Annotated in this window: 44 protein-coding genes, 4 tRNA genes and 2 pseudogenes (1 of these 50 only partly in view); 15 read left to right on the forward strand and 35 right to left on the reverse strand. The window is 67.7% G+C overall.

What is annotated here, in order from left to right:
• The 4 genes from rpoC to rplJ all read right to left on the reverse strand — a co-directional run.
• Positions 1-2,303, reverse strand: the 5' portion of a protein-coding gene (gene rpoC / locus BN1186_RS15040) for a DNA-directed RNA polymerase subunit beta' (RefSeq protein ID WP_040284726.1). It extends 1,636 nt beyond the left edge of the window; the window shows 2,303 of its 3,939 coding nt (coding positions 1-2,303); the start codon lies at positions 2,301-2,303; its stop codon lies beyond the left edge, outside the window.
• Positions 2,304-2,384: 81 nt separating this feature from the next.
• Entirely contained in the window at positions 2,385-5,858 is a 3,474-nt protein-coding gene (gene rpoB / locus BN1186_RS15045) for a DNA-directed RNA polymerase subunit beta (RefSeq protein ID WP_052460234.1), read from the reverse strand.
• Between the two features lie 733 nt (positions 5,859-6,591).
• Complete coding sequence (rplL, locus tag BN1186_RS15050) at positions 6,592-6,993, reverse strand: 50S ribosomal protein L7/L12 (RefSeq protein ID WP_040284728.1); 402 nt, start codon at positions 6,991-6,993, stop codon at positions 6,592-6,594.
• Positions 6,994-7,037: 44 nt separating this feature from the next.
• Positions 7,038-7,655 (reverse strand): 50S ribosomal protein L10, encoded by a 618-nt coding sequence (gene rplJ, locus BN1186_RS15055; protein ID WP_040284729.1) that lies wholly within the window; start codon positions 7,653-7,655, stop codon positions 7,038-7,040.
• 285 nt (positions 7,656-7,940) lie between these two features.
• On the opposite strand from rplJ, the gene BN1186_RS15060 reads away from it, so the two are divergent.
• The 3 genes from BN1186_RS15060 (at position 7,941) to BN1186_RS15070 (ending at position 10,566) form a co-directional block, all read left to right on the forward strand.
• A complete protein-coding gene (locus tag BN1186_RS15060; RefSeq protein WP_040284730.1) occupies positions 7,941-8,849 on the forward strand; it encodes an ABC transporter substrate-binding protein in 909 nt (302 codons plus the stop codon).
• Positions 8,850-9,067: 218 nt separating this feature from the next.
• Complete coding sequence (locus BN1186_RS15065; protein WP_281278487.1) at positions 9,068-9,802, forward strand: amino acid ABC transporter permease; 735 nt, start codon at positions 9,068-9,070, stop codon at positions 9,800-9,802.
• Between the two features lie 11 nt (positions 9,803-9,813).
• Positions 9,814-10,566 (forward strand): amino acid ABC transporter ATP-binding protein, encoded by a 753-nt coding sequence (locus BN1186_RS15070; RefSeq protein ID WP_040284731.1) that lies wholly within the window; start codon positions 9,814-9,816, stop codon positions 10,564-10,566.
• Positions 10,567-10,617: 51 nt separating this feature from the next.
• On the opposite strand, the gene BN1186_RS15075 is transcribed toward BN1186_RS15070, so the two are convergent.
• The 15 genes from BN1186_RS15075 to BN1186_RS15140 form a co-directional block, all read right to left on the reverse strand.
• Positions 10,618-10,935, reverse strand: coding sequence for a type II toxin-antitoxin system PemK/MazF family toxin (locus tag BN1186_RS15075; RefSeq protein WP_052460235.1), 318 nt, complete (start codon positions 10,933-10,935; stop codon positions 10,618-10,620).
• Positions 10,932-11,165: a hypothetical protein gene (locus BN1186_RS15080; protein ID WP_040284732.1), complete on the reverse strand. Its 234-nt coding sequence runs from the start codon at positions 11,163-11,165 to the stop codon at positions 10,932-10,934. The genes BN1186_RS15075 and BN1186_RS15080 overlap by 4 nt, the downstream gene beginning before the upstream one ends.
• Before the next feature lie 252 nt (positions 11,166-11,417).
• Complete coding sequence (locus BN1186_RS15650; protein ID WP_180349090.1) at positions 11,418-11,564, reverse strand: hypothetical protein; 147 nt, start codon at positions 11,562-11,564, stop codon at positions 11,418-11,420.
• Positions 11,565-11,682: 118 nt separating this feature from the next.
• A complete protein-coding gene (locus BN1186_RS15085; protein ID WP_040284733.1) occupies positions 11,683-12,438 on the reverse strand; it encodes an enoyl-CoA hydratase/isomerase family protein in 756 nt (251 codons plus the stop codon).
• Positions 12,420-13,070 (reverse strand): pyroglutamyl-peptidase I, encoded by a 651-nt coding sequence (locus BN1186_RS15090; RefSeq protein ID WP_040284984.1) that lies wholly within the window; start codon positions 13,068-13,070, stop codon positions 12,420-12,422. The genes BN1186_RS15085 and BN1186_RS15090 overlap by 19 nt, the downstream gene beginning before the upstream one ends.
• Before the next feature lie 97 nt (positions 13,071-13,167).
• Positions 13,168-13,869 (reverse strand): 50S ribosomal protein L1, encoded by a 702-nt coding sequence (gene rplA / locus BN1186_RS15095; protein WP_040284734.1) that lies wholly within the window; start codon positions 13,867-13,869, stop codon positions 13,168-13,170.
• Positions 13,870-13,962: 93 nt separating this feature from the next.
• Positions 13,963-14,391, reverse strand: a complete 429-nt coding sequence (gene rplK, locus BN1186_RS15100; protein ID WP_040284735.1) for a 50S ribosomal protein L11 — start codon at positions 14,389-14,391, stop codon at positions 13,963-13,965.
• Between the two features lie 60 nt (positions 14,392-14,451).
• On the reverse strand, positions 14,452-15,246 hold the full coding sequence (gene nusG, locus BN1186_RS15105) for a transcription termination/antitermination protein NusG (RefSeq protein ID WP_040284736.1): 795 nt from the start codon (positions 15,244-15,246) through the stop codon (positions 14,452-14,454).
• 5 nt (positions 15,247-15,251) lie between these two features.
• Complete coding sequence (gene secE / locus BN1186_RS15110) at positions 15,252-15,749, reverse strand: preprotein translocase subunit SecE (RefSeq protein ID WP_052460236.1); 498 nt, start codon at positions 15,747-15,749, stop codon at positions 15,252-15,254.
• Between the two features lie 80 nt (positions 15,750-15,829).
• Positions 15,830-15,902 (reverse strand) — tRNA-Trp (locus BN1186_RS15115).
• 51 nt (positions 15,903-15,953) lie between these two features.
• Positions 15,954-16,607, reverse strand: coding sequence for a response regulator (locus BN1186_RS15120; protein WP_040284737.1), 654 nt, complete (start codon positions 16,605-16,607; stop codon positions 15,954-15,956).
• Between the two features lie 9 nt (positions 16,608-16,616).
• Positions 16,617-17,828 carry a sensor histidine kinase gene (locus BN1186_RS15125; protein WP_082031471.1) on the reverse strand — a complete coding sequence of 404 codons (1,212 nt, stop codon included), beginning with the start codon at positions 17,826-17,828 and terminating at the stop codon, positions 16,617-16,619.
• Between the two features lie 195 nt (positions 17,829-18,023).
• On the reverse strand, positions 18,024-19,475 hold the full coding sequence (locus BN1186_RS15130) for a DEAD/DEAH box helicase (protein ID WP_040284739.1): 1,452 nt from the start codon (positions 19,473-19,475) through the stop codon (positions 18,024-18,026).
• A 552-nt stretch (positions 19,476-20,027) separates the two neighbouring features.
• Positions 20,028-21,845, reverse strand: a complete 1,818-nt coding sequence (locus BN1186_RS15135; protein ID WP_040284740.1) for an ABC transporter ATP-binding protein — start codon at positions 21,843-21,845, stop codon at positions 20,028-20,030.
• Positions 21,835-23,628: an ABC transporter ATP-binding protein gene (locus BN1186_RS15140; RefSeq protein ID WP_246043327.1), complete on the reverse strand. Its 1,794-nt coding sequence runs from the start codon at positions 23,626-23,628 to the stop codon at positions 21,835-21,837. The genes BN1186_RS15135 and BN1186_RS15140 overlap by 11 nt, the downstream gene beginning before the upstream one ends.
• Before the next feature lie 59 nt (positions 23,629-23,687).
• On the opposite strand from BN1186_RS15140, the gene BN1186_RS15145 reads away from it, so the two are divergent.
• Complete coding sequence (locus BN1186_RS15145) at positions 23,688-24,878, forward strand: anaerobic sulfatase maturase (protein ID WP_040284741.1); 1,191 nt, start codon at positions 23,688-23,690, stop codon at positions 24,876-24,878.
• A gap of 11 nt (positions 24,879-24,889) precedes the next feature.
• Complete coding sequence (locus BN1186_RS15150; RefSeq protein WP_040284742.1) at positions 24,890-26,059, forward strand: M20 metallopeptidase family protein; 1,170 nt, start codon at positions 24,890-24,892, stop codon at positions 26,057-26,059.
• A gap of 154 nt (positions 26,060-26,213) precedes the next feature.
• On the opposite strand, the gene BN1186_RS15155 is transcribed toward BN1186_RS15150, so the two are convergent.
• The 7 genes from BN1186_RS15155 to BN1186_RS15185 form a co-directional block, all read right to left on the reverse strand.
• Positions 26,214-27,272, reverse strand: a complete 1,059-nt coding sequence (locus BN1186_RS15155) for a glucosaminidase domain-containing protein (RefSeq protein ID WP_052460238.1) — start codon at positions 27,270-27,272, stop codon at positions 26,214-26,216.
• Positions 27,272-28,387: a UDP-N-acetylmuramate dehydrogenase gene (locus BN1186_RS15160; RefSeq protein ID WP_040284743.1), complete on the reverse strand. Its 1,116-nt coding sequence runs from the start codon at positions 28,385-28,387 to the stop codon at positions 27,272-27,274. Before BN1186_RS15160 ends, BN1186_RS15155 begins: the two co-directional genes overlap by 1 nt.
• Complete coding sequence (locus tag BN1186_RS15165) at positions 28,380-28,787, reverse strand: MaoC/PaaZ C-terminal domain-containing protein (RefSeq protein ID WP_040284744.1); 408 nt, start codon at positions 28,785-28,787, stop codon at positions 28,380-28,382. The genes BN1186_RS15160 and BN1186_RS15165 overlap by 8 nt, the downstream gene beginning before the upstream one ends.
• Positions 28,780-29,211, reverse strand: coding sequence for an FAS1-like dehydratase domain-containing protein (locus tag BN1186_RS15170; RefSeq protein WP_040284745.1), 432 nt, complete (start codon positions 29,209-29,211; stop codon positions 28,780-28,782). The genes BN1186_RS15165 and BN1186_RS15170 overlap by 8 nt, the downstream gene beginning before the upstream one ends.
• A gap of 87 nt (positions 29,212-29,298) precedes the next feature.
• A complete protein-coding gene (gene rpmG, locus BN1186_RS15175) occupies positions 29,299-29,469 on the reverse strand; it encodes a 50S ribosomal protein L33 (RefSeq protein ID WP_040284746.1) in 171 nt (56 codons plus the stop codon).
• Positions 29,470-29,504: 35 nt separating this feature from the next.
• Positions 29,505-29,580 (reverse strand) — tRNA-Met (locus tag BN1186_RS15180).
• 36 nt (positions 29,581-29,616) lie between these two features.
• Positions 29,617-29,689, reverse strand: a tRNA-Thr gene (locus tag BN1186_RS15185).
• A gap of 51 nt (positions 29,690-29,740) precedes the next feature.
• Between BN1186_RS15185 and putP the strand changes: the two genes are divergently transcribed.
• Entirely contained in the window at positions 29,741-31,114 is a 1,374-nt protein-coding gene (gene putP / locus BN1186_RS15190) for a sodium/proline symporter PutP (protein WP_052460239.1), read from the forward strand.
• Here the strand turns inward: putP and deoD are convergent, their stop codons facing one another.
• Positions 31,115-31,825, reverse strand: a complete 711-nt coding sequence (deoD, locus tag BN1186_RS15195; RefSeq protein WP_040284747.1) for a purine-nucleoside phosphorylase — start codon at positions 31,823-31,825, stop codon at positions 31,115-31,117.
• A gap of 90 nt (positions 31,826-31,915) precedes the next feature.
• Positions 31,916-31,997 (reverse strand) — tRNA-Tyr (locus BN1186_RS15200).
• 113 nt (positions 31,998-32,110) lie between these two features.
• Here BN1186_RS15200 and BN1186_RS15205 point away from each other — a divergent pair.
• Both BN1186_RS15205 and BN1186_RS15210 read left to right on the forward strand, forming a co-directional pair.
• A complete protein-coding gene (locus BN1186_RS15205) occupies positions 32,111-32,602 on the forward strand; it encodes a YajQ family cyclic di-GMP-binding protein (protein ID WP_040284748.1) in 492 nt (163 codons plus the stop codon).
• Positions 32,603-32,665: 63 nt separating this feature from the next.
• Positions 32,666-33,559, forward strand: coding sequence for an exodeoxyribonuclease III (locus BN1186_RS15210; protein ID WP_040284749.1), 894 nt, complete (start codon positions 32,666-32,668; stop codon positions 33,557-33,559).
• A 108-nt stretch (positions 33,560-33,667) separates the two neighbouring features.
• Here the strand turns inward: BN1186_RS15210 and mptB are convergent, their stop codons facing one another.
• From mptB to BN1186_RS15230, 4 genes are read right to left on the reverse strand one after another with little or no spacing between them, the layout of a single operon-like run.
• Positions 33,668-35,155: a polyprenol phosphomannose-dependent alpha 1,6 mannosyltransferase MptB gene (mptB, locus tag BN1186_RS15215; RefSeq protein ID WP_052460240.1), complete on the reverse strand. Its 1,488-nt coding sequence runs from the start codon at positions 35,153-35,155 to the stop codon at positions 33,668-33,670.
• Positions 35,139-35,459: a 4Fe-4S binding protein gene (locus BN1186_RS15220; protein ID WP_052460241.1), complete on the reverse strand. Its 321-nt coding sequence runs from the start codon at positions 35,457-35,459 to the stop codon at positions 35,139-35,141. Before BN1186_RS15220 ends, mptB begins: the two co-directional genes overlap by 17 nt.
• The gene (locus BN1186_RS15225; protein WP_052460242.1) at positions 35,456-35,908 is read right to left on the reverse strand and encodes an NADH-quinone oxidoreductase subunit C; all 453 of its coding nucleotides are present in this window, start codon (positions 35,906-35,908) and stop codon (positions 35,456-35,458) included. Before BN1186_RS15225 ends, BN1186_RS15220 begins: the two co-directional genes overlap by 4 nt.
• Positions 35,901-36,287, reverse strand: coding sequence for an NADH-quinone oxidoreductase subunit B (locus BN1186_RS15230; protein ID WP_040284750.1), 387 nt, complete (start codon positions 36,285-36,287; stop codon positions 35,901-35,903). Before BN1186_RS15230 ends, BN1186_RS15225 begins: the two co-directional genes overlap by 8 nt.
• A 59-nt stretch (positions 36,288-36,346) precedes the next feature.
• Between BN1186_RS15230 and BN1186_RS15235 the strand changes: the two genes are divergently transcribed.
• The 7 genes and pseudogenes from BN1186_RS15235 to BN1186_RS15265 form a co-directional block, all read left to right on the forward strand.
• Positions 36,347-39,499 (forward strand): DEAD/DEAH box helicase, encoded by a 3,153-nt coding sequence (locus tag BN1186_RS15235; RefSeq protein WP_040284751.1) that lies wholly within the window; start codon positions 36,347-36,349, stop codon positions 39,497-39,499.
• 49 nt (positions 39,500-39,548) lie between these two features.
• Positions 39,549-41,189 (forward strand): hypothetical protein, encoded by a 1,641-nt coding sequence (locus BN1186_RS15240; RefSeq protein WP_040284752.1) that lies wholly within the window; start codon positions 39,549-39,551, stop codon positions 41,187-41,189.
• A 72-nt stretch (positions 41,190-41,261) separates the two neighbouring features.
• Positions 41,262-43,136 carry a 2-oxoacid:acceptor oxidoreductase subunit alpha gene (locus BN1186_RS15245; RefSeq protein WP_040284753.1) on the forward strand — a complete coding sequence of 625 codons (1,875 nt, stop codon included), beginning with the start codon at positions 41,262-41,264 and terminating at the stop codon, positions 43,134-43,136.
• The gene (locus BN1186_RS15250; protein WP_040284754.1) at positions 43,136-44,170 is read left to right on the forward strand and encodes a 2-oxoacid:ferredoxin oxidoreductase subunit beta; all 1,035 of its coding nucleotides are present in this window, start codon (positions 43,136-43,138) and stop codon (positions 44,168-44,170) included. Before BN1186_RS15245 ends, BN1186_RS15250 begins: the two co-directional genes overlap by 1 nt.
• A complete protein-coding gene (locus tag BN1186_RS15255; RefSeq protein ID WP_040284755.1) occupies positions 44,167-45,396 on the forward strand; it encodes a hypothetical protein in 1,230 nt (409 codons plus the stop codon). The genes BN1186_RS15250 and BN1186_RS15255 overlap by 4 nt, the downstream gene beginning before the upstream one ends.
• Before the next feature lie 19 nt (positions 45,397-45,415).
• Positions 45,416-47,362, forward strand: a complete 1,947-nt coding sequence (locus tag BN1186_RS15260; RefSeq protein WP_040284756.1) for a M13 family metallopeptidase — start codon at positions 45,416-45,418, stop codon at positions 47,360-47,362.
• A 215-nt stretch (positions 47,363-47,577) separates the two neighbouring features.
• Positions 47,578-47,802, forward strand: a pseudogene (locus BN1186_RS15265) (transposase); the annotation flags it as partial.
• A gap of 122 nt (positions 47,803-47,924) precedes the next feature.
• On the opposite strand, the gene BN1186_RS15270 reads toward BN1186_RS15265, so the two are convergent.
• The 3 genes and pseudogenes from BN1186_RS15270 to BN1186_RS15280 form a co-directional block, all read right to left on the reverse strand.
• Positions 47,925-48,494, reverse strand: coding sequence for a hypothetical protein (locus BN1186_RS15270; RefSeq protein WP_139651146.1), 570 nt, complete (start codon positions 48,492-48,494; stop codon positions 47,925-47,927).
• Positions 48,491-48,895 (reverse strand): hypothetical protein, encoded by a 405-nt coding sequence (locus BN1186_RS15275; protein WP_139651148.1) that lies wholly within the window; start codon positions 48,893-48,895, stop codon positions 48,491-48,493. Before BN1186_RS15275 ends, BN1186_RS15270 begins: the two co-directional genes overlap by 4 nt.
• Before the next feature lie 307 nt (positions 48,896-49,202).
• Positions 49,203-49,946: pseudogene (locus BN1186_RS15280) on the reverse strand (ISL3 family transposase); the annotation flags it as partial.
• Positions 49,947-50,123: the final 177 nt, after the last annotated feature.

Below are 50,123 nucleotides of genomic sequence, written 5' to 3' on the forward strand. Positions count from 1 at the left end.
GCCTCGGTCAGCTCCGTGGTGGCGTCACCCCAGATGCCGATCAGTTCAGAGCGACGCTCGTCCTCGGTCAGCTGACCGCGGTCGTACAGCGTGTCGATCTTCGTGGCGCGACGCTCGTACACGTCGAGGATCTCGGCCTTCTGCGGCGGGGTCTGCACATCCGAGATGGACACGGTCACGCCGGAGCGCGACGCCCACTTGAAGCCCATGTCCTTCAGGTTGTCCAGCGCAGCGGCGACCTCGACCTTCGGGTAGCTCTCCGCCAGCTCGTTGATGATCTGGCCGAGCACCTTCTTGCCGACGACGGTGTTGATGTAGTGGAAGTCCTCCGGGAGCGCCTCGTTGAAGAGGGCGCGACCCAGGGTGGTCTCCAGCAGCACCGAGCCGTCAGCGCGGGGCTCCACGCCGTCGACCTTCACGCCGCGCAGCACGATACGGCACTTGGCGCCGATCTCCAGCTCGTGGCGGTCGAAGGCCATGACTGCCTCGGCCAGCGACGAGAAGACGCGACCCTCACCCTTCGTGCCACGCTCAGACGTGAGGAAGTAGTGACCGATGATCATGTCCTGCGTGGGCATGGTCACGGGGCGGCCGTCAGCCGGCTTGAGGATGTTGTTGGTCGAGAGCATCAGCACGCGTGCCTCAGCCTGGGCTTCAGCCGACAGCGGGAGGTGGACGGCCATCTGGTCACCGTCGAAGTCGGCGTTGAACGCCGTGCAGACGAGCGGGTGGATCTGGATGGCCTTGCCCTCGATGAGCTGCGGCTCGAACGCCTGGATGCCGAGGCGGTGCAGGGTTGGTGCACGGTTCAGCAGCACGGGGTGCTCGGTGATGACCTCTTCGAGGACGTCCCACACGACGGGGCGCTGACGCTCCACCATGCGCTTGGCGGCCTTGATGTTCTGGGCGTGGTTCAGGTCGTCGAGACGCTTCATCACGAACGGCTTGAACAGCTCCAGCGCCATGGCCTTCGGCAGGCCGCACTGGTGCAGCTTCAGCTGCGGGCCGACCACGATAACCGAACGGCCGGAGTAGTCGACGCGCTTGCCGAGGAGGTTCTGACGGAAACGACCCTGCTTGCCCTTGAGCATGTCCGAGATGGACTTCAGGGGGCGGTTACCGGGGCCGGTCACCGGGCGGCCGCGACGGCCGTTGTCGAACAGCGAGTCCACGGCCTCCTGCAGCATCCGCTTCTCGTTGTTGACGATGATCTCGGGGGCGCCGAGGTCGATGAGTCGCTTGAGGCGGTTGTTGCGGTTGATGACGCGACGGTAGAGGTCGTTGAGGTCCGACGTGGCGAAGCGGCCACCGTCGAGTTGCACCATGGGGCGCAGATCCGGGGGGATGACCGGGACGACGTCGAGCACCATCGACGACGGGGCGTGCTGGCCGTTGAGGAAGGCGCTGACCACCTTGAGGCGCTTCAGGGCCCGGGTCTTGCGCTGGCCCTTGCCGGTGGCGATGGTCTCGCGCAGCGACTCGGACTCGGCCTTCAGGTCGAAGTCCTGGAGGCGCTTCTGGATGGCCTCGGCGCCCATGGAGCCCTCGAAGTACTTGCCGAAGCGCTTCTTCATCTCGCGGTAGAGGATCTCATCGCCCTCCAGGTCCTGAACCTTCAGGCCCTTGAAGCGCTGCCACACCTCTTCGATGCGGTCCAGCTGACGCTGCGCGCGGGTGCGGATGAGGTTGGCTTCCTTCTCCCCCGCCTCGCGCACCTTGCGCTTGACGTCGGCCTTGGCGCCCTCTTCCTCAAGCGCGGCGAGGTCCTCCTCCAGCTTGCGCAGGCGGGTCTCGATATCCGCGTCGCGCTTGTTGGCGACCTGCTTGGTCTCGTTTTCCACCTTCGCCTGCAGCGACGAGAGGTCCCGGTGACGGGCCTCCTCATCCACCGAGGTGATCATGTGCGCGGCGAAGTAGATGACCTTCTCGAGGTCCTTCGGCGCGATGTCGAGGAGGTAGCCGAGGCGGCTGGGGACACCCTTGAAGTACCAGATGTGGGTCACGGGCGCGGCCAGTTCGATGTGGCCCATGCGCTCGCGACGCACGTTGCTGCGGCTCACCTGAACGCCACAGCGCTCACACACGATGCCCTTGAAACGGACCCGCTTGTACTTGCCGCAGTAGCACTCCCAGTCCCGCGTGGGGCCGAAGATCTTCTCGCAGAAGAGGCCGTCACGCTCCGGCTTGAGGGTGCGGTAGTTGATGGTCTCGGGCTTCTTGACCTCGCCCTCGGACCACTTCTGGATCTGCTCAGTGCTCGCGAGCCCGATCCGGAGTTCGTCGTAGAAGTTCACGTCCAGCACGTTTGGCTTCTCTTTCCCCTACTTCGGCAGTAGGCGCCTTGTCCTGAAAAGTCTGAGTTTTTGGGTGTGACTGAGTTCAACTCAGACTTCGCCGACGTCCATGAAGCTGTCGCTTCCGGGACGGCGGCCCAGATCGATGCCGAAGTCTTCCGCCGAGCGCATATCGTCTTCCGAATCCGCAAGGTCGATGACGGTGCCGTCACCGGAGAGCACTTCGACGTTCAGGCAGAGCGACTTCATCTCCTTGACCAGCACCTTGAAGGACTCGGGGATGCCCGGCTCGGGGATGTTCTCGCCCTTGACGATCGCCTCGTAGACCTTGACGCGGCCAGGCACGTCATCGGACTTGATGGTGAGCAGCTCCTGCAGGGCCCAGGCGGCGCCATAGGCCTCGAGGGCCCACACCTCCATCTCACCGAAGCGCTGGCCACCGAACTGGGCCTTGCCGCCCAGCGGCTGCTGCGTGATCATCGAGTAGGGGCCCGTCGAACGCGCGTGGATCTTGTCGTCGACGAGGTGGTGCAGCTTCAGCATGTACATGTAGCCGACGCCGATGGGCTCCGGGTACGGCTCGCCGGAGCGGCCGTCGTACAGGCGGGCCTTGCCGCTGGAGTCGATGAGACGGTCACCGTCACGGGTCTCGAGGGAGTTCTCCAGCAGGCCGGTGATCTCGTGCTCGTTGGCGCCGTCGAAGACGGGGCTGGCGACCTTGGCGTCGCCCTCCACACGGCCGAGGCCGACGTCGCGGAGACGCTCAGCCCAATCGGCCTTGACCTCCGTGATGTCCCAACCGGTCTTGGCGATCCAACCGAGGTGGTTCTCGAGCACCTGGCCGACGTTCATTCGCGACGGGACACCCAGCGGGTTCAGCACGATGTCGACGGGAGTGCCGTCCTCGAGGAACGGCATGTCCTCCACCGGCAGGATCTTCGAGATGACGCCCTTGTTACCGTGGCGGCCGGCGAGCTTGTCGCCGTCGGAGATCTTGCGCTTCTGGGCCACGTGCACGCGGACCAGCTGGTTCACGCCGGGGGGCAGTTCGTCGTCGTCCTCGCGGTTGAACACGCGCACACCGATGACGGTGCCGGACTCGCCGTGGGGCACCTTCAGCGAGGTGTCGCGCACCTCGCGGGCCTTCTCGCCGAAGATGGCGCGCAGCAGGCGCTCCTCGGGCGTGAGCTCGGTCTCGCCCTTCGGGGTCACCTTGCCGACGAGGATGTCGCCGGCGGAGACCTCGGCGCCGATGCGCACGATGCCACGCTCGTCGAGATCGGCCAGCATCTCGTCGGAGACGTTGGGAATCTCCCGGGTGATCTCCTCGGCGCCCAGCTTGGTGTCGCGGGCGTCGACCTCGTGCTCCTCGATGTGGATCGAGGTCAGCACGTCGTCCTGGACGATGCGCTGCGACAGGATGATGGCGTCCTCGTAGTTGAGGCCCTCCCACGGCATGAACGCCACGAGGAGGTTCTTGCCCAGGGCGAGTTCACCCTGATCCGTACAGGGGCCATCGGCCAGCGGGGTGCCGACCTCGACGCGGTCACCGGGGGCCACCAACGGACGCTGGTTGATGCAGGTGCCGGCGTTGGAGCGCACGAACTTGTCGAGCTTGAAGGTGGAATAGGTGCCGTCGTCGTTGGTGATCTCGATGAGATCGGCGGACACGGAGGTGACGGCGCCGGGCTTGCGCGCAAGGGTGACGTCACCGACGTCGACAGCGGCGCGGTACTCCATGCCGGTGCCCACGAACGGGGACTCGTTGCGCAGCAGCGGCACGGCCTGGCGCTGCATGTTGGCGCCCATGAGGGCTCGCGATGCGTCGTCGTGCTCGAGGAACGGGATCAGCGCGGTGGCGATGGAGACCATCTGGCGCGGCGACACGTCCATGTACTCGACCTCGGCGAGGGGCACCTCGTCGGCGTCACCGTGCTTGAGGCGCACGAGCACGCGCTCCTCCGTGAGGCGACCATCCTCGTCGACGGCGGCGTTGGCCTGCGCGATCGCGTAGCGGTCCTCCTCGTCGGCGGTGAGGTAGTCGATCTGATCGGTGACCTTGCCGTCGACGACCTTGCGGTAGGGCGTCTCGATGAAGCCGAACGCGTTGACGCGGGCGAACGAGGCCAGCGAGCCGATGAGGCCGATGTTGGGGCCTTCAGGGGTCTCGATGGGGCACATGCGGCCGTAGTGCGACGGGTGGACGTCTCGGACCTCCATGCCGGCGCGGTCACGGGACAGACCACCGGGGCCCAGCGCGGACAGGCGACGCTTGTGCGTCAGGCCGGCCAGAGGGTTGTTCTGGTCCATGAACTGCGACAGCTGCGAGGTGCCGAAGAACTCCTTCAGCGCGGCGGTCACCGGACGGATGTTGATCAGCGTCTGCGGGGTGATGGCCTCGATGTCCTGAGTGGTCATGCGGTCACGCACGACACGCTCCATGCGGCCCAGGCCGGTGCGCAGCTGATTCTGGATCAGCTCGCCGACGGTGCGGAGGCGACGGTTGCCGAAGTGGTCAATGTCATCGGCCTCGACGGGGACGTCGCCCAGCATCTCCTTGTGCTCGTGGAGGGCCACGACGTAGCGGATGGCCGCGGCGATGTCCTCTTCAGTGAGCACCTGCTGGTCGAACGGCAGGTCCAGGCCCAGCTTCTTGTTGATCTTGTAGCGACCAACCTTGGCCAGGTCGTAGCGCTTGTCGTTGAAGTAGTAGTTCTCCAGCAACTGCTGCGCAGCGTCACGCGCCGGGGGCTCACCCGGGCGGAGCTTGCGGTAGATGTCGAGGAGGGCCTCGTCCTGCGTCTTGACGGTGTCCTTCTCGAGCGTCAGGCGCATCGACTCGTTGTCGCCGAACTCGGCGAGGATGCGGTCTTCGCTCCAGCCGAGCGCCTTGAGCAGGACGGTGACGTTCTGCTTGCGCTTACGGTCGAGGCGCACGAAGACCATGTCGCGCTTGTCGATCTCGAACTCCAGCCACGCGCCGCGCGACGGGATGACCTTGCAGGAGTAGATGTCCTTGTCCGACGTCTTGTCGGGCGTCTGCTCGAAGTAGACGCCGGGCGAACGCACGAGCTGGGACACGACGACACGCTCGGTGCCGTTGATGATGAAGGTGCCGCGATCGGTCATCAGCGGGAAGTCGCCGATGAAAACGGTCTGAGACTTGATCTCGCCGGTTTCGTTGTTGGTGAACTCAGCGGTCACGAAGAGCGGGGCGGCGTACGTGGCGTCGCGGTCCTTGCACTCATCGATGCTCCACTTGGGCTCTTCGAAGCGGTGGTCGCGGAACGACAGCTGCATCGAGTCCTGGAAATCGGAGATGGGTGAGATCTCGGCGAAGATCTCCTCGAGGCCGGAGCGGGTGTTGACGTCGGTCCGGCCGGCAGCAAGCTGCTCTTCGACCTTCGCCCGCCAGGTCTCATTCCCGATCAGCCAGTTGTATGCGTCGATCTGCAGATCCAGGAGGTTGGGCACCTCCAGAGGCTCGTGAATCTTCGCGAACGAGATACGGCCGGTGGACGAGACGACATTGGTGTTCTTCAACGCAGAGCGCGAGGCGGCCAAGATTGGGTCCTTCCAAGAACGCTTGAAGCAAATATCCGTGCATGGCGAAGGGCCCGTGTCAAATCACGGGCGCAACGCATAGCGGGGCAAGGAATTACTATATAGCAGATTGGTGCGGACGGCAACAACCGCGGGCCCCACAATTTCGGCCTGCGGTGAAAGCGACTCAACGCTGATGACGCATGAGCGATGATACCGCCCCGTGCCCGCCTGGCAAGTACCCGCGCTGGCGTTTCGCGGCCGTCGCATCCCAGAGCCGCACGAGGCATTCGGCGTGTCCTTCGCCCTCGGTGGCGTTTGCGCGCCACCGGGCATCTGCGGCCTCGCCGTCAGCCGTGGAGCGGAACCGCACTTCCATAGATCGCCTTCGGGCAACGGAGCTTCAGCCAGCAGGCTCTCGCAGGCCTCTTCGCCGACGGCGCTGAAGCTCTACCAGTCCCGTGCGGCGACCCGGTCGTCGCGCACGACCCACTCGAGGAGGCCCGCGGGGGGGGGTCCTCCCGAGGTCCCACCGGGAAGGTGACGAGCTGCCAGGAGTACCCGTCCAGCACCTCGACGGCGCGCGGCAGTTCGGCGCGTTCCTTCAGACGCCAGCATCGCCAGGGTCACCACGGGGACGCTCAACCAGCGCTTCGGCATGACTCGACGTTAGCCGAGGCCCGGTGGGCGGCAATGACAAACGGCCCGCCCCCTTGCGGGGGCGGGCCGTTCGAAGAGTTGTGTGTGACCTAGATCACTTGAACTCGACGGTGCCACCGGCGGCCTCGAGGGCCTCCTTGGCCTTGTCAGCAGTCTCCTTGTCGACGCCCTCGAGCACCGGCTTCGGAGCGCCCTCAACGAGGTCCTTGGCCTCCTTCAGGCCGAGGGAGGTCAGAGCGCGCACCTCCTTGATGACGGCGATCTTCTTGTCGCCACCCGAGGTCAGGATGACGTCGACCTTGTCGGAGCCACCCTCGTCCGCGGCGTCGCCAGCGGCGTCGCCGCCACCAGCGGCGGGAGCAGCAGCGGCAACGGCCACCGGAGCGGCAGCGGTCACGCCGAAGGCGTCCTCGAACAGCTTGACGAACTCGGAGAGCTCGATCAGGGTCATCTCCTTGAAGGCGTCAAGGAGCTCTTCGTTGGTGAGCTTAGCCATGAGGCTTTCCTTTCAGATTTGTCCGCAGCGTGCGGAACAGTGAGTTATTCCGCAGCGTCCGCTGCTTCAGGTGCCGCTTCCGCGGCGGGGGTCTCGTCCGTGGCTTCGGCGGCGGGCGCGGAGCCCTCGCCACCGATCAGGGCGGGGTTGGCCTGCGCGGCATCGCGGAGCGCGCCGAGCACACGGGCACCCTGCGACAGCGGTGCAGCCAGCATGTAGGCGGCCTTGGCCAGGTTGGCCTGCAGCGCGCCTGCCATCTTGGCCAGCAGAACCTCGCGGGATTCGAGGTCGGCCAGCTTGAGGACAGCCTGGGCGTCGAGGAACTTGCCCTCCAGGACGCCACCCTTGATTGCCAGAGACGGATTTGCCTTCGCGAAGTCACGCAGCCCCTTGGTGGCGGCGGCGATGTCACCGGTGACGAAAGCGATAGCGGTGGGGCCGGTCAGGGACTCTTCGATCCCGTCGATGCCGGCTTCCTTGGCCGCGATCGCCGTCAGGGTGTTCTTCGCAACGGCGTAGCTGGCGTTCTCACCGAGGGAACGGCGCAGTTCCTTGAGCTGCGCCACGGTGAGACCGCGGTACTCGGTCAGCACTGCCGCCTCGGACTTGCTGAATGCTTCAGCCAGATCCGAAACCTTGGCAGCCTTATCCGGCCTCGCCATATGAGTCTCCTTCCGGTCTAACCCTCTGCCTGCCCTGGACGGACCGGCTGAGGGCCGAAGTGACGCGTGGCCACAAAAAAACGCCCAACGCCGGCGGCGTGGGGCGGACAGGATGGATCCTGGTTGTCTCACGTTCACCTGCGCGGGTGCCATGTGGCGTTATGGCTGTTGAGCCACCTGCGGTCTTCGGCTCACAGGACAATACCCGATGCGAACCTCGCCACCAAATCCACTACTCTGCTGTGGTTGACACCATTCCCCAGCACCGCTTGAGAGAAGACTGACATGCGCCGCATCATCGCCGCTGGCCTCATGGCCGCCCTCACCCTGACAGCCTGTGGCGGACAGGACGCCGCCCCCGAGGAGGGGCAGGCGGGCACCGATTCCGCCGACCTGAGCTACGACGTCTCCGGCGTGGAGAAGGTCGACGAGATCGCCGCCCTCCTGCCGCAGGCCGTGGCCGACAAGGGCACGCTCATCGTCGGCGCCGCCACCGACTACGCGCCGGCGGAGTTCCGCGCCGATGACCTGCAGACCGCCATCGGCTACGACGTGGACCTCAGCAAGGCGCTGGGCCGCGTGCTGGGCCTCGAGGCCGAGGTGGTCGACGGCGAGTTCGCCTCGCTGCTGCCGGGCATGGGCTCGAAGTACGACATCGGCATCTCCTCGTTCACCATCACGGAGGAGCGCACCGCCAACTACAACATGATCAGCTACATCACGGTGGGCTCCAGCTACGCCGTGCAGAAGGGCAACCCGGAGGGCTTCAACCCCGATGACGTGTGCGGCCAGGCAATCGGCGTGCAGACCGGCACGTGGCAGGAAGAGGAGCTGGGTCTGTTCAACGAGCAGTGCGCAGCCGACGGCAAGGAGGCCATCGAGATCCTCTCCTACCCCCGCCAGGGCGACGTGACCACCAACGTGGTGGGCGGCAAGGCCAAGGCCTTCTACGCCGATTCGACCGTTGCAGGCTACGCCGTCGAGATCACGGGTGACCAGCTCGAGGTGGTGGGCGGGGTCCGCGACGCCGCCGCGCAGGGCATCGTGGTGCCGCAGGACGACGCCGAGATGACCGAGGCGGTCCAGAAGGCCATGCAGCACCTCATGGATGAGGGCCTCTGGCAGGAGATCCTCGACGCGTGGGGCGTCGAGGAGGCCGCGCTCGAGACCGCTGAGCTCAACCCCGCGGGCTGATGCAGATGTCCTCCCACCAACCGGAGTTGATCCGCGCCCGTCCCGTTCCCAGGCCCAGTGTCTGGATCTGGGCGGCCATCGTGCTGGTGCTGTTCGCGATGCTCGTGCACGGGTTGCTCACCAACCCGAACTACCGCTGGGACGTCGTCGCTGAGTACCTGTTCGATGCGCGGGTCCTCTCCGCGGTGGGCTGGACCCTGATCCTGACGGTCGCGGCGATGGCCCTGGGCATCCTGCTGGCCGTCACCACCGCCATCATGCGGATGGGCACCAACCCCATCCTCCGCGGCGTGGCCTACGTCTACATCTGGTTCTTCCGCGGCACCCCCATCTACACCCAGTTGGTGTTCTGGGGCCTGGTGGCGGTCCTCTACCCGCGGCTGAGCCTGGGCATCCCGTTCGGGCCGGAGTTCTTCGTCTTCAACACCCAGGACGTGATCAACGCCACCGTCGCCGCGATCCTAGGCCTTGGCCTCAACGAGGGCGCCTACCTTTCCGAGATCGTGCGCGGCGGCCTCAACTCCGTGGACAAGGGGCAGTGGGAGGCCTCCACCGCGCTGGGGATGAAGCGTTCCACCACCCTGCGCCGGATCGTCATCCCACAGGCAATGCGCGTGATCGTGCCGCCCACCGGCAACGAGACCATCTCCATGCTGAAGACCACCTCGCTGGTGTTGGCGGTGCCGTTCTCGTTGGAACTCACGTTCGTCACCAACGCCATCGGCAACAAGACGTTCCTGCCCGTGCCGCTGCTGATCGTCGCCGCCATCTGGTACCTGTTCATCACCTCCGTGCTGATGGTGGGCCAGGCCAAGCTGGAGCGCTACTACGGCCGGGGCTTCGACGACACCCAGGCCGGCACCGGCAAGGTCAAGGGCATGTCCAAGCGGCAGCAGGCCATCCTCGCGTCCGGCACCGTCCACGACGACCCCAATCTGGAGGTGACCCCGTGACCGAGACCCCTATGGTCGACATACAGGGCGTGCACAAGTTCTTCGGCGAACTGCACGTCCTCAAGGGAGTGGATCTCCAGGTCCAGGGGGGCGAGGTCTGCGTCGTGCTGGGGCCATCCGGCTCCGGCAAGTCCACCCTCATCCGCTGCATCAACGAGCTTGAGCAGATCAGCGCCGGGCGGCTCTATGTCGATGGCGACCTGATGGGCATGCGCGAGGTCAACGGCAAGCTCCACCGCCTCAGCGACAAGCAGGTCGCCAAGCAGCGCGAACGCGTGGGCATGGTGTTCCAGCGCTTCAACCTGTTCCCCCACATGACGGCCCGCGAGAACGTCATGGAAGCCCCCCGCCAGGTGCGGGGCATCGACAAGGACGAGGCCGGGAGGCTGGCCGACGAGCAGCTGGCCCGCGTCGGCCTCTCGGACCGGTCGGACCACTACCCCGCGCAGCTTTCCGGCGGTCAGCAGCAGCGCGTCGCCATCGCGCGCGCCCTGGCCATGGAACCCGATCTGATGCTCTTCGACGAGCCCACCTCGGCGCTCGACCCGGAACTCGTGGGTGAGGTGCTGGGCGTCATGCAGGAGCTTGCGGCCAGCGGCATGACCATGATCGTGGTGACCCACGAAGTGGGCTTCGCCCGCGAGGTCGCCGATCAGGTGGTGTTCATGGACGACGGTGTGATCGTCGAGCGCGGCGCCCCCGCCCAGGTGATCGACAATCCGCAGGAGCAGCGCACCCGGGACTTCTTCGACAAGGTCCTCTGACCGCTGTCAGACTCTGGGCCCTGTACCGCCTCAGGGATTGGCCCAGTGGACTCAGGCCCCGATCAGCCGACCGATGACGGCCACGACCGGGGCAACGTCATAGCCGGTGTGCTCGATCCTGGTGATGCGCTCCACATGGGCCGTTCTCGGCTGCTCTCCGATGGCATAGGACCCTTCGGCCAACCGCACCCGAGTCGCCCACCGGCGTTCCGCGCTGGTCATGGGCACCACGATGACCAACCCCATGGCGCGTGCCATCCGTGCATCAGAGAGCACTAAGTGCGGCCTGTGCCCACGCTGTTCGCGCCCCTCCGTCGGGTCCATGGAGAGCCACACCACATCCCCCCTGGCCGGCAGCGTTGCGCTCACAGCTTGACGTCTTCCACCGCGTAGCCCTCATCCAGATCGTCTCCGTCCGCGCTCATCGCGGCTGCGTAGCCTTCAGGCGTGAGGTCTGCGAAGGATGCCCAGAAATCAGCTTCTTCACGCTCATCCAGGAGTCCACGCAGGAATGCGTCAATCGTCTGGCGCTGGGCTGCTGCCGCGGCCTTGATACGGTCACGGGTGTCCTCGCGGATCGCGATTGTCGTACGGTCCATGCATCAATACTACCTGCATGAATAGTCTGACTGAAGAGTCTGACTTCCGCAGAGCTTCAACAACGGGGTCCCCGGACGCTGGCCCCGGAACGTCGACCAGCGAGCTTGCGAGCCCGGCGATGACGAAGGGGCCCCGCAGCTTGTCTGCTGGCGCCTGTGGGGCCCTTCGTCGCGGGGGGACGCTCAGGACCAGAGAACACGAAACGGCCCCGGCGTAGCGCCGGGGCCGTCAGGTGATTGTGGTGGCGTGAGCTACCAGATGCGGATGCCCTTGCCGTTCCGGAGCGGAACGAAGTTCAGGATCAGGCCGACGACGATCAGGATGATGCCGATCGTCACCAGGATCTGGATGCTGGCCACGAGGCCGATGATGAGAAGGATGAGGCCGAGCGAAACCATGTTCTACTCCCTTACTTTCGGATGAAAAGAGCGGCAGCACCGCCCAACGCTTGAGTTTGTCATTGAATACGCAATCAGTTATACATCGTTAAGGGTGACCCCTCCCCGGGGTGTCTCCTCACTCAGGACGCCACGTGAACCTGGGTGCGCGGCGTTCCTGGAAGGCCGCGATGCCCTCGGCCAGGTCTGGCCCGTCGTTGGCGCGACCCACCCAGGCGATCGCCGTCTCGGCGCTCAGGTCTCGTCGCGTGAGGCCGTCGACGATCTCCTTCGACGCGTGGATCGTCAACTGCGACAACTCCCCCATCCCGCGCGCCATTTCGAGCGCGGTCTCCAGCGCCGAGCCGTCGTCGACCACCCGGTTCAGCAGCCCGACGGCGAGTGCCCGCTGGGCGTCGTAGCGGACGGCCGTGTAGAGCATCTCTTTGGTGGCGGCAACGCCCATGATGTGCAGCATCCGCTGCGTGGCGGAGACGGGGTAGACGATGCCCAGCCGGGCAGGCGGGGTGGAGAAGGTGGCCGAGGCGCCTGCGACGCGCAGGTCGCACGCCACTGCCATCTGCACTCCCCCACCGAAACAACTGCCCTCGATGGCCGCGATCACGGGCTTGGGGCTGGCGGCGATGGCATTCTCCGCGTTGCTGGGCCGCTCCGTGTGGTGGAGTTCGTCCAGGCCGGAGATGTCCGCGCCAGCACAGAACGCTCCCGCGGCGCCGGTCAGCACGGTGGCGAGGATGCTCGCGTCGCCGTCGATCTCCCCCATGACCGCGGGCATCTGCCGCCACATGTCGTCGGTCATTGCGTTGCGCTTGCCGGGATTGTTGATGGTGACGACGGCGATGTCGCCCTCACGCGTCAGGTCGATGCTTCCCATGAGGTCATTCTTACCGCTTCGACGGCCGCGGCGAGGGCGGTCACCAGGTCTGCCAGGCTGAGGACCGGGTGTTCCTCCCCTGCACCCGGCTCGCGGGACGGGTCGGTCTCGGCGCCGACGATCGCTTCCCCCCGCGCACGCACCGCGGGCACATGGATGAACCCCGCGGGGCCGTCGAAATCGGTCAGCGCGGCACGGAACACGGCGTTGCAGACGAAGCGCCCCGCGTCATCGGACGCCTCGGCCCGAATGCCGGCGTCCGTGATCGCCGCCACTAAGGCCTCCACATCAAGCCCCGACGCGAGACGAGGTTCGCCGTCGTCGATGGTGCCGGAGGGCTGCTGTCCGTCATTGTCCGGGATCCGTGCCTGCCGCTCGTTGACGGCCCACCGCTCCGGCGTCACAGCGCCCCTGCCGCCGGCCTCCCCGATGCAGAGCACCACATCGGGCTGCGTGGCGCGAATGGCCTCGGCGAGCGCCCGCGGGGCGCCGTTGAAGGTGACGGGCAGGATGACGGTGTGAAGCTCGACGGCCGGATCCTGCCATCTCTCAGCGAGGGCGAGTACCGCGTCGCCGCTGGCGTTGGCGACATCGCCGCCGAAGGGTTCGAAACCGGAAACAAGAACGCGCATGAGTGCCAGTGTGGCACTCATGCGCGTTGTTGGGATGTGTGGCCCCTTCGGCCGGTCGTACTGCTCCTTCGTCGCAGGCACCCGGCTCAGGGATCGATCAGGCTTCGGCGGGCTTGTGGGCCGAGGAGTCGATGGTGACCGAGGGGCTCATCGTCGCGGAGACGGCGATGCGGCGCAGGTAGCGGCCCTTCGCAGCGGCCGGCTTGAGACGGAGGACCTCGTCGAGCACGGCGAAGTAGTTCTCAGCCAGCTGCTGCTCCGAGAAGGAGGCCTTGCCGATGATGAACTGCAGGTTGGCGTGACGGTCCACGCGGAACTCGATCTTGCCGCCCTTGATGTCGGCCACGGCCTTGCCGGTGTCCATGGTCACGGTGCCGGTCTTCGGGTTCGGCATCAGGCCACGAGGGCCGAGCACGCGGCCCAGGCGGCCGACCTTGCCCATGAGATCCGGGGTGGCGACCACGGCGTCGAAGTCGAGGTAGCCGCCGGCCACCTTCTCGATCAGTTCGTCGGTGCCGACCTCGTCTGCGCCAGCCTCGCGGGCGGCATCAGCCTTGTCACCGGCGGCGAAGACGAGGACCCGTGCCGTCTTGCCAGTGCCGTGCGGAAGGTTGATGGTGCCGCGGACCAGCTGGTCCGCCTTGCGGGGGTCGACGCCGAGGCGCATGGCCACGTCGATCGACTCGTCGAACTTGGCCGTGGCCATCTCCTTGATGAGGCGGATGGCCTCTTCAGGGCTGTACGCCTGGCCCTCAGCGCGCTTCTCAGCGGCTGCCTTGTATGCCTTGCTGTGCTTCATGCTGGTTCCTTACATGTTGCCGGGCTCGCAGCCCGGTCCACCAGTTCTGGTGTGGGGAGCACTCCCCTACCAGGGTTGTTGATTGGGGGTTGATCAGACGATGCTGACGCCCATGGAGCGGGCGGTGCCTTCGACGATCTTCATGGCGGCCTCAACGTCATTGGCGTTGAGATCCGGCAGCTTGGTGGTGGCGATCTCGCGGACCTGGTCCTTTGTGATCTTGCCCACCTTGTCGGCCAGCGGGTTCGCTGCACCGGACTTGATGCCGGCAGCCTTCTTGATGAGCTCAGCGGCCGGCGGGGTCTTCGTGATGAAGGTGAACGTGCGATCCTCGTAGATGGTGATCTCGACGGGGATGACGTTGCCGCGCTGGGATTCGGTCTGGGCGTTGTACGCCTTGACGAACTCCATGATGTTGACGCCGTGGGGACCGAGGGCGGTACCGACCGGCGGGGCAGGCGTGGCTGCGCCAGCCTGCAGGGCGACCTTGACGAGGGCCGCGACCTTCTTCTTGGGAGGCATGGGGGGTCCTTTACCTAAGCGGATGGATTGTGCGCCCTGTGACAGGCGCGACGCACAATCTTAGACGACCTTCTCGACCTGCTTGAAATCCAGGTCGACAGGGGTCTCGCGGCCGAGGATCTCGACGAGAGCGATGAGCCGCTGATTGTTGGCGTTGAGTTCGGTGATCGTGGCGTGCACCCCTGCGAAGGGGCCGTCGGTCACCATGACGGAGTCGCCGACAGCCAAGTCGACAACTTCGACCTTCTTCTTCCTGGACGCCTCGGCACCCGCGTGAGCGGCGTTGACCTTGGCGACGACAGAAGGAGTCAGCATGTGGAGGACCTCGTCGATGGACAGCGGCACGGGCTGCTGGCCCTGGCCGACGAAGCCGGTGACGGAGGGGGTCTGGCGCACGACGCTCCACGAGTCGTCGGTCAGATCCATCCGGATGAGGACGTAACCGGGCAGCACGCAGCGGGTGACGGTCTTGCGGCCGTTGTTGCGCACCTCGACGACGTCCTCGGTGGGGACGACCGTCTCGAAGATGTAGTCCTCCATGTTCAGCGTCACGACACGGGCGTCCACGTTCTGCTTGACGCGGTTCTCCATGCCGGAGTAGGTGTGGATGACGTACCAGTCACCGAACTTGGATTCAAGTTCCGTGCGGAGCTCTTCGATGGCGGTCTCGAGAGCCACATCACGGTCGTGCTCCGCCTCTTCTGCGGCCTCGTCTACCTCCTCCTCCAGATCGGAGAGTTCGACGGGGGCCTCTTCCTCCTCGGGAACGCCGAGATCGATCTCCACCTCGTCGGTGGCGGTCTCCTCGATGGGGCCGAGGTCAACCTCAACCTCGTAGTCGGAATTTTCAGTCATGGAAATCAGCTCCCAAACAGCTGCAGCAGCGACCAGCCGAAGAACACGTCCAGCAGGCCCACGATCGTGATCATGATCAGCACGAAGATCAACACGGCGCTGAACATGGTCAGCGTCTGCGGCCACGTGGGCCACACGACTTTCTTGAGCTCAGAGCCAGACTGCTTGGCGAACTCGATCGGGTTGGACGCCTTGTACGGATCGTCATGGTCCGTCAGCGCCTCTGAGCGCTTACGGGTGGCGGTGTCCTTCTTACGGACGGGTGCCTTGGCGGTAGTGCGACGCACGGGGGCCAGCGCAGCGGCGGCCTCGCGCTCCTCCGGGGTGAAGTCCTTCTCCAGTTCTCCGAGGGTGATGTCCTCGTCTGCGTCGGCGACTTCTTCTTCGGCGGCGGCCAGCGCGTCGGGGTCTTCGACCTCGACGGCGTCGTCTGCAGGCGCGTCAGGTTCGCCGGGGACGAACTCCTCGTTCTCCGGCTCTGCGTCATGCGACTTGTCGCTCACGCCTTTTCCCTTCGCTTGACAAACAAAATGCCTCCGGCGGGAGCCGTAGGCTGATGTGTGTAGCCCTGCCGGCTACCTAGCAGGGTAAGAGGGACTCGAACCCCCAACCTGCGGTTTTGGAGACCGCTGCTCTGCCAGTTGAGCTATTACCCTTTGGTGCTCGGTCAACTATAGGGGTTTTCGCCCGATGAGTCGAACCAGCGCTCATCCAACCAGGCCATGTTGATACGCGGCGACGACGACCTGCACCCTGTCGCGCAGCCCCATCTTGCGCAGGATGGCGCCGACGTGGGACTTGACCGTGGATTCGGAGGCGTAGATGGTCTGACCGATCTCCACGTTGCTCAGCCCCTGGGACACCAACGCGAACACCTCGCGTTCCTTCTCCGATAACTCTTCAAAGCCCGCGGGCGGTGCGGGTTTGGCGACGAAGGAGGCGTCCAGCAGCGTGGCCAGGTCGTCTGGGGCGATCACCCCGTTGCCACTGTGCACGGTGCGGATCGAATCTGTCAGCATCTGCGGCGTGATGTCCTTCAGCAGGAAGCCGCTGGCGCCGTGCCGGATGGCGGTGGCCGCGCGGTCGTCGAGATTGAAGGTGGTCAGCACCAGCACCTTGACGCCGGAACCTGAGGCGACGGCGGCCTCGAGGATGCGGCGGGTGGCCTCCACGCCGTCGACGCCGGGCATCCGGATGTCCATCAGGATCACGTCGGGGTCGAGTTGCGCGGCGAGGGCGACGGCCTCCTCACCGTCGGCGGCCTCCCCCACCACCTCGAGGTCGTCCTGCGCGTTGACGATGACGCGGATGGCGGAGCGGAACAGTTCCTGGTCGTCGACCAGCATCACCTGGATGGGCACAACACTCTCCTAGTTGGCGCGCAGCGGCAGCCACGCGGTGGCGGTGACCACGTCACCGTCGTCGCTCTGGTGCCTGCTGAGCTCGAAACTACCGCCCACAGCCTCCAGCCGCGCGGACATGCCCGAGATGCCGGAGCCGTGCAGGGCCCGCGAGATGGTGTGCCCGCCGTCGAGGTTGCGCACCTCGAGGGTGAGGCGGTCCGCCCACGTGAGCGCCACCGCGATGGGCCGGCCGTGCTCCCCGTGCTTGATAGCGTTGGTGAGCATCTCCTGCAGCACGCGGTACGCGACGGTCTCCGCATCCGGCGGGAGTGCACGGCTCTTGCCGAGTTGGGTGACCTCGAGGTCGACGCCGGAGGCCTGCACGCTCTCGAGCAGCGCACCGAGCCCACCGGGCGGGGCCTGCACGGGCGGCTGCTCCCCGCGGGCGGCGTGCAGCACCTCGCGGATCTCGCCCAGGGAGCGGCGGGCGCAGGTGGCGATGTTGTGCATCGACTCGTGCAGGTCCTGGGTGTTGGTGAGGTACTGCGCGGATTCGGCCTGCATGAGGATCACGGCGAGGGAGTGGCCGACGACGTCGTGCACTTCGCGCGCCAGCCTGGCGCTGGCCGCCTCTGAGGCGGCGACGCGGGTGAGGCGCTGCTCCTCCAGGACGGACTGCTGTTGCGCCTCGATGGCGTACAGGCGCTGCAGTTCGGCGTCCTCGGCGCGCTCCTCCTGGGCGCGGAGCTGCGCCTGGGAGCGCTGCCGCAGCCCCAGCAGCCACGGGGCTCCGAGATAGCCGCACACGAGAAGGAAGGTGAAAGGGAAGCTGGATGCGCCGAACATGCTGCCCAATGACGCCGCAGCCACCATGGCGCCCGCCGCGAGCGACAGGCCGGAGGCGACGACGGTGGTGCGGGTACCGAACCGGGTGGTGGTGTAGGCCAGCCATCCCCCCGCGAGGACCTGGGTGAACAGGGGGCTGGGGTCACCCTGAGACGTGAGGAGGAAGAACGCACTGCCCGCCCAGAAGAAGCCCAGGGCCATGCCCGGTCGCCTTCTGGCGAGGACCAGCACCAGCATCATCACGGGCACCGCGTACTGACGCATGTGCAGATACGAATGGCCGGCCCACGACAAGAACTCCAGCGTGCCCAACACCAGTGCGGTGGCGAGCACTATCCGGTCGGCCTTCACACCCCAGTCGACGCTCTCAGGGCGGGTTCGTGTCACTGTCATGGCTCCAAACTAGGGCCGGAAATGCACCAGCGCATCCGACTCAAGGTCAGATGCGCTGGTACTTATCGGCGTTGGTTGAGCCTGCGAGTTCTACGAGCAGTGTCGAAACCGCCAGGCGTACAAGCAGGCTGCTGGGAATCTCACCCGGTTTCGACACGATCGCGCTGCTCGCAAGCGATCGGCTCAACCAGCCAATCAGCGGCGGCCGCGGCGGCCGGTGCTCGCGGAGAACGCGGCCACTCCCCCGCTGCTGGCGGGAGCGGCACCCTGTCCGCCCCGACGCTGGGCCTGGGCGGGGCGCCCGGAGCGAGACTCGCTGCGGGTGCCGCTGCGCTGCCCACGCGGCTGGTCGCCGCCGCGGCGCGACTGCTCGCCGTTTCGAGGCGCGGAGCTGCGACGGCGTCCGCCGCCACCACGCGACGACTGCTGCTGTTGGGGTGCCGGCTTGACGATGCCGCCGGGAAACTCGCGCTCCCCGGGAGCGATCTCGTGCAGCACGGGGTGGCGGTCGTCGGCGCGGGTGATGGTGGGCTTGACACCCGCCTTGCGGGTGAGGTCGCGCACGTCGCCGCGCTGGGCGTCGAGCATGAGCGTCACGACGGTGCCCTCGGCCCCGGCGCGCGCGGTGCGGCCGGAGCGGTGCGTGTAGGCCTTGTGCTCGACCGGCGGATCGGCGTGGATGACCAGGCCCACGTCGTCGACGTGGATGCCGCGGGCGGCGACATCCGTGGCCACCAGAGTCTGGGCGGTGCCGGAGTGGAACGCGGCCATGGAGCGCTCGCGCGCGCTCTGGCTCATGTTGCCCTGCAGTTCGACGGCGGGCACGCCCGCGGCGTTGAGCTGCTTGGCGATCTTCTTGGCACGGTGCTTGGTGCGGGTGAACACCACGGTGCGGCCGGGGGCCGCGGTGAGGTTGACCAGCACGGGCAGGTGCTGCTCGGTGCTGACGTGCAGCACGTGGTGGTGCAGCGTGGGCACCGGCGATTCAGCGGAATCGGCCTCGTGGACCTTCGGCTGATGCAGGAACTGCTTGACGAGGGTGTCGACGGCCTTGTCCAGCGTCGCGGAGAACAGCATGCGCTGACCCGACGACGGGGTGGCCGACAGCAGGCGGCGCACCGAGGGCAGGAAGCCGAGGTCGGCCATGTGGTCGGCCTCGTCAAGGATGGTGATCTCGACGGCGTCCAAGGAGACGAAGCCCTGCTTCATGAGGTCCTCGAGGCGGCCGGGGCACGCGACGATCACGTCGACGCCCTTCGTGAGCGCGGTGACCTGCGGGCGCTGGTTGACGCCGCCGAAGATGGTGCGGGAGGTGAGCCCGGCCGTGACGGCCAGCGGCGCGAGCGCCTCGTCGATCTGGTTGGCCAGCTCCCGGGTGGGCACCAGGACCAGCGCGCGGGGGCGCTTGGGTGTCCGGCGGGTGCCGCTCTCCGCGAGGCGGGCGACCATCGGCAGCAGGAACGCGTACGTCTTGCCGGAGCCGGTGCGGCCGCGGCCGAGCACGTCGCGGCCTGCGAGTGAATCAGGCAGCGTGGCGGCCTGGATGGGGGTGGGGGTGGTGATGCTGCGCTCTTCGAGGACGGCCGCGAGAGTTGCGGGCACGCCGAGCGCGCTGAAGGACTGTGAGGTCAAAGTGGTTCTTCCCATGAGGGGCGATGCTGCGGTTCTGCCCGGCGCAAACTTTCCAGTTCGCAGCGCGATGGCATCTGAAAATAAAGATCAAAGGGGCTCGGAGCAGAACATCCGAACGCTGGGAACCACTCTACCGGCTATTGGCACAGAGTCGTTAATCGGTCCCTGAGCGTGGCCCCGCGACGAAGGAGCCAGCTGACGACGCTCAGGGACCGAATCTGCCGGCCAAAGGTGAAGGAGTCGCCGGGGTCGGGGGGACACCACCGCCGGTTTCGGGACCGACCCCCAACAAGCAGAAACCTTGAAGCCGAGGGTGGGGGATGAAGGACGCGAGTTTCGAGTCCACGCCGAGAGGTGGCAGCCGAACGTCGCCGACTAGGCGCACGGGTAACACTCGCGTCCTTCTTCCCCCATCCTCGGCGGAACGCAGCCGCGGTGGAACAGGTGGCGAACAAGCTGCGGGGCCCTTCGTCGTGACCGGCTCGTTCCTCGCGGGGCACGCTCAGGGACCGGATAGGCTGCAGCGGTTTCGACACCGCTCGCAGAACTCGCGGGCTCAACCAACGATCAAGCCAGGGAGGCGAGCCAGGCGGAGTGCAGATCGGCATAGCGCCCACCGCCGGCGATCAGGTCAGCCGGCGACCCGTCCTCGACGACCTCGCCGTGGCTCAGCACCAACGCCCGGTCGGCGACCTCCACCGTGGAGAGGCGGTGCGCGATGATGATGGCAGTGCGGTCCGCCAGGATGGTCGACAGCGCGGCCTGCACCAGCCGCTCGGTGGGGATGTCCAGCGAGCTGGTGGCCTCGTCGAGGATCAACACCCGCGGATCCGCGAGCACCACGCGGGCGAAGGCGACGAGCTGGCGCTGGCCCGCGGAGAGGCGGGAGCCGCGCTTGCCGGTGTCGGTGTCGAAGCCGTCGGGCATCTCCTCGATGAAGGTGTGGGCGCCGACGGCGCGCGCGGCCGCCACCACCTCGTCGCGGCTCGCCCCGGGGCGGCCGAAGCGGATGTTGTCGGCGATCGAGCCGGCGAAGATGAAGTTCTCCTGCGTCAGCAGCGTCACGTGCCGGCGGAGGGTCTCGTCGTCGAGGTCGCGCAGGTCAACACCGTCGAGCCGCACGGCGCCGGCCTGCGGGTCGTAGAACCGGGCGATGAGCTTGGCGATGGTGGTCTTGCCCGCGCCGGTGGTACCCACCAGGGCCACGGTCTGCCCCGCGGGGATGTGCAGATCCAGGGCAGGCAGTACCGGCACCCCGTCGACGTACTCGAAGGTGACGGCGTCGAACCCGACCTCTCCGCTGGCCTCCGTCAGCGCGACGGGGTGCTCCGGGTCCGAGACCACGTCGTCCTCCTCCATCACGCTGGAGACCTTCTCCAGCGCGGTCAGCGCTGATTGGAGCGTCGAGATGAACTGGCTGAGGTCCTGCATGGGGTCGAAGAACATCCGTAGGTACAGCACGAACGCGGCCATGGTGCCGACGCTGACGTCCCCGCCGACGGCGAGGTAGCCGCCCGCGAGCACCACCAGCACGATGCCGAGGTTGCCGATGAACTGGATGCCGGGCATCGCGCGGGCGAAGATGCGCATGGCGCGCACGTTGGCGTCGCGGTACGACAGCGCCACATCCTGGAAGATCTCGGCGGCGCGGGGCTCGCGGCGGAAGGCCTGCACGGCCTTGATGCCGGTCATGGTCTCGATGAACTGGACGATCACGATGGCCGACTGCGTGCGCACGGCGCGGAAGGCGCGCGTGGAGGCGCGGGCGAACCAGCGCATCAGCAGCAGCAACGGCGGATAGCTGAGGAACGCCACCAGCGCCAGGCGCCAGTCGAGCGACAACATGATCACGCTGGCCCCGACGATGGTCAGCACGCCGATCACCACCACGTCGAGGCCCTGGAGCACGAGTTCCTGCACGGCCTCGACGTCGCTGGTCATGCGGGAGACTGCGCGCCCTGTCGTGTAGCGGTCGTGGAAGCCCACGCTGAGGCGCTGGAACTTCTTGTAGAGCCGGCGACGCAGGTCCAGCAGGATGGCGTTGCCGATGCGGCCGGAGCGGCGCAGGAACGTGACGCGGGCGGCGACCTGCACCACGATCGCCAGCGCCATCAACCCCAGCGCGGGGTACAGCACGTTGCGGTCGGTGAGCCCGTCGTCGAGCACGTTGCGCACCAGCACCGGCACCACGAGGCGCGACACGGCATCCGCCACCACCACGCCGATGAGGATCAGGAGCCAGGTGCGCCAGGGGCGGATCAGCGCTGCGAGCAGGCGGCGCGAAGGCGCGCGGAGGCCGACGGTGGTGTCACGCTCCTCGTCGATCTCCTGCTTGACGCCACGCCAGGCGAGCCTCTGGTCCTCGGGCTGCTCGTCAGCGCTCATCTCCGTCACCTCCCATCGCGATGGAGTAGTCGGCCGACAGCAGTTCGCGGTACTCGGGCACGGTGGCCAGCAACTCGGCGTGGGTGCCGGTGTGCGCGATGCGGCCCTCCACGAGCATGGCGACCCTGTCGGCCAGCAACACGGTGGAGGCGCGGTGCGCCACCACAAGGCCGGTCACGCCCACCAGGGTGGATTTGAGGGCCTCCTCCACCTCCGCCTCGGTGTGGATGTCGAGGGCGCTGAGGGTGTCGTCGAGCACCAGTACGCGCGGCCGCACCAGGATGGCGCGGGCCAGCGCCAGGCGCTGCCGCTGGCCGCCGGAGAGGCTCAGCCCCTGCTCACCGAGGCGGGTGTCGAGGCCCCAGGGCAGGTCGTAGACGAACTCGGCGCGGGCGACCCGCACGGCCTCCTCGATGTCCTCCTCCGAGGCGTCCGGCCGGCCCAGCGTGAGGTTCTCCCGCGCGGACATGGAAAACAGGATGGGGTCCTCGAACGCGGTGCCGATGAGGCTGCGCAGTTGCCGGAGATCCAGGTCGCGCAGGTCGACGCCGTCGAGGAGGATCTGGCCGCCGGTGACGTCCACCAGCCGCGGGATGAGCGAGACCAGCGTGGACTTGCCGGAGCCTGTGCCGCCCACCAAGGCGACAGTTTCGCCGGGCGCGATGTCCAGGTTGAGGTCGCTGAGCGTGGGCTCGTCGGCATCGGCGAACTGGAAGGTGACGCCGCGCAGTTGCAGGTGGCCGCGGGGCTCGTCGATGCGCTTGTCGCCGCTGACGATGGTCACCGGCGCGTCGAACACCTCGCTGACGCGGTCTGCGGCCGTGGCGGCCTCGCGGGCGAAGGACAGCAGGAAGCCGAGGCTGCCCACCGGCCACGCCAGCGACAGCAGGAGGGTCACGAAGGTGACGGCTGCACCCAGGCTCATGCCAGCCGTGGTCACGCCGTAGCTGACGCCGAACAGCACGATCAGCAGCAGCACCGAGGGGAACACCTCGAGCAGCGTCCAGAGGACGGCGGCCAGGTTCATCCGCTTCACGCCGCTGTCGGCCAGTGCGGTGGCCCGCTCGTCGAACGTCTCATAGGCGTAGCGGCTGCGGCCGAAGGAGCGGATGACGCGCACTCCGTGCAGCGACTCCTCCGCGGCCGAGGCGACGTCGCCGGTCTGGTCCTGCACCTGGCGCGAGATGCGTCCGAAGCGGCCCATCAGCGCGAACACCGCGATCACGACGGGGATCACCGCGATCAGCACGGCCAGGCCCACCTGCCACAGGGTGATCACCATGATGGCCACCACCACGACGATGTGCAGCGAGCTCATGGCGAGCATCACCAGCCCGAAGGACATGAAGCGGCGCAGCAGGCCGAGGTCGCTCATGATGCGGCTGAGCAGCTGGCCGGACTCCCAGGACTTGTGGAAGCCCAGAGGCAGCCGCTGCAACTGCTCGAACAGGTCCAGCCGGATGTTGGCCTCGATGTGCGAGGTGGCGCGCGACATGATCCAGCGCCGCACAAAGCTCATCAGGGCCTCGAACGCGCCCACTCCCAGCAGGGCCAGCGCGAACCAGAGCACGCCGGGGATGCTGCCCTCCCGGATGGGGCCATCGACGACGGCGCCGAGCAGGAGGGGGATGGACACGCTGGCCGCAACCTGGAGCGGCGCCAGCGCGAACGAAGTGATGAACTGCGGCGCGAACGGCCTGATGTAGGGCAGGAAGCGCAGCACGTTGGGTCGCTTCGGGTGCGGCGGGGCCATGGCATAGCGACGGGACCTGGCTGGAAGCACCGGGCCACCCTACCCCCTCGCCGCATGGTCTCCGGTCGCCCAGCTTGTAGGGTTGGGTGATGCGCCCCCTTCCGTTCTCCGTCATCACCAAGCCGACGGGTGCCGCGTGCAACCTCGACTGCACGTACTGCTTCTTCCTGTCGAAGGAACTGCTCTACGACGAGGCCGGGCAGCGCATGTCGCTGGAGACCCTCGAGAGCTATATCCGCGAGTACCTTGCCGCCCAGCCCGACGGCGACGTCGACCTGGCCTGGCAGGGCGGCGAGCCGACGATGCGCGGCCTCGACTTCTTCCGCACCGCTGTGGAACTCACCGCCAAGTACAAGCGCCCGGGCCAGCGCGTGCAGCAGGCGATGCAGACCAACGGCACGCTGCTCAACGACGAGTGGTGCGAGTTCCTCGCCGAGGAGAACTTCCTCGTCGGGCTGTCCATCGACGGGCCCGAGGAACTGCACGACTCCTACCGCGTGAACAAGGCCGGGCGCGGCACCCACGCCCAGGTGATCCGCGGCTGGGAATTCCTGCGTAAGCACAACGTCGAGACCAACATCCTGTGCACCGTCAACTCCGCCAACCACGACGACGGCGCGGAGGTGTACCGCTACTTCCGCGACGTTCTGGGCGCGACCTTCCTGCAGTTCATCCCCATCGTGGAACGGGCCGGCTATGAGGCGCCGGACGGCAAGAGGCTCCTCTACCTCCAGCAGGGCAACCAGGTCACCGAGCGCTCCGTCAGCCCGAAGCAGTGGGGCCGGTTCCTGAACGAGATCTTCAACGAATGGGTGCGCACGGATGTCGGGAAGGTCTACGTGCAGCACTTCGACGTGATGCTCGCCGCCCGCTTCGGCCAGTACTCGCTGTGCGTGCATGCACCTGAATGCGGCACCGCACTGGCCGTCGAGCACAACGGCGACGTCTACAGCTGCGACCACTTCGTGGAGCCCGCCTACAAGCTGGGCAACCTCACCGAGGGCGGGTTCCAGAAGTACCTGCGCACGCCGGAGCAGATCGAGTTCGGCCGCTCCAAGCGCACCGCGCTGACCGAGCAGTGCCGCCGCTGCCCCGTGCGCTGGGCCTGCCACGGCGGCTGCCCGAAGGACCGCTTCGCCACCTCCGTCGACGGCGAGCCCGGCCAGAACTACCTGTGCGAGGGCTACTACGACTTCTTCACCCACGCCGCGCCCACCATTGAGCAGATGGCGCAGTTGCTGCGGAGCGGACGCCCTCCCGCGGAGGTCATGGAGCGGTAGCCTGAGCGGCTATGAGCGCCCCACTACTCCACGCGCTGAAGGCAGGCATCGACGCGGTACTGCCGGATGCTGCCGCGCTCCGGCGGGCCATCCACGTCGATCCGCAGCTCAGCGGCGAGGAGGGCCCCACCCGGGACCTCCTCACCCGGTCCCTCAACTGGATGGATTGGTCCCCCGCCGCAGGTACCGGCGCCTGGGCGCGGATAGGGCCTGACGGGGCCGCCGTCGGGCTGCGCGCAGAGTTGGACGCGCTGCCGGTGATCGAGGCCACCGGCGTGGAGTGGGAGTCGCGGCGCGAAGGGGTGGCGCACGCGTGCGGTCACGACGTCCACATGGCCGCGCTGTGGGCGGTGCTCACCGCTGCGCGCCGGCTCGAGCTCCCCGTCGGGATGGTGCCGATCCTCCAGCCCCGCGAGGAGATCACCCCGCCAGGTGCTGGCGACGTGGTGCGCTCGGGGCTGCTCGACGAACAGAAGATCGAGGCGATGCTGGGCGTGCACGTCCAGCCACAGGTGGACCGCGGGATCGTCTCCACGGGCGCCGGCGCCGTCAACGCCGCCTACGACTCGTTCGAGATCGTGGTGCACGGCCGGCCCGGGCACGGCGCCTACCCGCACGTCGCCGTCGACCCCATCACCACGCTGGCCACCATCATCGGGGAACTGAGCAGCCTCCCCCAGCGCCTGGTCAGTCCCACCAACCCGACGGTGGTCTCGGTGGGGCAGATCACCGGCGGCACGGCGCACAACGTGATCGCCTCGGAGGCAAGCTGCCGGGGCTCCATCCGCACCTACTCAGAACCGGACCGCACCCGGCTGCACGAGGCCATCACCAGGATGGCAACGGCGGTGGCCGAGTCGCGGGGGGCTCAGGCCACCACCCGCTTCGTACGCGGCGGCCCCGCCCTGGTCAACGACCCCGGCCTCGTGCGACGCATGGATCCGCTCCTGCGGGAGATGGGCGTCACCGTGGCGGAGAACCCGTTCCGCTCCTGCGGGTCGGACGACTTCGCCGAGTACGGACATGCCGCAGCCTCCGTGATGTGCTTCGTGGGCACCGGCCGCGTCGACGGCGTGGGCCTGCACCACGGGGCGTTCCTGCCCGGCCGCGAGGCCCTCCAGCTCTGCGCGCACGCCTACGCCGCCGGCTACGTCGCCGCTGCGGGCCTCCTGGCCGGTTGACGCACGCCGTTGGTTGAGCCGGCTGCATCCGAGCTTGCCAGGATCGCAGTCGAGTCGAAACCGGCCACGCCTTCCTTGAAGCTGCTGCGGAGCTCGCCGGGTTTCGACACGATCGCGCTGCTCGTTCCTCGCAGACGATCGGCTCAACCAGCCGCTAGCCCAGGAGCCTCGCCCAGGTGGCGTAGCTGGTGTGGCCGCTCTGCTCGATGCGATGCAGCTTCTGGAAGGCATCCAATGCCTTGGTGGTCTCCGGGCCGAAGTTGCCGGTGACCGACACCGTCTGGCCCTTCAGCGTGAGGTGTCGCTGCAGCACGTACACGGCGGTGCCCTTGGCTCCGGTGGTCAGCTCGGGGAGGAGTTGCTGCCAGGTGGCCTCATTCATCTTCCCGGTGTCCTTCAGCTTCACGGAGCGCTGGAAGGCCCCCACCGCGCCGACGGTGCGTTCCCCGTAGATCCCGTCCACCTTGATCCCCGCGCCGTGCGTGTTGAGGAGTTCCTGCAGTGCCCGCACCGCGTCGCCGCGGCTGCCGCGGACAAGCTCAGGGAACATCGTGGTCGCGTCGACGGCGGTCATCGCCGGGGATGGGCCGGGGGCGGTCATGCCGTCGGGCACACCCGGGCCCTGGCCGCGCAGGTTGTACTGGTAGAGGTTGTGGTTGCGCATGATCCCGATGACGAGCTCGGCGTACTTCGGATCTGTGGCGTAGCCGCCCTTGCGCACCTCGGTGACGAACTGGTCCGGGTGATCGACGTACTGGAACGCCGGCGCGTAGCGGTTGGCGGTGGTGAGCAGGCGGGCGTAGTCACGCGTCGACTCGAGCCAGCTGGCATAGGTGCGGAACTCGTCGACGATGTAGTACTTCGTGCCGTCCGAACGGTACTCCGCCGTGCGCACGGGGACGCAGCCGGTCTGGTGGGGCGAGACCGTGGAGGTGCACTTGATGTTGAACAGGGTGTTGACCTGGTAGGTCTTCCCGTCGACGGTCATCTCGCCGGTCATCCTGGAGCTGCCCCAGCCGGATTCCAGCGCCGCCATACCGATGGTCACGGACGTGGGGATGCCGGTCTCCTTCTCCACCTGCTGGGCGTCACCCACGAGCTTGGCGATGAACTCGGATGCGGGCGTGCCGGTGGCCTCCTGCGGCCGCTGCAGCAGCGGTATGGCCGCGACGGCCAGCACGAGCGCCACCGCCGCCAGTTTCACCCAGCGCATCAGTTCGCCTCCGGCAGGCTCACGCCGATCAGGTTGACCTCCGGCACCAGACGGATGCCGAAGCGCTGTTCCACGCCGTCGCGCACCTCGGTGGCCAACGCCACGAGATCCGACGCGGTGGCCCGCCCGCGGTTGGTCAGAGCCAGGACGTGCTTGGTGGACAGCCTGGCCTCGCCGTCGCCGTGACCCTTCGCGAAGCCCGCGTGCTGGATGAGCCATGCGGCGCTGGTCTTGATCCGGCCCTCCGCATCCGGGAAGCGCGGCGCGTCCTCGGGCAGCACGGCGGCCGCCTCTGCGTCGAGGATGGGGTTGGTGAAGAAGGACCCGGCGCTCCAGGAATCGTGATCAGCCGCGTCGAGCACCATACCCTTGCCCCGGCGGATGGCCAGCACCGTCTCGCGGACGCGGGCGGACTCGACGCGCTTGCCCGGCACGGTCTCGAGCCGGTTGGCGAGCTCCGGGTAGGCGATGGGGGTGCCCAGGGAGCCGAGCTGGAACTGGAAGCCCACCTCGAGGACGAGGTAGCGGCCGGGCTCGCGCTTGAAGCGGGAGGTGCGGTAGCCGAAGCCGCAGTCCGACAGCGGGAAGGTGCGCTGCGTGCGGTCCTGCCGGTCCCAGGTGCGCACCGAGACGATGGTCTGCGAGACGTCCGAGCCGTAGGCCCCGACGTTCTGGATGGGGGTCGCGCCCACGCTACCGGGGATGCCCGAGAGCGTCTCGATGCCGATCCATTCCTGCTCGACGGCGTGCGCCACGAACGTGTCCCAGTTCTCGCCGGCGGCAACCCGCACGGCCGCTCCCCCGCAGCTGGACACGTCGGCGTCGATCCCGGTGGTGCCGACCCGCACCACGGTGCCGCGGAAGCCGTCGTCGCTGACCAACAGGTTGGAGCCGCCGCCCAGCACGAGGACGGGCTCGCCGCGCTCGTCGCAGTCGGTCACCACATCGATCAGTTCACGCTCTGTGCGCGCCACGACGAAACGGTCCGCCTCGCCGCCCACGCGCAGGGTGGTGTGCCGGGCCAGGACGGGCGAATCGGCGATCTCGGGGCCGTCGGTGTCGACGGAGACGCGCTCGAGGCTGCAGGCCTCCCCCACTCCTTCGAGCTCAATCAAGACGGACCTCGGCTCGCGCGGCGCCCAGCACGGCGTCGTCGCCGCAGGTGGCGGTGATGGCCAGCTTGGCCACCCCGTCGGCGACCTCGGTGACCTTGGCCGTGTAGACCACCTCGGTGCCCTCGTCGGTGTCCGGCACCACGACGGGGCGGGTGAAGCGCACGAAGTAACTCAGCACCTTGGCGGGGTCGCCGATCCAGTCGGTGACGACCTTCAGCCCTGCACCCATCGTCCACATGCCGTGCGCGACGACGCCGGGCAGGCCGATGGCCTGAGCGTGCCGGTCAGAGAAGTGGATCTCGTTGAAATCCGTGGACGCGCCGCAGTAGCGCACCACGGTGGAGCGGGTCACGGGGACACGGAGCTCGGGCAGTTCGGTGCCGACGGTGGGCTCACTCATCGCCTGCCTCCTCCGGGCGGGTGTGCATCAGGGTGGAGCGGGCCTCACAGACGGCCTCGCCGTCGACCGTGAGGTCGGCCAGCACAGTGATCATCTCCAGCGGACCCCGGTTGCGGACCTTCTCGATGCTCAGTTCGGCGACCACCGCGTCGCCGGGGCGCAGCGGGCGGCGGAAGGTGAAGTTCTGATCCGTGTGCATGGTGCGGTTGAGGGCCAGGCCGAGCTCCGCGTCGTCGAACAACGCGCCCCAGGCCTGCGCCGCGATGACGGCCGCGAAGGTGGGCGGCGCGATGGGATCAGCGCCGGTGTAGGCGGGGTTGTCGTCCCGCACCGCCCAGGCGAACTCGGCGATCTTGGCGCGGCTGACCACGTACGGCGGGGCGGCCGGATAGCGGCGGCCCACGTGTTCGGCGGAAATCGGCATGGCGACGATGCTACCCCGAGCCACGAGAAAGGCCGCCTCGGAGTGAGGCGGCCCTTGAGGCTCTCGTTGCGGCTCAGCGGGTGCTGATCAGCGGGTCTCGCGGTGCGTCTGGTGCGTGCGGCAACGCGGGCAGAACTTCTTGAGGTCGAGACGATCCGGCGTGTTACGACGGTTCTTCTTCGTCACGTAGTTGCGCTCCTTGCACTCGGTGCAGGCGAGCGTGATGATCGGACGGACGTCCCCGGACTTCTTGGCCATGATCTTCCTTAGCTTGCGCTTGTGTTGACTCTCAGTGGTGACGAGGGCGGGAATCGAACCCGCGACACAGCGATTATGAGCCGCTTGCTCTACCGACTGAGCTACCCCGTCAGGAGTTCTCGCCCTGGTGGAGCAGGGCAAGAACAGAGCCCCCAAGCGGAATCGAACCGCTGACCTTCTCCTTACCATGGAGACGCTCTACCGACTGAGCTATAGGGGCTAGCCGACGACCAAATATAGACCACAGATTTCCCAGAGCACAAATCGGGGTGTGGCGCCCACCGTCGCGGCGTTGTCCGCAGGCGCCTCCGACATGTCCGGCTGGCTGATGATGGGCCTGCCCGGAGCGCTATACGCGGCGGGCCTGTTCCAGGCCTGGATCGCGATCGGCCTGACCATCGGCGCGTGGCTCAACTGGCTGCTGGTCGCGCCGCGCCTGCGCAGCTACACCGAGGTCGCGGGCAACTCCATCACGATCCCGTCGTTCTTCCAGAACCGGTTCAAGCACAACTCGCGCGTCATGCGGATCGCCGCCGGCGCGATCATCCTGGTGTTCTTCACCTTCTACGTCTCCTCCATGATGGTGGCAGCGGGCAAGTTCATGGAGTCAACGTTCAACCAGCCCTACCTGGTGGGCATGCTCGCCGTCTCCGCCGTCGTGGTCATCTACACCCTGTTCGGCGGCTTCCTCGGCGCCAGCTACACCGACGTGGCCCAAGGCACGCTGATGCTGCTGGCACTGCTCGTGGTGCCCGTCGTCGCACTGTTCGCCGTGGGTGGCTTCGACGACGTGATCGAGGGCATCCGCGCCGTCGAGGCCGTGGATGGTCAGGCTCGCTTGAGCCTCACCGCCGGCGGCACACTCGTCGGCGGAATCTCCGCCGCCGCATGGGGGCTCGGCTACTTCGGGCAGCCGCACATCATCGTGCGCTTCATGGCCATCCGCTCGGCCCGTGAGACCAAGGTCGCCCGGCGCATCGGCATCGCCTGGATGATCCTGGGGCTGCTCGGCGCCTGCGCCTCCGCCCTCGTCGGCATCGCCTACTTCAACCAGCACCCCAACGATTTCGTGACCAACGACTCGGAGCAGGTTTTCCTGGTGCTCTCCTCGGAGATGTTCCACCCGTTCCTCGCCGGCCTGGTGCTCGCCTCCGTCCTGGCGGCCATCATGTCCACGCTGTCGTCGCAGCTGATCGTGTGCTCGTCGGCGGTCATCGAGGACCTGTACAAGCTCTTCACGAAGCGCTCGCTGACCAAGCGCCAGGAGGTCATCGCCGGTCGGCTGGGCGTCCTCATCGTCTCCGTCGTGGCCATCCTGCTGGCCCTCAACGACGAGAACCCGGCGGTGCTCGCCCTGGTCGCGTTCGCGTGGGCGGGCTTCGGCGCCAGCTTCGGCCCGACGATTATCCTGAGCCTGTTCTGGAGGCGCCTCACCTCGCAGGGCGCGCTGTGGGGCATGGTCAGCGGCGCCGTCGTGGCGTTCATCTGGGGCCAGACACCGGCGCTGAGCGGCATGCTCTACGAGATCGTGCCCGGCTTCCTGGCCAACCTCATCGTGGCCGTGGCCGTGTCGCTGGCGACGGCTCCCCCGTCGGCCGCGGTGGTCGCGGAGTTCGAGGAAGCCGTCGCGGCGTCGAAGGCCTGATCAGGCGTTGAGGCCGGCCACCGCGGCTTGGAGCGAATCGGCGAACATCGTCTCGCGCTCCTCCGCGGTGAGGTCGGCAGAGCCGTCCTTGAGGTGGTCCGAGACGGTCAACACGGTGAGGGCCTCCTTGCCGTGCGCGGCTGCGCAGGCGTACAGGCCCGCGGCTTCCATCTCCACGCCGAGCGTGCCCAGGCGGTCGAGCGCGGGGACGATGTCGGTGCGTGCCGAGTAGAAGAAGTCGCTGCTGTAGACGGATCCGACGTGCACCGTGCGGCCGGTGCCGCGGGCCTGCTCGACGGCGGCACGCAGCATGTCGTAGCTGGCGGCCGGCGCCAGGGTGAGACCCGGCACGTCGATGGTGGCCACCGCGGAGTTGGTGTGCGCCGAGACGGCCACGATGACGTCCTTGACCTTGACCTTCGACGAGATGCCACCGCAGGTGCCGACGCGGCAGATCCGTTCCACGCCGTACTGCGAGAACAACTCGGTGGCGTAGATGGACAGCGAGGGGATGCCCATGCCGGAGGCCATCGCCGTCATCGGGACGCCGTCGAACGTGCCGGTCCAGGCGCCGATGCCACGCACGTCGGAGACGAGCTTGACGCCGTCCATGTACTCCTTCGCGATGCGCTCGGCGCGCTTCGGGTCGCCGGGCATGAGGACGAGGGGGGCGATGTCGCCGGGTTCGGCGGCGATGTGGGGGGTGGCCATCGTCGGGCACCTTTCCGTTGGGGGCTACGGGCACAGACTATGTCCCTGACATGATCAAGGCCCCGAATCAATCCGATTCGGGGCCTTGAGTGGCAGGTGTTGGATTCGAACCAACGTAGGCTACGCCGACGGTTTTACAGACCGCTCCCTTTGGCCACTCGGGCAACCTGCCGTTGCCGGGAACTCCCAGCGACGCACAACTGTAGCAGCAGGAATCCACTGGCGGCAAAGCGGTCGCACTAAGGTTGGCTGCACATGTGATACCCGCACCACACAGGAGAAGTCATGGCTGCAGATAGCTCGTTCGACGTCGTCAGCAAGGTGGACCGCCAGGAGGTCGACAACGCCCTCAACCAGGCCGCCAAGGAGGTGGGCCAGCGCTTCGACTTCAAGGGCGTCGACGCGAAGATCGCATGGTCCGGCGAGTTCATCGAGATGGAGGCCAACTCCGAGGAACGCGTCAAGGCCGTGCTGGATGTGTTCCAGACGAAGCTGCTGCGTCGCGGCATCAGCCTCAAGGCCCTCGACGCCGGCGAGCCCCGCGTCAGCGGCAAGCTGTGGAAGATCACGGCGAGCACCAAGCAGGGCATCAAGCAGGAGGACGCGAAGAAGATCTCCAAGCTGATCCGCGACGAGGGGCCCAAGGGCGTCAAGACCCAGATCCAGGGCGACGAGCTGCGCATCTCGTCGAAGAAGCGCGACGACCTCCAAGCGGTCCAGAAGATGATCAAGGAGGCGGACTACGACTTCGCCGTCCAGTTCGTCAACTACCGTTGAGCCGTTAACTGAAGGGTTTGGTACCGAGTACGGTTCCAAACCCTTCAGCTAAGCTCCAGCACCATGCGTATCGGGACCCACAATGTCAATGGCATCCGCGCGGCCCTGCGGCGCGGCTATCGGGAGTTCTGGGATCAGACCGACGCCGACGTCGTCGCTCTTCAGGAGGTGCGCTGCCGCGTCGCCGATCTGCCGCTGGAGGCGTTCCACGGCTACCACGTCACGCTCGACGCAGGCACGCTCGCCGGGCGCAACGGCGTGGCGCTCCTCACGAGGGAGAAACCGGTCCACATCCGGGCGCTGTCCAGGGTCGTGACCACCATCTCGCCCGACGGCACGCTCGAGGACGTCGACTCCGAGCGCATCGTGAGTCGCGACCTGGCGCCCTTCTCCGGCGAGGGTCGCTACGTCGAGGCGGACCTCGCCGACGCCCCGCTGCGGGTGGCGTCGCTGTATCTCCCCAAGGGCGCCGCCTGGCCCTACGAGGAGGGCTCGGAGGCCAAGTACCAGCGCAAGATGCGCTTCATGCGCGGCCTCGCCCGCGTGCTCACCGCGTCGCGCCGCGAGGCCGCCGCGCAGGGCAGGGAGTTCCTGGTGGTGGGTGACTTCAACATCGCCCACACCAAGCAGGACCTGAAGAACTGGCGCACCAACCAGAAGTCCGAGGGCTTCCTCCCCGAGGAACGCGACTGGTTCAGCTCGGTGCTCAGCCCCCGCTCGCTCGTCGACGTGGTGCGCCGGCTCCATCCGGACGCCGACGGCCCGTACAGCTGGTGGAGTTGGCGCGGCCAGGCGTGGGCCAACGACGCCGGCTGGCGCATCGACTACCACCTCGCCTCGCCGGGGCTCGCCCAGCGCGCGACCCGGGCATGGGTGGGCCGTGAGGAGACCTACGACGGCCGGATCAGCGACCACTCCCCCGTCCTCGTCGACTACGACGCGGCGCCCCAGGGCTAGACAAGGCCCGGCTTCGAGGAGGGGCCGGGGTCGGGGGAACCCACCCGGTGCACTTCAGGTGCCAGATACGATGCAGCGGTTTCGACAGCGCTCGTAGAACTCGCGGGCTCAACCAGCGGCGGTGTGGGTGTCGTCGGCGGGTTGGCTGAGCTCGTGGGTATGCACGGCCCAGTAGATGGCGCCGAACAGGATCAGCACCATCATCCACATGCCGTTGCGGATGCCGAAGTTCATGGCGTTGAAGCCCAGGAGGATCACCGTGGCGACGATCGCCCAACGCAGGGCACGCGCCGACGGGCGGGTCACCGGGAGCAGCACCGCGCCCCACAGCAGGTACCAGGAGTGGATGGCCGGCGCGCAGAACGCGAACCACAGGAACGAATAGCTGACGAAGTGCAGCGGCCGCTTCCCCAGGTGCTTCAACGCGATCAGCCCGATGCCCAGCACCGCGGCGATGGCACCCAGGCCGCGGAAGACGGAGATCACTGCGCGGCCGGTGGGATCCAGCCCAGTCCAGGTCACGGGGTACTGCACGATGAACCCCACCACCGTGAACGGCGAAACCGTATCGACCATGCCGGGCACGTTGACGGCGTTGATCCAGCCGAAGCCCAGCCCGGTGGAGAGGGACACGCCGGCGAACACCACCACGGACAGTGCCAGCGACACCGTCGCCTTCAGCACCGCGCCCACCGTCGGCCGCCACCGCCAGGACGCCCACGGGCGCACCAGGAACGGCAGAGCCACCGCGACGAGGAAAGCGGGCTGCTTGACGGCTGCGGCCAGGCCCACCACCAGCGCACCCAGCCACCAGTGCCGGAACCTGATCGTGAGCCAGATCCCCAGCAGCATCAGGCCCGTCATCTGAGAGTCGTTGTGGGCGCCGCCGATGAAGTCGATCACCAGAATGGGGTTGAGCACCGCGAACCAACTGGCGGCGGCAGGGTCGACGCCCATCCAGCGGGCGATCCGGGGCACGGTGAAACCGATCAGCACCACGCCGATCAGCGCGGGCACCCGCATCAGCACCGCCGAGAGGTAGGGATCGAAGCCCGCGAAGCTCACAGTGATGTGGCTCAGCCACAGCGACAGCGGCCCGTACGGCGCCGTCGTCTCCCGCCACACCCAGGCCACCTGGTCCGCGTAGTACCCGGGCAGGATGCCGGGGCCGACGGCGTACGGGTTGAGGTGGTTGTGGATCAGCCAGCCGTGCGCGGCGTAGGAGTAGGCGTCGTGCGAGAAGATCGGCGGCCCCACCAGCATGGGAGCGGAGATGATCGCCAGCACCGCCCAGTGGCGCAGCTGCGGCTGGCCCTTGGCCCGACGGCGGGCCGGGCGCAGCCGGAACCACGCCTCGAGCAACAGCATCAGCCCCAGCAGCGTGAGGATGGTGCCGATCCATCGGGTGGTGGGTCCGTCGATCCGCAGGGCGCGCAGCGCATCCCAGATGGGCGATGCCTGCGGTAGGTAGGCGGGGCTCAGTGAGCCCAGTAGGATGCCGAGGCTGCCGAGGAAGCCGAACCAGACGGCGCGCGTGCTGCCCGCCTGCCGGAGATCGGTCCACGCGCGCCTGGCGACGTCACCCGCCGTCGGCATCAGGGGCCAGTTGTTCGCGGTGGTGCAGCAGATCGGCCAGCCGGTCTGCCGAAGGCACGTGCGCGCCGCCCCACTCCAGCGCGTCGGTGGGGCACTGCTCGATGCAGACCCCGCAGTACATGCACAGCGCCCAGTCGATGGCGAACGTGTCGAGCACGTTGTGGGTGCGCGGCCGGGCGCCGGGCGCGGGCACCGTCTGTTCCTGGTGCGACGTCAGCGTGATGCACCACGTGGGGCATTCGCGCGCGCAGATCATGCAGGAGGTACAACGCTCCTCGATGAGGTTGATGGAGCCGTGGATCATCGGGCGCCCTCCACCCCGGGCGGCAGCAGCTTGCGGCGGCCAGGCTCCGACGAGCCCGGCTCCACCGCGCCCGGCCAGGGCTTGGCCTGGCGGGGCTCCAGCAGCACGTCCTTGCGCAGGGGGGCGCCGCCGGCGTGGTGGATCAACGGCCGGTTGTCCCCGCCGTCGAAGGTGACGCCGAAGAAATCGTGGGTCTGGCGCTGCAGCCAGGCGGCGCCGGGAAAGAGGTGTGCGATGTCCGGCAGCCGTGCGTCGCCGCGGGGGGTCCTGGTCACCAGATCCGCCCGCTCCCGGGTCTCCGGGTTCTCCAAAGTGAGGATCACCCGGATCTCGTCCGAGCGGCCGAACTCGTCGACCGCGGTGAGGTTGATCAGCAGGCGGAAGCCTGCGCGCTGCGCCGCGGCGACCTCACCGGCCCATTCCGCAGCGGGGATCTGGTATTCAGCCACGCAGACCCGCCAGGTACTCGTCGAGGGCCGACGGCGGGGGCGGGCAGCCGGCGATGAAGTGGTCCACCGGGACGAGTTCCTCGCCACCCTTCACGACGGCGTACGAATCCCAGTACGGTCCGCCCACGCAGGCGCAGGCCCCGAACGCGACGACGGTGGCGCCCGGCACCTGGTCCAGCGCGTGCCGCACGGCCGGCACCATGGGCGCGGTGAGGGTGCCGGACAGCGTCACAACGACGCGGGCCCCGTCGGGGATCGACGCGGCGTCCACCTCGGGCCGTGCACCGGCCGCCGACTGCGACTCCAGCGCGCAGCAGGCCAGGGGAACGTCGACGACGAAGATCTCGCCGTCGTCGAACCAGTCACGTGCCTTGAGCATGCCCCAGAGTCTAGACCGCTCGGGGATTGTCAGCGTGGCCGACTAGACTCGCCCGAGCGATGACGACGACCTACCCAGACTGGGTGCCCCGCCTCACGGATGCGGATCTCACTCTCCACTTCGGCGCACCCACCGTGGCGCGTGGGGCGCACTATGCCAACCTGGGCCGCGTCACCAAGATCCAGACGGCGGGCCCACTGGCCACGGCGCAGGTCCGCGGCAGCAACTTCCGGCAGTACCACACCAGCGTCACCCTCAACCGGGGCGTGCTGACGGCCACGTGCAGCTGCCCCATGCGAGCCGACTGCAAGCACGCCGTCGCCCTCATCCTCAGCATGCGCACGCCCGCTCTCAACCGCCCGCAGACCTCCTGGCGCTCGCTGCTGCAGCCGCTCATGGACAAGCCGACCGTCACCGACGGCGCCCCCATGGCGCTGATCTTCGGCGAGGACGGCGCCGAGCTCGGCCTCACCCCGGCCCGGCTGGGCGCGCGGGGCAACTGGGTGCGTTCCGGGGTGACCTGGCCGGAGATCGTCCGCGGGCCGGCCAACCTCAGCCCCGCCCACCTCGACGCGGTGCGGGGCATCCTGGAGGCGCGCGACCTCTCCCGCGGCGCGGCGCACTGGTACCCGCAGGTGTTGCAGTTCAACGACCTGGGCCCCAGCATCTGGGAGGCCCTGCGCAGAGCCGCCGGGGCCGGTGTCGAATTCATCCCCGGCACGTCCGCCTCGGGCCGTCAGATGCCGCAGCCCACCATCCCCGCCAAGCCCTTGGAGCCCACGCTCCTGGTCCGGCGCGACGACGGCGGGCTGAGGCTCGTCCCCGCGGTGCTCGACGGCGAGGTCGCCGTTGAGGTGACCGGCCGCGGCCTCCTCGGTCGCCCCGCGCACGGCGCCACGTTCACCCGCGGGGACCAACTCGTCCTCGGCCCGCTCTCCCGCACTCTCGAGCCGGCCGAGCAGCGGGTCTTCTCCCACGGGCCCCTCACCGTCCCGGAGCACGAGGAGGCCACCTTCGCCGCCGGGTTCCTCCCCCAGCTGCGCAGAAGGCTGCCCGTGCAGGTGGCCGACGGCGTCGCGCTCCCCGAGCCTGAGCCGCCCGCGCTGCTGCTGCAGGTGGATTTCACCGACGACGCGGCCACGCTCGCGTGGGGTTTCCGCTACCGCGTGGGCTCCACCGTCATCGACGTGCCGCTGCACGCCCGCACCTCAGAGCCGCATCCGCGCGATTACGGCGCGGAAGCCGAGCTGCTGCCGCTGGCGGCCAGCCCGTGGCTGCCTCCGCTGAGCCAGCGCCGCCCGGAACTGACCACGCTGGCAGGCCGCAACCTCATCGGGTTCGTCACCGAGACGCTGCCGCACCTGCAGGACAGCCCGCTGGTGGAGGTCGAGACTACCGGCGAGCCCCGCAGCTACCGCGAGGCGGACGAGGCCCCCGGCATCGAGCTGAAGGTCACCGAATCCCAGCAGGACGACTGGTTCGACCTGGGCGTCGATGTCACCGTCGGCGGCGAGCGGGTGCCCCTCGCACAACTGCTGGCGGCGCTCACCGCGGGGGAGGACCACCTCGTCCTCGATTCGGGGGTCTGGTTCTCCCTCGAGGTGCCGGAGCTGGCCCAGCTGCGCGAACTGCTCGACGAGGCCAGCCAGCTCATCGAGCATGACGGCGACACCATCCGCCTACGCCCGGAGCACGCCGGCCTGTGGGACGAGTTGGTCTCGCTGGGCGTGGTGGCCGAACAATCCGCCGCGTGGCAGCAGGCGGTGGGCGGCCTGCTCGACCCGTCGTCGCTGCCGGAGGTCGCCGCACCCGTGGGCCTCGACGCGGAGCTGCGCCCCTATCAGGACACCGGTTTCCGGTGGATGACGTTCCTGTGGCAGACCAGGCTGGGCGGCATCCTGGCCGACGAGATGGGCCTGGGCAAGACCCTCCAGTCGCTGGCGTTCCTGCAGGCCGCGCACGAGCGTGGCGAGCTCACCGCACCGGCCCTCGTGGTGGCCCCCACCTCCGTGATCGGCACGTGGGCGGCGGAGGCGGAGCGGTTCGCGCCGGGCCTGCAGGTGGTGCCCATCACCGAGACACGGAAGCGACGCGGCACGGAGCTGGCCGAGGCCATCGAGGGCGCGCACCTCGTGGTGACCAGCTACACGTTGCTGCGCCTCGAGGAGGAGGCCTACCTGGGCCAGACCTGGTCCGCGGTGCTGCTCGACGAGGCCCAGTTCGTGAAGAACCACGCGTCGAAGGCGTACAAGGCGGTGCGCAGGCTGCGGGCGCGGATGAAGGTGGCCCTCACGGGCACGCCGCTGGAGAACAACCTGATGGACCTGTGGTCGTTGCTGTCGATCACCGCGCCAGGACTCTTCCCGGATCCGAAGGCGTTCACCACGGCCTTCCGCAAACCCATCGAGAACGGCAACCGGGAGATCCTCGCCCGCCTCCACCGCCGCACCCGCCCGCTGATCCTGCGCCGCACGAAGGCGACAGTGGCCGAGGAACTGCCCGACAAGCAGGAGCAGCTCGTGCCGGTGCAGCTCACGCCGCCACACCGTCGCCTCTATGACAAGCACCTGGCGCGGGAGCGGCAGAAGATCCTCGGCCTGGTGGGGGACCTCAACCGCAACCGGATCGCCATCCTGCGCTCGCTCACCATGCTGCGCCAGCTCAGCCTCTCCCCCGCCCTGGTCGACAGCAGCTACCCCGCCGCCTCCGCCAAGATCGACGCGCTGCTCGAACTTCTCGACGAGGCCCTGTCCGAGGGCCACCGGGCGCTGGTGTTCTCCCAGTTCACCGGATTCCTCTCGCTGGTACGCCAGCGGCTCGACGCGGAGCAGATCACCTACGAGTACCTCGACGGCCGCACGCGGGACCGGGCCGAACGCATCTCCAACTTCCGCACCGGGGACGCGTCCCTGTTCCTGATCAGCCTCAAGGCCGGCGGATTCGGGCTGACCCTCACCGAGGCGGATTACGTGTTCATCCTCGACCCGTGGTGGAACCCCGCGGCCGAGGCCCAGGCCATCGACCGCACCCACCGCATCGGCCAGGACAAGCCCGTCAACGTCTACCGGCTCGTCGCGGCAGACACCATCGAGGAGAAGGTGGTGGCGCTGCAGGAGCGCAAGCGCGCCCTGTTCGACGACGTGGTGGGCGCCGGCTCAGACACCGCGGCGCCCATGACCGCGGCAGACATCCTGGGCCTGCTCCGCGAGTAAACGGAGCACTGTTATCCTGCAGGGGCACTGACTCACACAGGGGGGAACAATGAAACGCACCAGGGCCACACTGCTCGCCGTCGTGATGATGTTGGGAGGGTTCCTGCTGCCAGGGTTGTCCGCGCAACAGGCATCAGCCCTTGACGTCTACATCACGCCGGGCACCCACACTCTCAACGGACGCCAGTGGAAGACGGAGTGCTCGCGCTACTCCTCGACCATAGAGCGGTGCCGCACGGAGATCTTCGCCACGCAGATCACCCGCGACGCGGCCGGAAAGTTCACGCAGTCCAACGGCTGGGCGTTCAACAACCTCACGTACAAGCCCGTCGCACACTCGCTGTGGGGCGACAACCCCCTGGCGAACCCCGGCGAGTGGACCGAGGGCGGGCGCCAGTGGCGCACCGAGTGCGGCACTCCGGCGACGGGCCGCGACGGCTGCCGCAGCTACATCTACGGCACGGCGTACACCGCCGCGGGCGGCACCATCAAGGCCGTCAACCAGTGGATGTTCAACAACATCGTGCGCGTCAACCCCGGCACCATGAAGCTCGGCCTGGAAGCCGATCCCATCAAGCAGGCGCCCCCGTTCCTGAACGGGCGGAGGTACTTCACGCTGGGCAACATCATCACCATGCCTCCCGCCAACGGTGAGGCCCGAGGCACGGGCAGGCTCAGCCAGATCGAGCTCGATCCGGGCGGCAAGCTGGGCACGTTCAAGGAGAGCTACTGGAGCTTCGACTGGGGCATGGCCGTCGAGTCCGATTACCCGGCGTTCCGCAGCTCCATCGCCAACCGTCCCACGGGCTGCCTGATCAGCGCGCAGGACAACGCGGACCGCGCCCGGTTGGGCCTGCCAGCGCTGCCGAACAACACCTGCGACATCCGCGCCGCGCGTTCCTTCAACGCCGCGCCCACCGTCCGCTACGGCACCTACGACTACAACACCTCGGGCGGCAACAAGATCCGCCTGTTCTGGAACGGGACCAACCTCACCGAGACGTATCTCGACGCGAGCGGCCCCGGCGCCGCGCACAGCGAGCTGCGTCTCTCCGCGCACGGCCACCGCGGCGCAGCCAACGCTCTGGGCTTCATGTTCGGCTCCAAGAAGGCACCGTCCGCCGGTCGCTCCCTTGTCCCCGAGACGCAGAAGCAGCCGCCGTGGCTGCCGCCCCGCTCAGTCAACCCCGCCAACGTCTCGCAGTCGCTGTTCCCCACCAGCGCGGGCGGCGCCGACAAGACGCTGTGGCTGCAGAACCTCGGCAAGCAGGACCTGCTGCCGGTGCGCCAGTCGTTCCAGTTCCGCGACTACGTGGCCATCGGCAACGGCGGGTGCATCGTGACCAAGCCGGAGTTCCGGGGCCGGGTCTCCCCGTCGGGATGGCACTCCTACATGTGCCCCATGGCGGATAACGGCAGGATGGTGTGGAACCACATGGCCGCCTCGCTGGTGGCTGAGGGCCATGGCCTGTGCGGCATCGGCCAGTGGGACGCCTGCGTGGCGGCCAGCCCCCGCACCACGACCTACGCGCTGCCGGCGCGTGCTGGCGGCCACGTGTACAACGCGCTGCAACTGATCGACGACAACGGCAAGCTCGCCGCAATCGTCGGCCTCGAGACCAGCCTGTACAACCACAAGGCCAGTTCGCAGTCCGCGCTCGCGCTCTTCGCAACGGTGAGCCCGGGCTAAGCGACGAATCGGGAGCCGCTTCGCGTCCGTCCTACAATGGGGCGGACGTGAAGAAAGAAGGTCTCACGAACTGTGACTCAACAGCGCTCCCTTGATCGGGTCGTGATCCGCTTCGCCGGCGACTCAGGCGACGGCATGCAACTCACCGGTGACCGGTTCACCGCTGAGACGGCGTCATTCGGCAATGACATCGCCACGCTGCCCAACTTCCCAGCCGAGATCCGCGCCCCCCAGGGCACCTTGCACGGCGTCTCCAGCTTCCAGCTGCACTTCGCCAACTTCGACATTGTCACCCCGGGCGACCAACCCGACGTGCTCGTCGCGATGAACCCGGCGGCGTTGAAGGCGAACCTGAAGGATCTGCCCAAGGGCGGCGTCATCATCGTCGACACCGCAGATTTCACCCCCCGCAACCTCAAGAAGATCGGCTGGGCCACCAGCCCGCTCGACGACGGCACGCTCAGCAACTACTCGGTGCACGCGCTGGACCTCACCGGCCTGGCCACCGCCGCCGTCGAGGGCTTCGGGCTCACCCGCAAGGACGCCTCCCGCACGAAGAACATGTTCGCGCTGGGCCTGCTCAGCTGGCTGTACTCACGTCCGGTCGACGGCACGCTGCGCTTCCTCGACGAGAAGTTCGCCAGCAAGCCGGACATCCGCGACGCCAACATCGCCGCCTTCAAGGCGGGCCACGCCTACGGCGAGACCACCGAGGCGTTCGAGGTCAACTACACCGTGGCCCCGGCCCCGGTCCCGGCCGGCCGCTACCGCCAGATCTCGGGCAACCTGGCCACGGCCTACGGCCTGATCACCGGCGCGCACAAGGCCGGCCTGCAGCTGTTCCTGGGGTCCTACCCCATCACGCCGGCCTCGGACATCCTGCACGAACTCTCGCGCCGCAAGGACCTGGGCGTCATGACGTTCCAGGCAGAGGATGAGATCGCGGCGGTGGGCGCAGCCCTCGGCGCCTCGTTCGCGGGCTCGCTGGGCATCACCACGACGTCGGGCCCCGGCATGGCGCTCAAGTCCGAGACCATCGGCCTGGCGGTGATGACGGAGCTGCCGCTCGTCGTGGTCAACGTGCAGCGCTCCGGCCCATCCACCGGCATGCCCACCAAGACCGAACAGGCAGATCTCCTGCAGGCCATGTACGGCCGCAACGGCGAGTCCCCCCTGCCGGTGTTGGCGGCGAAGTCCTCCACGGACTGCTTCGACACCGCGCTGGAGGCCTGCCGGATCGCCGTCAAGTACCGCACCCCGGTGATCATGCTCTCCGACGGCTACCTCGCCAACGGGGCCGAGCCGTGGAAGCTGCCGGATCTCAGCCAGATCGAGCCCATCGAGCCGGGCTTCGCCACGGAGCCCAACGGGACCGACGCGAAGGGCGCGGCCACCTTCCTGCCGTACCAGCGCGACGAGGAGACCCTCGCCCGCGCCTGGGCCGTCCCCGGCACCCCCGGGCTGGAGCACCGCCTGGGCGGCCTCGAGAAGGCCGATGGGGCGGGCCACATCTCGTATGATCCCGACAACCACGAGCACATGACACTCACCCGCCGGGCGAAGCTGCGCGGCATCGCGCGCGACATCCCGGATCTCGTGGTCGACGACCCGGACGGCGACGCCGAGGTGCTGGTGCTCGGCTGGGGCTCAACCTACGGCCCCATCACCGCCGCCGCCCGCCGCGTGCGACTCTCCGGCCGGAAGGTGGCGCTGGCACACCTGCGTCACCTCAACCCCATGCCGGAGAACCTCGGCGACATCCTGCACAGCTACCGCAAGGTGATCGTGCCGGAGATGAACCTGGGCCAACTCGCCGTGGTGCTGCAGGCCCGCTACGCCAAGGCCATCACCCGCTATTCCCGCGTCCGGGGGCTGCCGATCTCGATCAACGATCTCGAGGTCGACCTGGCAGCCGAGATCGACGCCGCGCTCGAGGAGGACAACTGATGTCGGGTCTTGCTGGAGTTCCGCTGAGCCTCGAACCCCTCGGCAAGAAGGACTACACCTCGGATCAGGAGGTGCGCTGGTGCCCGGGCTGCGGTGATTACGCAGTGCTGTCCACCTTCCAGTCCATGATGGGCACCCTCGGTATCAAGCGCGAGAACACCGTGATCATCTCGGGCATCGGCTGCTCGTCCCGGTTCCCCTACTACGTCGACACCTACGGGATGCACTCCATCCACGGGCGCGCGCCCGCCATCGCCACCGGCGTGGCCATGTCCCGCCCGGATCTCAACGTGTGGGTGGTCACCGGCGACGGGGACGCGCTATCCATCGGAGGCAACCACCTCATCCACACGCTGCGCCGCAACGTGAACCTCACCATCCTGCTGTTCAACAACCGGATCTACGGGCTCACCAAGGGGCAGTACTCCCCCACCTCGGAGCTGGGCAAGGTCACCAAGTCGACGCCGTACGGCTCCGCGGACCTGCCCTTCAACCCCGTGACGCTGGCGCTGGGCGCCGAGGCCACCTTCGTGGCCCGCACGATCGACTCTGACCGGGCGCACCTCACCGAGGTGCTCAACGCGGCGGCCGCCCACCGCGGCACGTCGTTGGTGGAGATCTACCAGAACTGTCCCATCTTCAACGACGACGCGTTCGCCACGTTGAAGGGGCCTGAGGGCCTGCTGATCAAGCTGGTCGACGGGGAGCCCATCACGTTCGGGGGCGGCGAGTTCGCCGTCGTCCGTGGCGCCGACGGTGACATCCGCGTGGCGAAGACGGCCGAGGTGGATGAGGCCAGCATCGTGGTGCACGACGAGACGCGTCAGGATCCGACCCTGGCGTTCGCGCTGTCGCGCCTCACCGAGCCCGGCGTGCTGCGCCAGGCCCCCATCGGCATCTTCCGGCGGGTGGAACGGCCCAGTTATGATGACCTCGTCCGGGACCAGATCGGGTCCGTGCAGGCCGAGGACGCCGAGGCCGCACTCGCCTCCGTCCTGGCCGGGCCGGATACGTGGGAGGCAGGTGCGGGATGACGGACGGGCAGTCGGGCTGGCAGCCAGCCATGCTGCCTGACGGTCCCCTGTCCCCCAGCACGCCCGTGCGTCCGCCCAACCCGGACGCACCCCCACCGCCGACCACCGAGCGGTTCGACGCCGTCGGCATGCAATCGGTGCTCACCCGTGCGCGCGACCAGAGCCGGTTCGTCGCCCCGGAGATCGAAGAGGAGCGCCCCCGGCGCCCGGTCCCGGTGCGCGGCTTGTTGTGGGCCGGCATCGCCATCCTGGTGCTGGGCATCGCCATCGGGGTGGTCTATGTCAACCAGCGCGCCACCGGCCACGATCCCGACACCATCTACAAGCCTCCAGTCGCCTCCGCCACCGCGGAGGTCGTCACGGCGCAGACGCCGCAGGAGATCGTGCGCGAGTACTTCGACGCGTTGAGCTCGGGTTCCCTGGACCGGGCGCTCGCCATGGGCGAGACCGGCGGCAACGGCTCAGAGGACCTACTGAACGCGGAGGTGTTCGCCCGCGCGCGCGAACTGAGCCCCATCACGGATGTGGAGATCCTGGAGTCCAGCACCACCGCCACGGAGGTCCCGGTGCGGTACGTCATCGGCGGCGAGCCGTTCGAGACGGTCATCCCGCTGGTGCTCCTCGACACGGGCGAGTACCAGTTGGCCCGCACCACGATGACCGTCGAGTTCTCCATCCCCGGAGGCGAGAACCTGCCGCTGCTCGTCAACGGGCACCGCGCGGATCAGACGCAGACCTATGAGGTGGTGCCCGGCTCCTACGAGGTGAGCACGGGGCTGCCCTTCGTCGACTACGCGGCCACCAGCCACCTCCATGTGGTCTCGGTGTGGAACAGCGAGGTGCGCACCGTCAACGTCACCCCCACGCTGACCGACGCCGGCCTCATCGCCCTGCAGGACGCCGCCCGCCGCTCGCTCGAGGCCTGCATGGCCTCCGGACGGCTGGCCCCAGAGGGCTGCCCGAACGCGGCGCGGGCGGCCGGCAACCAGAGCGTCTCCAGCGCGAACTGGCGCCTCACCAACAACCCGTGGACCAGCGCCTCACCGGCCTTGATGGCCGACGACCAGAGCATCGCCCTGATGCGGGTGCAGATCTCGACAGCGCTGGATGTCTCGTACGCCAACGGCTCCTCCAGCAGCGCCCGCCCCCAGTTCAGCGCGGAGGTCCGTGCCATGATGCTGGGTTCGGATCCGGCCGACATCGACGTGACCTGGGCCACTGCCTGACGCCGGTAGGCTGGCGGGTATGACCGATGCCATCGCCTTCGAACACGCTGATCCCTCCGTCCGCCCGCAGGATGACCTGTTCCGCCACGTGAACGGCACCTGGCTGCGTACCGCGCCCATCGAGCCGGACCAGTCCTCCGCGGGCGGCTTCATGGACCTGCACAACGCCGCAGAGCTGGACGTGCGCGCCATCGTCGAGGAGCAGCAGCAGGGCGACCCCGGCACCGACGAGGGCCGCATCGCCGCGCTCTACGCGTCATTCATGGACACCGACCGCATCCAGGAACTGGGCGCTGAGCCGCTGCGCCCCATCCTCGACGCCGTCGCCGCCATCGATTCGCCCGCCGCATTGGCCCGCCACCTCGGCTGGTCGCTGCGCCACGGCCTGAGCCCGCTGGTGCACCTGTATGAGGAATCAGATCCGGGAGATCCCTCGCGCTACGCGGTGTTCGCATCGCAGGGCGGCCTCGGGCTGCCGGACGAGGCGTACTACCGGCTCGACGAGCACGCCGAGATCCGCCAGCAGTACCTGGCACACATCACCCGGGTCTTCGAGCTGGGTCAGGTGGACCGGCCGGAAGAGCAGGCGCAGGCCGTACTCGCCGTCGAGACGGAGATCGCCTCGCACCACTGGGACCGCGTCCGTACCCGCGACCTGCGCGCCATGTACAACCCCACCTCGTTCGACGACGTGGTCTCCGCCACGCCGGGCTTCGACTGGGAAGCCTACCTGGAGGGCGCCGAGATCCCCCGCGAGAAGCTCGCCGAAGTCATCGTCAGCCAGCCGTCGTTCCTCGAGGGTGTCGCCCCTGTGCTGGTCTCGGCCCCCATCGAGACCTGGCAGTCCTGGGCCCGATGGAAGGCGTTCTCAGGCCTGTCGGCGTACCTGTCGGACGAGTTCGTCGAGGCGCGCTTCGACTTCTACGAGAAGACGCTAGCGGGCAACGAGGAGCAGCGCCCCCGCTGGAAGCGGGGCGTCGCACTCGTGGAGGGCGCCCTCGGCGAGGCCGTGGGCCGGCTCTACGTGGAGCGACACTTCCAGCCCGAGAAGAAGGCCACGATGGACGAGCTCGTGGCGAACCTCATGAAGGCCTACGAGAACTCCATCACGAAGTTGGAGTGGATGACCGACGAGACGCGCGCCGAGGCGCTGCGCAAGCTCAGCCAGTTCACCCCGAAGATCGGCTACCCCGTCAAGTGGCGCGACTACTCGGCACTGGAGTTCAGCGCGGATGACCTCGTGGGCAACGTGCTGGCCGCCAACTCCTTCGCGCTGGATTACATGCTCGAGCGTATCGGCGGCCCCGTGGACCGCGACGAGTGGCAGATGTACCCGCAGACGGTCAACGCCTACTACCACCCGCTGCGCAACGAGATCGTCTTCCCCGCCGCCATCCTGCAGCCGCCGTTCTTCAACGCCGACGCAGATGACGCGGTCAACTACGCCGCCATCGGCGCGGTGATCGGCCACGAGATCGGCCACGGGTTCGACGACAAAGGCAGCACCTGCGACGGCGACGGCCGGCTGCGCGACTGGTGGCAGCCGGCGGACCGCGAGGCCTTCGAGGACCTCGCCAAGCGCCTGATCGACCAGTACGACGGCCTCTCCCCCGAGGGCGTCGACGGCACCGTCAACGGCGAGCTCACCGTCGGTGAGAACATCGGCGACCTCGGCGGCCTGGGCATCGCCTACGACGCCTGGCTGCTGGCCGGCGGGGACCCGAACGGCGAGGAGATCGACGGCCTCACCCCGGCGCAGCGCTTCTTCACCGGCTGGGCCCAGGCCTGGCGCGGCAAGCGTCGCCCGGAGGCGATGAAGATGCTGCTGGCCACCGACCCGCACTCCCCCAACGAGTTCCGCTGCAACCAGATCGTGCGCAACCTGGACCCGTTCTACGACGCCTTCGGCGTGTCCGAGGACGACGACCTCTGGCTCGCCCCCGAGGACCGGGTCACCATCTGGTAGCCGGTCCCTGAGCCAGCCGCCCGCGGCTGGTCGAAGGGCGCTCAGCGTGGCTAGGGCCTGAATCGAAAATCGCCCGTCCTTCACTTCGACCAGTGGGTGAGTCCCTTAACGTGGTGGCATTCCTGATGGTCTGATCGGCGAGTCCACGGACGAGCGATGGGCCATCGGGGATGCTCTATCCGAGAAACGACCAAGTAACTCTGAAAGGACTACCGATGACCCATCATGACCAGTCTGCCCTAAAGACCTTGATCAGTGAACTCCTCGATACCGGCCCTGCCCTGAAACGAGGCGAGGCTCAGCGCCGCTTGTTGGAGGCCGCGATGCAGGATCTGACCGAGGCCGAAGTCACTGCCCGGATCGGGGCGGGCCGCTACGAACGCAACCCCGAGCGGGTCACCCGCCGTAACGGCACCCGTGAGAAAGAAATCACCACACCATGGGACTTGACCGCCGAGCCCGCAGCGATCTATCTCAGTACATGCCAGATGCCCCACAGCAGCTAGCGTGTGGGGCATCTGGCTCTCTGGCGCCATCATTCGGCGGACAGCGCGTCCGCTACTCAAGACCCAGGAGTTGGCAACTGCTGGAGGTTGGGCATCTGCTGGAAACGAACCATGTTGTTCAACAGCCAGCCGGTGGTCCACGAGTAGGTGCGGGTACCGTCGATGACTTGGGAGTCGATGAACGATGCCTTCACCCAGGTGCGGCAGCCGTTCCCGCCTGTCGCGGCGGTATCGCATTCGGTTCGCCACTCGCGTCCATCGGGCCCGGTCCAAGCCCCGGAGTTGGCCAAGGGGTTGGCTCCCCAATCGGCTCGTGACATCGAGCCAACGTAGGTGAGGTTGTTGAAGGCCCATCCGGTGGACACCTTGTACTGATTGTCCTCGAAGGTGACAGTGGTGGCCCAGATGTCTGTTCGGCAACGATGGGTCTGGGAGTAGGGCTCGCACAGCGTCGACCACTGGCGCCCGTTGACGGTATGGCTCCCCTCCGTGATGTACGGGTCCACCGGTTGGACGGTGGGGGCTGCATCCGCCTGATCCGTCGGAGGGCGGTCATCTGCCAGAGCGGGGGACAACCCTCCGACGGTGAAGATGGCACCAATGGCTACTACTAATCGCAATCTCATCGGGAAAAACCTCCAATAGCAGCGCCGGGATCATAAACCTTGACACCTTGGACCCTGGCTACAAAGATCTCGCGTGGCGGGGGAGGTGCGCCCCCCGGGGGAACGCCACACGTTCTGTCCGGGTATCCGCCTGAGACCATCGCGTACCCGTTGGCGGTGCCTGTGGCAGCATTCGCCTCTGTGTCGATCGTGACACGTCCATCAACTCCGCCTTTTTCAAGGTGGGTCACAACATCGTCTCGATAGTCACGAAGCTCGGCCAAGGAGCGCTTCTGCGCGACCAAGTGCAGGCCAAGTTCTTCGTCATCAAGTCCAGCATCACGAAGTAGCGACGAAGCCCGGCCCTCGTCTCCTTCCTTGAAAAAGACAGTTAACTTGGAATAGTCAAGGGAGTACTCCATGCCAGCGAAGACTTCCGGAGCGCTCTCGATCAGGCTCGACAGGAGCGGCTCGGCTGCGAGTTGAGCGTCTGACGGAACCGCCGAGGCGACTGTGCGCGGGTCAGCAGGTCCGCTGTCTGCAGCACTTGGAGCTGCTACTGCCGCCAAAGATAGAGATGCCGCGAGTAAGACGGCAGCAGACGTCAACGTACCCGGTGGCCTTGGATGGGGGGGGAAACCACGTTGTTTCATGCCGATATATTAGCATCCCTAGCGCGCGAAAGTGGGCTGACAAGACATTCCAGGCTCTTCGGACTTGGGCGTGGGGTCAGAGGCGTAGACCGCCGCCGATGAGGAGCATTCTGAGGCGGTAGTTGTCGGGGTTACGGAAGCCTCTGGCGACGCGTCGGGCGAGTTCGATCAAGCCATTGATCGCTTCGGTGCCGCCATTGCTGGCGCCGCCGGTGGTGAAGTAGCCCAGGAACGCGTCTCTCCACCGGTTGAGGGTACGGCCCAGGCGGGCGATCTCCGGGATCGGACACGTCGGGAACGAGGCGAGGATCTTCTCCGCGACCTTCCGCCCGTCAGCAGGACTCGACTGGTGATAGACCGAACGCAGGTGTTGGGCGCAGTGCCAGGCGACCTCGACTTCGACGTGCCGGTCATCGGCGGTGAACGCCGCGTCGAGCCGGGTCTTCTGCCGGTCGGTGAGGTGCTCCTTCCCGGCACGTAGGATGTTGCGGATCCGGTAGAGCGGATCGTTTCTGCGGCCGCGGTGGCCGTGGATGTCTTGCTGGACGCGGCGGCGGACCTCATCAACGGCAGCCGTGGCGAGCTTGACGACGTGGAACGCGTCGAGCACCGCGATGGCGTCTTCCAACTGGTCGTCGATCGCGTTCTTGTAACCGTGGAACGGGTCCAGCGTGGCGATCTCGACTCCTTTGCGGAACACGTCGCCGCGGTCCTTCAGCCACGACGTGTAGACCTCGCCGGAGCGGCCCGGGACCAGGTCCAGGAGCCGGGCTCGAACGCGTCCATCCTTGTCGCGTGTCAGATCGACCATGCCGGTGAACTCCTTGGGGCCGCGTCCGCCCTGGTCGACGGGCTTGGTCGAGACGTGATGCCAGTTGGGTCGGCCTGGGGCGCGGTGTCGGGATTGCTCCCGGTCCGTTTCCCCAGGCCGCCCGCCGAACCGGACGTGCGACTTTCACCGCATCCGGCTCTCCATGAGAGAGGGCTGGTTCAGCTG

It is taken from the genome of Tessaracoccus massiliensis, from assembly GCF_000826065.2.
GTDB lineage: Bacteria > Actinomycetota > Actinomycetes > Propionibacteriales > Propionibacteriaceae > Arachnia > Arachnia massiliensis_A.

Coding starts and splice junctions, on each gene's coding strand:
- BN1186_RS15135 (WP_040284740.1), bottom strand. CDS start 21,845: ATGAGCGCTGACGAGCAGCCCGAGGACCAGAGGCTCGCCTGGCGTGGC.
- BN1186_RS15210 (WP_040284749.1), top strand. CDS start 32,666: ATGCGTATCGGGACCCACAATGTCAATGGCATCCGCGCGGCCCTGCGG.
- BN1186_RS15275 (WP_139651148.1), bottom strand. CDS start 48,895: ATGGAGTACTCCCTTGACTATTCCAAGTTAACTGTCTTTTTCAAGGAA.
- BN1186_RS15085 (WP_040284733.1), bottom strand. CDS start 12,438: ATGGGAAGCATCGACCTGACGCGTGAGGGCGACATCGCCGTCGTCACC.
- BN1186_RS15060 (WP_040284730.1), top strand. CDS start 7,941: ATGCGCCGCATCATCGCCGCTGGCCTCATGGCCGCCCTCACCCTGACA.
- BN1186_RS15170 (WP_040284745.1), bottom strand. CDS start 29,211: ATGCCGATTTCCGCCGAACACGTGGGCCGCCGCTATCCGGCCGCCCCG.
- BN1186_RS15250 (WP_040284754.1), top strand. CDS start 43,136: ATGTCGGGTCTTGCTGGAGTTCCGCTGAGCCTCGAACCCCTCGGCAAG.
- BN1186_RS15260 (WP_040284756.1), top strand. CDS start 45,416: ATGACCGATGCCATCGCCTTCGAACACGCTGATCCCTCCGTCCGCCCG.
- BN1186_RS15155 (WP_052460238.1), bottom strand. CDS start 27,272: ATGCGCTGGGTGAAACTGGCGGCGGTGGCGCTCGTGCTGGCCGTCGCG.
- BN1186_RS15165 (WP_040284744.1), bottom strand. CDS start 28,787: ATGAGTGAGCCCACCGTCGGCACCGAACTGCCCGAGCTCCGTGTCCCC.
- BN1186_RS15070 (WP_040284731.1), top strand. CDS start 9,814: ATGGTCGACATACAGGGCGTGCACAAGTTCTTCGGCGAACTGCACGTC.
- BN1186_RS15130 (WP_040284739.1), bottom strand. CDS start 19,475: ATGGGAAGAACCACTTTGACCTCACAGTCCTTCAGCGCGCTCGGCGTG.
- rplJ (WP_040284729.1), bottom strand. CDS start 7,655: ATGGCGAGGCCGGATAAGGCTGCCAAGGTTTCGGATCTGGCTGAAGCA.
- BN1186_RS15150 (WP_040284742.1), top strand. CDS start 24,890: ATGAGCGCCCCACTACTCCACGCGCTGAAGGCAGGCATCGACGCGGTA.
- BN1186_RS15125 (WP_082031471.1), bottom strand. CDS start 17,828: ATGACAGTGACACGAACCCGCCCTGAGAGCGTCGACTGGGGTGTGAAG.
- BN1186_RS15270 (WP_139651146.1), bottom strand. CDS start 48,494: ATGAGATTGCGATTAGTAGTAGCCATTGGTGCCATCTTCACCGTCGGA.
- rpmG (WP_040284746.1), bottom strand. CDS start 29,469: ATGGCCAAGAAGTCCGGGGACGTCCGTCCGATCATCACGCTCGCCTGC.
- BN1186_RS15650 (WP_180349090.1), bottom strand. CDS start 11,564: ATGGTTTCGCTCGGCCTCATCCTTCTCATCATCGGCCTCGTGGCCAGC.
- BN1186_RS15230 (WP_040284750.1), bottom strand. CDS start 36,287: ATGCTCAAGGCACGTGACTGGTTCGACGACGGCGAGATCTTCGTCGTC.
- BN1186_RS15220 (WP_052460241.1), bottom strand. CDS start 35,459: ATGATCCACGGCTCCATCAACCTCATCGAGGAGCGTTGTACCTCCTGC.
- BN1186_RS15205 (WP_040284748.1), top strand. CDS start 32,111: ATGGCTGCAGATAGCTCGTTCGACGTCGTCAGCAAGGTGGACCGCCAG.
- rplL (WP_040284728.1), bottom strand. CDS start 6,993: ATGGCTAAGCTCACCAACGAAGAGCTCCTTGACGCCTTCAAGGAGATG.
- BN1186_RS15080 (WP_040284732.1), bottom strand. CDS start 11,165: ATGGACCGTACGACAATCGCGATCCGCGAGGACACCCGTGACCGTATC.
- BN1186_RS15255 (WP_040284755.1), top strand. CDS start 44,167: ATGACGGACGGGCAGTCGGGCTGGCAGCCAGCCATGCTGCCTGACGGT.
- BN1186_RS15145 (WP_040284741.1), top strand. CDS start 23,688: ATGCGCCCCCTTCCGTTCTCCGTCATCACCAAGCCGACGGGTGCCGCG.
- rplA (WP_040284734.1), bottom strand. CDS start 13,869: ATGAAGCACAGCAAGGCATACAAGGCAGCCGCTGAGAAGCGCGCTGAG.
- BN1186_RS15090 (WP_040284984.1), bottom strand. CDS start 13,070: ATGCGCGTTCTTGTTTCCGGTTTCGAACCCTTCGGCGGCGATGTCGCC.
- BN1186_RS15235 (WP_040284751.1), top strand. CDS start 36,347: ATGACGACGACCTACCCAGACTGGGTGCCCCGCCTCACGGATGCGGAT.
- rplK (WP_040284735.1), bottom strand. CDS start 14,391: ATGCCTCCCAAGAAGAAGGTCGCGGCCCTCGTCAAGGTCGCCCTGCAG.
- deoD (WP_040284747.1), bottom strand. CDS start 31,825: ATGGCCACCCCCCACATCGCCGCCGAACCCGGCGACATCGCCCCCCTC.
- BN1186_RS15065 (WP_281278487.1), top strand. CDS start 9,068: ATGGCCCTGGGCATCCTGCTGGCCGTCACCACCGCCATCATGCGGATG.
- BN1186_RS15240 (WP_040284752.1), top strand. CDS start 39,549: ATGAAACGCACCAGGGCCACACTGCTCGCCGTCGTGATGATGTTGGGA.
- nusG (WP_040284736.1), bottom strand. CDS start 15,246: ATGACTGAAAATTCCGACTACGAGGTTGAGGTTGACCTCGGCCCCATC.
- mptB (WP_052460240.1), bottom strand. CDS start 35,155: ATGCCGACGGCGGGTGACGTCGCCAGGCGCGCGTGGACCGATCTCCGG.